49 protein-coding genes and 5 pseudogenes are annotated in these 57671 nt (G+C 33.8%); 15 read left to right on the top strand and 39 right to left on the bottom strand.

Annotated elements, in window-relative coordinates:
• Positions 1-71 precede the first annotated feature (71 nt).
• Together AC0L0O_RS08230 and AC0L0O_RS08225 are read left to right on the top strand one after the other, a co-directional pair.
• Positions 72-1187 carry a response regulator aspartate phosphatase gene (locus AC0L0O_RS08230; protein WP_000116967.1) on the top strand — a complete coding sequence of 372 codons (1116 nt, stop codon included), beginning with the start codon at positions 72-74 and terminating at the stop codon, positions 1185-1187.
• Positions 1187-1348 (top strand): hypothetical protein, encoded by a 162-nt coding sequence (locus AC0L0O_RS08225; RefSeq protein WP_000724102.1) that lies wholly within the window; start codon positions 1187-1189, stop codon positions 1346-1348. The genes AC0L0O_RS08230 and AC0L0O_RS08225 overlap by 1 nt, the downstream gene beginning before the upstream one ends.
• Positions 1349-2989: 1641 nt before the next feature.
• On the opposite strand, the gene AC0L0O_RS08220 is transcribed toward AC0L0O_RS08225, so the two are convergent.
• Both AC0L0O_RS08220 and AC0L0O_RS08215 read right to left on the bottom strand, forming a co-directional pair.
• Complete coding sequence (locus AC0L0O_RS08220) at positions 2990-3538, bottom strand: fascin domain-containing protein (RefSeq protein WP_000819417.1); 549 nt, start codon at positions 3536-3538, stop codon at positions 2990-2992.
• A gap of 323 nt (positions 3539-3861) precedes the next feature.
• A complete protein-coding gene (locus tag AC0L0O_RS08215) occupies positions 3862-4089 on the bottom strand; it encodes a hypothetical protein (protein WP_000438645.1) in 228 nt (75 codons plus the stop codon).
• A 332-nt stretch (positions 4090-4421) separates the two neighbouring features.
• Between AC0L0O_RS08215 and AC0L0O_RS08210 the strand changes: the two genes are divergently transcribed.
• From AC0L0O_RS08210 to AC0L0O_RS08200, 3 genes and pseudogenes are all read left to right on the top strand, one after another.
• A complete protein-coding gene (locus tag AC0L0O_RS08210) occupies positions 4422-5687 on the top strand; it encodes a Y-family DNA polymerase (protein ID WP_000272550.1) in 1266 nt (421 codons plus the stop codon).
• The gene (locus AC0L0O_RS08205; protein WP_001982473.1) at positions 5684-6025 is read left to right on the top strand and encodes a YolD-like family protein; all 342 of its coding nucleotides are present in this window, start codon (positions 5684-5686) and stop codon (positions 6023-6025) included. The genes AC0L0O_RS08210 and AC0L0O_RS08205 overlap by 4 nt, the downstream gene beginning before the upstream one ends.
• A 43-nt stretch (positions 6026-6068) precedes the next feature.
• Positions 6069-6444: pseudogene (locus AC0L0O_RS08200) on the top strand (hypothetical protein).
• A 95-nt stretch (positions 6445-6539) separates the two neighbouring features.
• On the opposite strand, the gene AC0L0O_RS08195 reads toward AC0L0O_RS08200, so the two are convergent.
• The gene (locus AC0L0O_RS08195) at positions 6540-8522 is read right to left on the bottom strand and encodes a methyl-accepting chemotaxis protein (protein ID WP_000472743.1); all 1983 of its coding nucleotides are present in this window, start codon (positions 8520-8522) and stop codon (positions 6540-6542) included.
• Positions 8523-9410: 888 nt separating this feature from the next.
• On the opposite strand from AC0L0O_RS08195, the pseudogene AC0L0O_RS08190 reads away from it, so the two are divergent.
• A pseudogene (locus tag AC0L0O_RS08190) lies at positions 9411-9729 on the top strand (IS4 family transposase); the annotation flags it as partial.
• A gap of 232 nt (positions 9730-9961) precedes the next feature.
• Here AC0L0O_RS08190 and AC0L0O_RS08185 read toward each other — a convergent pair.
• Positions 9962-10468: a GNAT family N-acetyltransferase gene (locus AC0L0O_RS08185; RefSeq protein WP_000469438.1), complete on the bottom strand. Its 507-nt coding sequence runs from the start codon at positions 10466-10468 to the stop codon at positions 9962-9964.
• Positions 10469-10727: 259 nt separating this feature from the next.
• Here AC0L0O_RS08185 and AC0L0O_RS08180 point away from each other — a divergent pair.
• A pseudogene (locus tag AC0L0O_RS08180) lies at positions 10728-10946 on the top strand (condensation domain-containing protein); the annotation flags it as partial.
• Positions 10947-11401: 455 nt separating this feature from the next.
• On the opposite strand, the gene AC0L0O_RS08175 reads toward AC0L0O_RS08180, so the two are convergent.
• The 9 genes from AC0L0O_RS08175 to AC0L0O_RS08135 all read right to left on the bottom strand — a co-directional run bounded on the left by AC0L0O_RS08175 (position 11402) and on the right by AC0L0O_RS08135 (position 21878).
• Positions 11402-12721 (bottom strand): aromatic amino acid transport family protein, encoded by a 1320-nt coding sequence (locus tag AC0L0O_RS08175; protein WP_131369056.1) that lies wholly within the window; start codon positions 12719-12721, stop codon positions 11402-11404.
• Positions 12722-13005: 284 nt separating this feature from the next.
• A complete protein-coding gene (gene sdaAA / locus AC0L0O_RS08170) occupies positions 13006-13896 on the bottom strand; it encodes an L-serine ammonia-lyase, iron-sulfur-dependent, subunit alpha (protein ID WP_000281785.1) in 891 nt (296 codons plus the stop codon).
• 22 nt (positions 13897-13918) lie between these two features.
• Positions 13919-14617: an L-serine ammonia-lyase, iron-sulfur-dependent subunit beta gene (gene sdaAB / locus AC0L0O_RS08165; protein WP_001024898.1), complete on the bottom strand. Its 699-nt coding sequence runs from the start codon at positions 14615-14617 to the stop codon at positions 13919-13921.
• Positions 14618-15622: 1005 nt separating this feature from the next.
• Positions 15623-15766 carry a hypothetical protein gene (locus tag AC0L0O_RS08160; RefSeq protein WP_000366274.1) on the bottom strand — a complete coding sequence of 48 codons (144 nt, stop codon included), beginning with the start codon at positions 15764-15766 and terminating at the stop codon, positions 15623-15625.
• 81 nt (positions 15767-15847) lie between these two features.
• Positions 15848-17122: a diaminobutyrate--2-oxoglutarate transaminase gene (ectB, locus tag AC0L0O_RS08155; RefSeq protein ID WP_000261660.1), complete on the bottom strand. Its 1275-nt coding sequence runs from the start codon at positions 17120-17122 to the stop codon at positions 15848-15850.
• 78 nt (positions 17123-17200) lie between these two features.
• Positions 17201-19531 carry a carbamoyltransferase HypF gene (gene hypF / locus AC0L0O_RS08150; RefSeq protein ID WP_000755924.1) on the bottom strand — a complete coding sequence of 777 codons (2331 nt, stop codon included), beginning with the start codon at positions 19529-19531 and terminating at the stop codon, positions 17201-17203.
• A 10-nt stretch (positions 19532-19541) separates the two neighbouring features.
• Entirely contained in the window at positions 19542-20570 is a 1029-nt protein-coding gene (gene hypE / locus AC0L0O_RS08145) for a hydrogenase expression/formation protein HypE (RefSeq protein WP_000778915.1), read from the bottom strand.
• A gap of 82 nt (positions 20571-20652) precedes the next feature.
• The gene (locus tag AC0L0O_RS08140) at positions 20653-21234 is read right to left on the bottom strand and encodes a cysteine hydrolase family protein (RefSeq protein WP_000872527.1); all 582 of its coding nucleotides are present in this window, start codon (positions 21232-21234) and stop codon (positions 20653-20655) included.
• A gap of 203 nt (positions 21235-21437) precedes the next feature.
• Positions 21438-21878: an Lrp/AsnC family transcriptional regulator gene (locus tag AC0L0O_RS08135; protein ID WP_000342842.1), complete on the bottom strand. Its 441-nt coding sequence runs from the start codon at positions 21876-21878 to the stop codon at positions 21438-21440.
• Positions 21879-22028: 150 nt separating this feature from the next.
• Here AC0L0O_RS08135 and AC0L0O_RS08130 point away from each other — a divergent pair, with 150 nt between their 5' ends.
• On the top strand, positions 22029-23324 hold the full coding sequence (locus AC0L0O_RS08130) for an APC family permease (protein WP_000193978.1): 1296 nt from the start codon (positions 22029-22031) through the stop codon (positions 23322-23324).
• Positions 23325-24280: 956 nt separating this feature from the next.
• Here the strand turns inward: AC0L0O_RS08130 and AC0L0O_RS08125 are convergent.
• From AC0L0O_RS08125 to AC0L0O_RS08060, 14 genes and pseudogenes are all read right to left on the bottom strand, one after another.
• Positions 24281-24400: pseudogene (locus AC0L0O_RS08125) on the bottom strand (enoyl-CoA hydratase); the annotation flags it as partial.
• A gap of 72 nt (positions 24401-24472) precedes the next feature.
• Entirely contained in the window at positions 24473-24982 is a 510-nt protein-coding gene (locus AC0L0O_RS08120) for a DUF4303 domain-containing protein (RefSeq protein ID WP_000701634.1), read from the bottom strand.
• A gap of 143 nt (positions 24983-25125) precedes the next feature.
• Positions 25126-26373: a DUF1015 domain-containing protein gene (locus AC0L0O_RS08115; RefSeq protein WP_131369058.1), complete on the bottom strand. Its 1248-nt coding sequence runs from the start codon at positions 26371-26373 to the stop codon at positions 25126-25128.
• 13 nt (positions 26374-26386) lie between these two features.
• Positions 26387-27559 carry a 3-phosphoglycerate dehydrogenase family protein gene (locus tag AC0L0O_RS08110; RefSeq protein WP_000490246.1) on the bottom strand — a complete coding sequence of 391 codons (1173 nt, stop codon included), beginning with the start codon at positions 27557-27559 and terminating at the stop codon, positions 26387-26389.
• Between the two features lie 12 nt (positions 27560-27571).
• Positions 27572-28654, bottom strand: coding sequence for a 3-phosphoserine/phosphohydroxythreonine transaminase (gene serC / locus AC0L0O_RS08105; RefSeq protein ID WP_001982232.1), 1083 nt, complete (start codon positions 28652-28654; stop codon positions 27572-27574).
• Between the two features lie 207 nt (positions 28655-28861).
• Positions 28862-29053, bottom strand: coding sequence for a DUF378 domain-containing protein (locus AC0L0O_RS08100; RefSeq protein ID WP_000670803.1), 192 nt, complete (start codon positions 29051-29053; stop codon positions 28862-28864).
• 89 nt (positions 29054-29142) lie between these two features.
• A complete protein-coding gene (locus AC0L0O_RS08095; RefSeq protein WP_001982210.1) occupies positions 29143-30210 on the bottom strand; it encodes a glycoside hydrolase family 113 in 1068 nt (355 codons plus the stop codon).
• Between the two features lie 179 nt (positions 30211-30389).
• A complete protein-coding gene (locus tag AC0L0O_RS08090) occupies positions 30390-30629 on the bottom strand; it encodes a cupin domain-containing protein (RefSeq protein ID WP_000997182.1) in 240 nt (79 codons plus the stop codon).
• Between the two features lie 293 nt (positions 30630-30922).
• The gene (locus AC0L0O_RS08085; protein WP_000762802.1) at positions 30923-31750 is read right to left on the bottom strand and encodes a helix-turn-helix transcriptional regulator; all 828 of its coding nucleotides are present in this window, start codon (positions 31748-31750) and stop codon (positions 30923-30925) included.
• 553 nt (positions 31751-32303) lie between these two features.
• On the bottom strand, positions 32304-34694 hold the full coding sequence (locus AC0L0O_RS08080; RefSeq protein ID WP_473785715.1) for a penicillin acylase family protein: 2391 nt from the start codon (positions 34692-34694) through the stop codon (positions 32304-32306).
• A 99-nt stretch (positions 34695-34793) separates the two neighbouring features.
• On the bottom strand, positions 34794-38213 hold the full coding sequence (locus AC0L0O_RS08075) for a DUF4132 domain-containing protein (RefSeq protein WP_131369062.1): 3420 nt from the start codon (positions 38211-38213) through the stop codon (positions 34794-34796).
• 110 nt (positions 38214-38323) lie between these two features.
• On the bottom strand, positions 38324-39067 hold the full coding sequence (locus tag AC0L0O_RS08070; RefSeq protein ID WP_000312112.1) for a DnaD domain-containing protein: 744 nt from the start codon (positions 39065-39067) through the stop codon (positions 38324-38326).
• A gap of 293 nt (positions 39068-39360) precedes the next feature.
• The gene (locus AC0L0O_RS08065; protein WP_473785714.1) at positions 39361-41136 is read right to left on the bottom strand and encodes an S-layer homology domain-containing protein; all 1776 of its coding nucleotides are present in this window, start codon (positions 41134-41136) and stop codon (positions 39361-39363) included.
• A 373-nt stretch (positions 41137-41509) separates the two neighbouring features.
• On the bottom strand, positions 41510-41971 hold the full coding sequence (locus tag AC0L0O_RS08060; RefSeq protein WP_000591630.1) for a hypothetical protein: 462 nt from the start codon (positions 41969-41971) through the stop codon (positions 41510-41512).
• Positions 41972-42275: 304 nt separating this feature from the next.
• Here AC0L0O_RS08060 and AC0L0O_RS08055 point away from each other — a divergent pair, with 304 nt between their 5' ends.
• Positions 42276-42983 (top strand): DNA alkylation repair protein, encoded by a 708-nt coding sequence (locus AC0L0O_RS08055; RefSeq protein ID WP_000346332.1) that lies wholly within the window; start codon positions 42276-42278, stop codon positions 42981-42983.
• A gap of 78 nt (positions 42984-43061) precedes the next feature.
• Here the strand turns inward: AC0L0O_RS08055 and AC0L0O_RS08050 are convergent, their stop codons facing one another.
• Positions 43062-43394 (bottom strand): DUF3895 domain-containing protein, encoded by a 333-nt coding sequence (locus tag AC0L0O_RS08050; RefSeq protein ID WP_001071921.1) that lies wholly within the window; start codon positions 43392-43394, stop codon positions 43062-43064.
• Between the two features lie 443 nt (positions 43395-43837).
• Between AC0L0O_RS08050 and AC0L0O_RS08045 the strand changes: the two genes are divergently transcribed.
• Positions 43838-44920, top strand: a complete 1083-nt coding sequence (locus AC0L0O_RS08045) for an S-layer homology domain-containing protein (protein WP_473785713.1) — start codon at positions 43838-43840, stop codon at positions 44918-44920.
• 131 nt (positions 44921-45051) lie between these two features.
• On the opposite strand, the gene AC0L0O_RS08040 is transcribed toward AC0L0O_RS08045, so the two are convergent.
• Positions 45052-45510 carry a VOC family protein gene (locus AC0L0O_RS08040; protein ID WP_000616183.1) on the bottom strand — a complete coding sequence of 153 codons (459 nt, stop codon included), beginning with the start codon at positions 45508-45510 and terminating at the stop codon, positions 45052-45054.
• Positions 45511-45767: 257 nt separating this feature from the next.
• On the opposite strand from AC0L0O_RS08040, the gene AC0L0O_RS08035 reads away from it, so the two are divergent.
• On the top strand, positions 45768-46178 hold the full coding sequence (locus AC0L0O_RS08035) for a DUF4279 domain-containing protein (protein WP_000323180.1): 411 nt from the start codon (positions 45768-45770) through the stop codon (positions 46176-46178).
• A gap of 99 nt (positions 46179-46277) precedes the next feature.
• Here AC0L0O_RS08035 and AC0L0O_RS08030 read toward each other — a convergent pair whose 3' ends face one another.
• The 3 genes from AC0L0O_RS08030 to phaZ form a co-directional block, all read right to left on the bottom strand.
• Complete coding sequence (locus tag AC0L0O_RS08030; RefSeq protein ID WP_000166303.1) at positions 46278-46478, bottom strand: NETI motif-containing protein; 201 nt, start codon at positions 46476-46478, stop codon at positions 46278-46280.
• Positions 46462-47658, bottom strand: coding sequence for an MFS transporter (locus AC0L0O_RS08025; RefSeq protein WP_000027640.1), 1197 nt, complete (start codon positions 47656-47658; stop codon positions 46462-46464). The genes AC0L0O_RS08030 and AC0L0O_RS08025 overlap by 17 nt, the downstream gene beginning before the upstream one ends.
• 140 nt (positions 47659-47798) lie before the next feature.
• Complete coding sequence (phaZ, locus tag AC0L0O_RS08020) at positions 47799-48716, bottom strand: intracellular short-chain-length polyhydroxyalkanoate depolymerase (protein WP_147790721.1); 918 nt, start codon at positions 48714-48716, stop codon at positions 47799-47801.
• Positions 48717-48890: 174 nt separating this feature from the next.
• On the opposite strand from phaZ, the gene AC0L0O_RS08015 reads away from it, so the two are divergent.
• The 3 genes from AC0L0O_RS08015 to AC0L0O_RS08005 all read left to right on the top strand — a co-directional run bounded on the left by AC0L0O_RS08015 (position 48891) and on the right by AC0L0O_RS08005 (position 51882).
• A complete protein-coding gene (locus AC0L0O_RS08015; RefSeq protein WP_000343680.1) occupies positions 48891-49307 on the top strand; it encodes a MarR family winged helix-turn-helix transcriptional regulator in 417 nt (138 codons plus the stop codon).
• Between the two features lie 15 nt (positions 49308-49322).
• Entirely contained in the window at positions 49323-50522 is a 1200-nt protein-coding gene (locus tag AC0L0O_RS08010) for an MFS transporter (protein WP_001190331.1), read from the top strand.
• Positions 50523-50622: 100 nt separating this feature from the next.
• On the top strand, positions 50623-51882 hold the full coding sequence (locus tag AC0L0O_RS08005) for a serine hydrolase domain-containing protein (RefSeq protein ID WP_001982469.1): 1260 nt from the start codon (positions 50623-50625) through the stop codon (positions 51880-51882).
• A 422-nt stretch (positions 51883-52304) separates the two neighbouring features.
• On the opposite strand, the gene AC0L0O_RS08000 is transcribed toward AC0L0O_RS08005, so the two are convergent.
• Genes AC0L0O_RS08000 through AC0L0O_RS07990 form a run of 3 tightly spaced genes read right to left on the bottom strand, consistent with a single transcriptional unit; the run spans position 52305 to position 54230 of the window.
• The gene (locus tag AC0L0O_RS08000) at positions 52305-53093 is read right to left on the bottom strand and encodes an ABC transporter permease subunit (RefSeq protein WP_042511032.1); all 789 of its coding nucleotides are present in this window, start codon (positions 53091-53093) and stop codon (positions 52305-52307) included.
• Complete coding sequence (locus AC0L0O_RS07995; RefSeq protein ID WP_000764112.1) at positions 53086-53994, bottom strand: ABC transporter ATP-binding protein; 909 nt, start codon at positions 53992-53994, stop codon at positions 53086-53088. Before AC0L0O_RS07995 ends, AC0L0O_RS08000 begins: the two co-directional genes overlap by 8 nt.
• Positions 53991-54230 (bottom strand): PLD nuclease N-terminal domain-containing protein, encoded by a 240-nt coding sequence (locus AC0L0O_RS07990; RefSeq protein ID WP_000690909.1) that lies wholly within the window; start codon positions 54228-54230, stop codon positions 53991-53993. Before AC0L0O_RS07990 ends, AC0L0O_RS07995 begins: the two co-directional genes overlap by 4 nt.
• Before the next feature lie 122 nt (positions 54231-54352).
• On the opposite strand from AC0L0O_RS07990, the gene AC0L0O_RS07985 reads away from it, so the two are divergent.
• Positions 54353-54898, top strand: coding sequence for a transcriptional regulator (locus tag AC0L0O_RS07985; RefSeq protein WP_000066854.1), 546 nt, complete (start codon positions 54353-54355; stop codon positions 54896-54898).
• Positions 54899-55069: 171 nt separating this feature from the next.
• On the opposite strand, the gene AC0L0O_RS07980 is transcribed toward AC0L0O_RS07985, so the two are convergent.
• From AC0L0O_RS07980 to AC0L0O_RS07965, 4 genes and pseudogenes are all read right to left on the bottom strand, one after another.
• On the bottom strand, positions 55070-55489 hold the full coding sequence (locus AC0L0O_RS07980) for a YvaD family protein (protein WP_473785712.1): 420 nt from the start codon (positions 55487-55489) through the stop codon (positions 55070-55072).
• On the bottom strand, positions 55486-55848 hold the full coding sequence (locus tag AC0L0O_RS07975; protein WP_001198607.1) for a DMT family transporter: 363 nt from the start codon (positions 55846-55848) through the stop codon (positions 55486-55488). Before AC0L0O_RS07975 ends, AC0L0O_RS07980 begins: the two co-directional genes overlap by 4 nt.
• Positions 55849-55862: 14 nt before the next feature.
• Positions 55863-56420: a TetR/AcrR family transcriptional regulator gene (locus AC0L0O_RS07970; protein WP_000813655.1), complete on the bottom strand. Its 558-nt coding sequence runs from the start codon at positions 56418-56420 to the stop codon at positions 55863-55865.
• 383 nt (positions 56421-56803) lie between these two features.
• A pseudogene (locus tag AC0L0O_RS07965) lies at positions 56804-57548 on the bottom strand (DUF7225 domain-containing protein).
• Positions 57549-57671 lie beyond the last annotated feature (123 nt).

Here is a 57671-nt window from a genome sequence, read left to right as displayed (position 1 = left end):
TCCTTCTATTTTGCTATGATAGTTACAATTAAATAGGATTAAGATATTTCTATAGGATGGGGGAGTATATAGTGAGTGTTTCAGTAAAGGGAAATGAGCAATTAACCTCTCTATTGAACGACTGGTATCGATCTATGCTATCTCAACAAGTTGTAAAAGCTACTAATCTAAAAAAGAAAATTGATGAAAAAATTACTAAGTTAAGCATTGAGTCAAATCAAGAACGTCAGGATCAAAATTTGTTACTATATTACTCACTACTTGAATTTCGTTACACAGTCTTAACAGATAGCCTCGGTATTCAACAAAATAGTTTTGATGCTATTAGTGATTACGATATGCCTACAGACCATTTTCTACGCTTCTATTATCACTTTTTTAAATCCATTCATTCCACTTTTATATCAAGTTTTACTGAGGCAGAGGAACATTATAAACTGGCAGAAAAGATACTAGTAAACATTCCAGATGAGATTGAACATGCTGAATTCTACTATAGAATTGCTACTTTTTATCATCATACCTATAACATGCTCGCTGCTATCGAATACGCAAATAAATCGAAAGCAATCTTTTCGAAGTATGAAGGTTATGAAGTAAAAACAGCCTTTTGTAATAGTTTGTTAGGGGGTTGCTGTATCTATTTAAAGCAGTACGAACAAGCAGAAGAATATCTACATTGTGCAATTGAATTACTACAGAAGAATAAGGAAGAAGATTCCTTGTTATACGTAAAAAGTACTATGGGATGGCTGTATTCTGATCAAAGTATGTCTACGTTAGCTATTCGTCACCTTTCAGAAGTAACAGAAAAAATCCCTACACACTTCAAAGCTATCTTCCTACAGGCTAAGGAACATTATAAATTAGGAGAACAATCCGCAGCTAGCAAACTCATTGATAGGGGATTACAGATCTGCAGAGGAATTCATAACGAAGAATACACACACCACTTCTCTATTTTAAAAAGAGTAAATGAAAATATTCCACTGGAAGAATTAGAAAAAATCATTCAAGAAGGAATCTTATACTTTGAGCAAGAAGAATTATGGGAATATGTTGTCGAATACGCCGAATTATTTGCCACAAAATGTAGACAATTTGAGAACCACCAAAAGGTAAGTGATTATTTCCATATTTGTTATCAAGCAAGACGAAAATCAATCGAAAAAGGAGTGTTAAAATAATGAAAAAAATCAGCCTATTATTATCGGGTATTGCTTTTATTGGGATTCTAACGGTGGGAATTTCTCCACTTTCTAAAGCGGATCAGTTTGCTACTCATGGACATTACCCTGTTCCTACATATAGTGTTGGCGATCATGGTGGCGCACCACAACAAACTTAATATAAGTGTATGTAAAGACCCGTCATTTGAAGGGTCTTTACATATCAAAATATGTATTGTTCTTTTTGGCTACGCCAAATCAAAATTCTTCTCTCGCCTATCACCCTGCACTCTCTTAAGGTAGGATCATTCTTTCGGAAAATGTAATAAACTAACTATTATATCTATCAACTCTTTATATGCAATATTACATGCGAAGTGCCTTAAATATTTTGTTATACTATGTATGAGGATTTTTCATCCAAAAATCCTCTCAAACGCATATTTATGTATATGCCACCCTAATTGATGAAAGTGAGAAGAATGTTTATCATTTTTCTCACTTTTTTTATTTAAATTATGTGCTTGTACTTATTCTTTAGTTATTTTAAATAATAAAAGCTCAAAAAGAGAATTCACTTTTCAAATCCAACCTATTGAATCAATTATTATCTAATAATACCACACCATCTTTATCAACTCATTTTAGAATATTTGAACAATAATTTTATATACAAGCTCTGCATAAATTATTCATTTTCATTTATAAAGATAATGCTAAATATATACTCTAACATTACCTTCCCCAAAGTTAATTATAGAGTATTTTCTCAAAAAAGATACAGCTCTGCCCACTTTTGGAATAGGATTTTTTCTTTTTACATATACTATTTTTGAGCCTTTTTACCAATACGTGTTCTATTGGTGTCTTGAATTCCTCCTAACAAGGGCGGCAGATACGACTGCATGCCCTTGTTATTTATATTGCTGTTCTATATCCAATACAGCAATTGAAAACTAAAGATGCACTATTACATATTTTTTTCAGTTTAGATTATGTTAAAATTTCTTAAGTTGTTTATTTCATAGTTGAATTATGGTTTCATATCTAATTCAGCAATATGTGAGCTGTATCCCAAAAGAAAAGACACTCAAAAGGTGTCTTTTCTTCTTTTAATTAAAAAAACATTTTTCTTTTCCAAAGATTTTCTGTCTTGTTCTTAATTTTGTCAAAATCCTCATATAGCTATACAAAACATATATGCTATTATGTTTTTAAGAAACTATGTGTTCCCTTAACCCTGTATCCGACCCTGTATTTTTACAGGGTCTTTTTTTATTTTATTTACTTTCATTAGTTTATAAAAGTTAATACACACCCCATTTCAATTAAAATCGTTTAAATGTTAGTTAGAATTTGAAATGATAAATCTATTAGCTTTTTTGACAATTGTAATCTAATACTAGATTTCTAAATGTATACTACACTAAACATCAGTTAACACTATACACATAGTGTTAACTATCTTAATTGAATATTAGTAATAGTAAGTATAAAGATTATCAATTTACTATATCTTACATTTATGTAAAAATAGATGTATGTTAAGCTTTTTCAAAATCTTTCCCCTAATAAAGATTTGAAGTAGCATTTCATGATTCTCCTTACTGTTAATATGCCTTGAAAAAGAACCCAATAGGGTTCTTTTTCTTCTGATTACATCCTCAGTAATTACTTATTTAACATACAAAAAGGACTGACAATTACTTGCAATCCTTTTTACACCTTAATATACACTTGTATTAAGTACTTAACTCTTTATTTAGCATGCATTTAAACTAAACCAGTCATTATTATTTATATATAAAACACTTCAAAATTTAGAAATACACAATAATAAATCTTTCCCAGCTTCCAGCTACATAACTATTAGCTGTTAATTCTCTACCGCCATTTGCTGATATGAATCTACCATTACTTAGCGCTTGTAATACATATATCCTATTGTCTCCACCATTATATAAGATAAATTTTTCCCATGCCCCAATTGATGTACGATCTGCTACTACTCTACCATTTGGCTCAAACGAAACATACTTTCCATTACTTTTCGTTTTTAAAGCAAACGTATATAATTCTCCAGTCGGAATTAATTCGAATTTCTCCCATTCATTAACTGCACTAGGATTTGCTACCACATTTCCCGATGGCTCAGCAGAAACATATTGTAAATTTGCAGCTTGTATAGCAACAGTCCAACTTCCATTAAATAGACTCACACCTTTTAGTGAACCGGTATTTGATTGGTCGGCTGCCAATGCACCATTCGATGGGGTTATCATCATTATCATTAGAACCATTGGCAAAACCATTAAAACTAACTTTTTAAAGATCTTATTACCATTTGCATGAGTTATGAACCTCTTCATTCCCATTCCTCCCTTAATATATACCACCCATATACATCATACTAAACATGTAAAATATTGTAATGAAAGAGAGTCTTTATCAACAAATACCTTATTATCCTGTTTCTTTTTTCTCAAATTTATCATTTTCTAAAAACAAAAAAAGAATCCTTTATGGATTCTTTTTTGCCTTGCACTCTTTTTCAAATAGTGCATTTTTGCACCTACTTTTAGTATAACTTATAATTCCTATAAAATAAATAAGATTAAATAAAATTCACTTCTTTATTTTCATAAAACATCATACATACTCCTTCATAATTTTACAGATAAAATAGGGTATTTTAAAACTCATCTCTTGAACATTCCTTTAGTTGCTCCATAGCAATCTTTCGCGCATGTTCCTCACTATCTATCAAAGTCAATCCTTGTGATATATAACTCCAAAATTCATATCCACAATCCTCCATCCATCTATAAGCTTCTGTTATATATAGTCCATCTTTTCTTCTAATGATTTGAACCTTATAGTTTTTACTTGGAGAAAAAAACTCTTGTATAACCTGCTCCATTTATGAAATATCCTCCTTAAATCTATTTAAAATTATATTGTCACATAAACTCGTAATCGCAACCTCTTTTACGATAAATTACTGTAACTTTTTGAAAGGATAATATACCTTACATACTCCCATCATTTTCTTCCTGAACTACCCACTATAAATAATACAGTTTGTATCCTAGAAACCTCAAAAACATTAGGCTGTTACTTCTCTCTGTCGTTCAACATATTTCTACTACATATAATTAAATATTTTTTCAAAAACCACTTCATAAAAGAACATAAGTTCGTTTATAATAATAAAAGGAACAAACGTTCTTATTTTTATTAGGAGGAGTTATAGTGTATGACTATTCAATTTTACCGAATAGAATCATTTTATGTGTTGATCTTCGTAGCTTTTATGCTTCTGTTAGTTGCATCAAAATGGGATTAGACCCACTTCATACAAAATTAGCTGTAGTTGGTGATATGAATAGGAATGGATCCATTGTTTTAGCCGCAACTCCACCTTTAAAAGCAATGGGAGTAAAGAAGTTGGCAAGGCTATACGAGATTCCTCGACAAAAAGATATTCTTATTGTGAATCCAATTATGGGAACCTATATTAAGTGCTCCAATTACATAACGAAGTTAGCTCTACAATATGTTCCTATTGAAGACTTTCATCAATATAGCATCGATGAATTTTTTATGGATATTACCGATAGCATCCATCTATTTGCTCGGAATCCAAATGAATTTGCATTACAGTTTAAACGTGAAATATATGAACACACACGAATTGAATGCACAATCGGGATTGCACCTAACCTATTGATGAGTAAGGTTGCTTTAGATATTGAAGCAAAGAAAAATAAAGACGGAGTCGCTTATTGGACATACCAAGATATACCTACAAAATTATGGAGCATACGACCGCTTAGTAAGTTTTGGGGGATTTCGCATAAAACAGAAACAAAATTAAATCAAAAAGGAATACATTCAATTGGTGATTTAGCTAATTATCCTCTTAAATATTTAAAACAAAGTTTCGGCGTGATTGGCGAAGAATTACACTTACATAGTAATGGGATTGATTTTAGTCGAATTTCAGAGAAATATGTTCCGGTTACAACTTCTATAGGAAAAAGCCAAATTTTAATGCGTGATTATACAATAGAAGAATTTCCGATTATCCTACTGGAACATACCGAAGAAGTTTGCTATCGATTAAGACAACAAAACAAACTTGCTCAAACCGTTCAATTTTCAATTGGATATAGTAAAAGTTATTCGGGTGGCTTTAGCAAAACACATACCTTAAGCCGTCCCACTAACTTAACCATGGACATTTATCAAGTTTGTCTATATTTTCTACATCAACAATATACTGGAGAACCAATTAGAAGTATTACTATTTCTCTAACAAAACTAATTGGTGAAGGAGAAGAACAAATTTCCCTTTTTGATAACATCATACAACGAGAAAAAGAAATAAAGCTAACGAAAGTAATGGATGAAATACGCACAAAGTTTGGAAAAAATAGCATATTAAGAGGAATTTCCTATACAAATAATGCAACAGCAAGATACAGAAACACACTGTTAGGGGGACACAAAGCATGAACAACGCTAATATGCCAAAAGGTAGAGGAATGATAAAATGGACGCCGTTTGCAGCAATGCCAGAACAATTCGTCGGAATACGTGAAATGATCAAAGAGAAAACTAAAGTAGCACGTCCCATTTTAACCTCTGAAGAGAAAGAATTGATAGAGAACATGTTACTATGTTCGTTACTTTCTGAAGAAGAGATATTAATTACATATTATGAAGATGGTTATTTACTCACCAACTATATGACCGTTATCGATATAGATCCATTACATAGCTCTATCATATGTACTGATGCTTTCTATAATAAGATGACAATACAATTTTCAAATATAATAGACGTAAAATAGATTTAGGTGATTATCTTTAGAGTAGTATAAAGGAGCATATAAAATGCAAGGGAATCAGATAAGAAAGAATATAGCGAGAACCATTATTCATAATGATATAAATAACTATCCCTATTTAAATATACCTATGATTATCAATGAGAAAGATGGAATAACTTACGAGGTTTTAAGCGCTGGTTTTCATAATAATGATGCAGTAGCGATGGTAACGACAGATGGTTTCGCTACAACTAGGGTAAATACACCGGTTGTAACAGTAAAAAAACAATGATGGTAGTATCCAAGCATTCCGCTTACCTTTAGAATTGGAATATTGGGTACTTTCATGTATGTGTGCTGCTTCAACAGGGAGAAATTCGTTCCCATGTAAAGTTGCTTTTGGAATCATTGATACTAAATTTCATGTCGAATTCAAGTGAAAAAGGAGCAAATTAATTTGCTCCTTTTATCATTATAAGATTTTTAACTTCTATCCTTAAACACACTATCTAGGATTCTATCCTAGATTCTGAACTTATATCTTAAATCCACCAATTAATTCTTGAAGTTCTTCGGCCATCTGTGCTAATTGTATTGCTGAAGAATTTATCTCTTCCATAGAAGCATGTTGTTCTTCAGATGAACCGGCTATCGTTTGCATACTTGAAGAATTCTCTTTCACAGCCATAGATATTTGATTAATTGATGTATCAACTTCCATTACATCACTTGTCATTTTATTTGATAATTCCACCATACCATGTACTTTTGACACGATATCATTTGCAGATTTTGAAATTTCATAAAAACTTTGTTTTGTATCATTCGCAACCTGAATCCCTGACTGCACTTCAACTCCTACTTCATTCATAGCTTTTACAGTCTCATGTACATCTGCTTGTATTTCATTAATTAAACTTCCAATTTCCATTGAAGATTCGGATGATTGCTCCGCTAACTTCCTGACTTCATCGGCGACAATTGCAAAGCCACGCCCCTGTTCTCCTGCCCTTGCCGCTTCAATCGCTGCATTCAATGCTAATAAATTTGTTTGTGCTGCAATATTTTGAATTACTTCTAATATACTTCCGATTTGCTGCGATTTCTTATCTAATAATTTAATTACATTATCAGATTGAGAAACAGAATGATGGATTGACTGCATTTGCGTTACAGTTTGTTCTACTAATTGTTCACCCTCATTGGCTTTTTGTTTTGTGTATAAGGATGAAGCCGATACTTCAGAAGCATTATCAGCTACGCATTGAATGTTTCGTGTTACCTCACCAATTAATTTCGCTCCAGACGCCACTTCATTATTTTGAACTTCTGCACTATTCGATATTTCTTCCATTTCTTTTGTAATTTGTTCTGTCGCAACACTGGCTTGCTCTACGCTAGCGGTTAGTTCCTCAGATGAAGCAGCCACATGTCCTGCAGATGTGTTAATTTGAGAAATTATATTACGTAAAGACTCTGCCATTGTATTGAAACTACCACCTAATTGACCAAGTTCATCCTTTGAACGAATATTTATTTTCTCAGTTAAATCTCCACGACTAATTCTTTGAGCTGAAATAACTAATTGTCTTAATGGATTAATAATAGATTTAAGAATGAAGAAAATTACAATTCCACCTAACAACAATGAAGCCCCTATTATAGTGAGCGTTTTATAAAAAATAGGATTGGTAGCTTCTTCAATTTCTTTAATAGGCATTACACCAGCTATTTTCCAACCTGTTTTTTTGTTTGTTTTAAAGCTTATGTTTCGATCCTCACCATTAAGGCTATAAGTAATTACTCCATCTTCTTTCTTGTATAGTTCATCTGCTAATGATTTCTCTAATTTCTCACCTGGCTTAAGTGTAGGATGAACAACTATAGTCTTATCTTGACTTACTATAGATACAAATCCTTGTTTTCCTATTTTTATCATTTTAGAAGTTTTTACGATATCATTAATATTCAAGTCCACACCAATGACACCACTTTTATCAGCATTTTGCTTTGCAATTGCTATTACCATATTGCCTGTAGCCTTTGATTTATAGGGAGACGAAACAATAATCTCTCCATTAGCTTTTACTGCATCCTTATACCAACTACTTTCTAATGGGTTAAATCCTTCAGGTATTTTTCCAACGGGCGCATGAATAAATTGATTATTACTAGATGTAGTATAAATTGTTTCTATCTCTGGATGTAACTGTATATATTGATCAAATTTACCTTGCACATTTTGCAATTGGTCAGCGTTATAATCACCTTGTGTAAGTATCTTTGCAAAATGAGTTACATCTACATGTTTATTTTCTAATTCATCATCAACTATCTTATTTAAAATACTCACATTATCTTTCGCAGTTTGTAGAATTGTTTCATTAAGATCTGTTTTTGCTTTATCATAAGACGATACTCCTACGATAAGACTTGGTATAATTAATATTGCAATAAATGCCATAGACAACTTCGTTTTAAGCTTCATTTGTTCCAATCTTTCTTTTATTTTAAACACTCTCTACTTCTCCCTTTCATTCTTACAACTGATTTAGTTTATTTAATCGTTTGCTCCTTTATTTTTTCTACATTCATTTATGGAATTATTCAAAATGAAATTACCGTTGCATCCTTTTACATACATCTTCTTATATAACAATTTAGTTTTTACAAGCGGAGTTTTATCTATCCACCTTTCGAATATGTTATTTTGCTATATTAAGCAATGTTAAGGCTACGAATTATTCTAAATTACCTGGATGAAACATAGACTTCATTTAAAAGATTATTTTTGACTTTAATTGGATCAAAAGTTTAATCTAGAACTATTCAAATTTGATGAAATCCTTACCATAATAAACCCCTAAAACTTAACTAAGTGAATTTATTTTTTTGATAATTATGCTTAACAGCCTTTTAACCACTCTAACTGCTTCACTTCATTCATTTATCTATTTACTACAGCCACTTTTGGATTATCGGAAACTAAACCATAAATTCTAAATAGAAGAATAAAATAAATTGGAGGACTTCATTGTAACACGTATACATAAGTTTTAAATATTAAAATGAAAAAATATTTTTTCATTATCTTATCTTCATGAATTACTAATAATAGATTGCGAACTTTTTTGGGCTAGCATTTAGATCATGGTATTACTAAGATTCAAATGAATAACAGCACCAATCCATATGTCTTTTGCGAAATAAACTATCTTGAACTACCTCACTGCTGAATTACACTTGGATGAACCTTTATAGATTTTGCACGTCTCTTCGCTCCATCATTTCCATCTAAACACCATCTTACTACCATTACTTTTTCCTCTCGTGAAAATTTAACCATAAAAAAGTACACCCCAATTGTTGTTCGTGTCTAACATTTTGGGTGTACATTAATTAAGGACGACTTGAATGTCATTTATATGGACGATTAATTAGCACCTTTCTTTGTTCTCTCACCATGTTTCAAATGCGCCAACTACTCTCAGCAAGAAGGAACGAGAACTAAGCGAATATAAAGCGATTTAAATCATAAAAGATTATTTTTCACTTCTTTATCAATCTTTACAGAAGACACCTAAGAATTAACAAAGATATTGTTTCGCCTGTTTAATCTCTTACAGAAAAACGGACGAGAATCCCATAGGTATAAGAAGAAAACATTCATTGATATCTTAGGCATCGTATATAATTTTTCTATCTCCCACAATCAGGTAGCGTAATCAAAAAAATTGAAGCCCGATAGGGTTTATTTAGTATGCAATTTTTTAAAGAACTTACACTGGATCTTTAGAAAAAAGAAAAAATCTTACATGAAATCAAACTTGTATAATATTAGCTTGATGGGCATAGAGCACCACCCACATTTTAATTATTTTATAGACCAAGCAATTCTCAAAAAATGATAGCAAAATTTTAATTATGATTTTGATTTTAATAATGCGTTCTGAGACACTACTCTTCTTCTAAAATAGCGTAATAATATTCATCCCACCATTCATTTCCATGGGGTATACACTTCTTGAAATAGCCTTCTCTCCTCATACCAATTTTCTCCATCACTCGATATGACGGGGTATTTTCTGGCTGACATGTAGCTATAATTCTATGTAATTTCATTTCCTTAAACCCATATTTCAATGTAGCTTGTGCTGCTTCAGAAGCATATCCTTTATTGAAATATTTAGGATTGAATACCCAACCAATCTCATAAGTATGTTCACCAAAATATTTATGAAAAACAATATGACCAATCAGGATATTTTCATCTATTAGCATCACAGGAAAGTTCTTAGCATTTTCACCCATATTTTTATTTACAAAGTTTCTTGTATCTTCTTCAGTAAAAACCCCTTCAGGTATGTATTTCATAACATTGCTATCTGATGTATACTCATGAACAGCTTCCCAATCCTTGAATTCAAATTTCCGTATTAGTAATCTTTCTGCTTCTATAAACATTTACTTTTCTCCCCTCAAAAAATCGTTACTGTATTTTAGATTCACATTTAATCTTTAAAAAAAGAACTTGCAGGAATCTCTACAAGTTTTTTTATATCAGGTGAATATATGGGACAAACAAACTATCTTACCGATTCATCATAGAAACTACAGGGGTAGTACTTTGACAACTATATTATATAACAAATATTAACATCCGTAGATTTTGTTTTTGAAAATTATGTTAATTAAGAATGAAAGTATCCTTTTCCTTAACTATTCTAACTTCGGGTCGATAGCAGATGAACCTATTATGTTTGGTGAAGTTCAAGCTCAGGACGGGTATATAACATCACCAATTATGTATGCACCATTCTTCACAATGGGGGCAAGCTCTTATAATGGGAGACTTACATTTACAATTGGTTATCATTCGCCTGATACTACACAAGAAAAAGTAGAGCAATTTTTAGAAAGTGTGGTCAATCAACTATCATAATTGTAATAGGAGTATCACCCTACGCTCAATAAGTTATGTTTATAAATCTAGTAAGAAGATTCCCTTCCTCAAGGAACGCGAAATGAGTAAGTGGGAGATACAATGACTTCGGACATGTGATGAAATAAAGCCATTTTAGTTGTCCGCCATACATGGGGTACCGGCCCATTCCCATCAACCTAAGAAAACAGATGTGGGATACTTCAAAATATTAGCTTGATGCACATGGATCAGCACCCTAATAGGCTTGGATTAAAATCATAACAACCAGCTAAAAAAAGATTGCTGTAATAGAAGTTATGCATATAATCAAAAAAGGACAAACTATCCCAGATGAATAGTTTGTCCAAAACCAGAATCTCTTTGGTTTAACACTATATAATTTAGTTCCGCTAGGAATCTTTCATTCTCATTTCATATCCTATTATTTTTGCATCAGAACTAACTACAGTAAATTAGAATAATGACTTAATACTTGCTAGAACAGTAAGTATCCCTATAACAATTACAAATACATTACTCATTTTCCCTCTGTATTTTGCTAGTACTGGTACTTTACGAATCGCATACATCGGTAATAGACATAAGATAGCAGCGACTAACGGACCGCTAAGGGCATCAATGATTCCAAGAATACTTGGATTTGTATAAGCAACATACCAGCATGTTAGCACAACAAAAGTAAGAATCATTGTCTTAACTGTTTTTTCTCCTATATCTTTCCCACGTTTTTTACCGGACTTGATAATCATGTCACGCATTACCTCATACGCTCCTATATAATGACCAAGGAAAGACTTTGTAATAGCCACAAACGCAATGATAGGAGCTGCAATCGTGATTACAGGCGAATTAAGCTCATTAGCAAGATATGATAGAATTGACAAGTTCTGTTCTTTTGCCACCTTAAGATCATCTGGAGTCAAACTTAAAGTACTGCTCCACACAAAGAACATAACAACAGCGAATGTCATAATATAACAAACTTTTTGTATTTGAGCACACTTGGCATCAGTAGCATCTATTCCATACGTAGCTCTCTGTTTCATAACAAATGACGAAATCATAGGAGAATGATTAAACGAGAATACGATGATTGGTAGAATCATCCAAATCATTCCAAAATAGCCCGTTCCAGTTGAAGCAGTAGAAACACTTGAAAAACTTAGCATTGAAGTATTCCATTGTGGAATTAAAGATATTGCAATAAAAAGTAGAGAAGCAATGAAAGGATATACTAGCATGCTCATTATCTTTACAGTAATATCCTGACCAAAATTTAGTATAGTGATAAGACCGAGTACTAATACAAGTGATAAAATAGCCCTTGGAGGCCCCGGCATGTGCAATTGGTGTACAATAAAACTACTTGCAGTATTTGTAAGTGCGACCGAGTACATCAGCACGATCGTATAAATGGAGACGAAATATACGATGTTAAAAATGATACTTGCTTTATTTCCGAAATATTCTCTTATTGTACCTGTAATCCCCTCATCGGCAGAATTCGAAGCGTAAATCATTTTAGCAAGCGCCCTATGTGAGTAGTACATAACTGGATATGCAAGTATGGTAATTAACAGCAATGATAATAAACCACCTGAACCTGCATTAATCGGTAAAAAGAGTACCCCTGCTCCAATTGCTGTTCCAAAAAGGCTCAATGCCCAGGTAGTATCCTGTTTATGCCATTTTTTATGGTCTAGGTATTTTTCATTTTTTACTGCCGTATTATCAGCTTGAAATTCTATGTTTTTTGCAGTATTCCCATTCATATAATAATTCCTCCTTGTTTCCTATTCTTACGTCTTTATTTAAGGTATAGGAATATAGACCGTTCTTTTTGTTTATAAAGTGCGCCACATCGTATATCCTTCTTCTAAGTTGATCAGACTCAAAAAATTAACGAAGCATCAACCTGACGAGTTTGTTACCACTTACAAAATGTTTCAATTATATAGTAGGATATTTTATTGATAATTCCCCCAATATCCAGAAATCCTGAAGCGAACAATAGAGAATATATTGTTAACTTTTTCACAATATAGACGTTAACTGTTCATTGATTTGATTGTTTCTCCCCAAATATTTTATTTTTAATGGCAATCCCTGTAGGTGTAGCCGCAATTCCACCTAAACCTGTCTCTCTTAATTCGCGAGGAATCTGTCTTCCAACTCTATACATCGCTTCAATAACTTCGTCAGCATTGATGATATTGTTTACACCGGCTAATGCGATGTCCGCTGCTGCTAAAGCATTTGTCGCTCCAATGGCGTTTCTCTTTACACAAGGAATTTCTACCAAACCAGCGACCGGATCACAAACTAAACCGAGTAAATTTTGTAATGCAATCGAAAAAGCTTCAGAAGATTGCTGTGGCGTTCCACCTGCAGCTTCTACCGCAGCTGCAGCCGCCATTGCTGAGGCACTGCCTACTTCAGCTTGACATCCTCCATACGCTCCTGAAATACAAGCGTTGTTTGCTACTATCGTTCCAAATAACGCTGATGTGAATAGAAAATGTATCATATCTTCATGACTTAACTGCAACGTATCCTTAATACTAAATAGGACTCCCGGAATCGTCCCACTCGCACCCGCTGTTGGAGTTGCACAAATAGCTCCTAATGCAGCATTTACTTCATTAACGCCGATAGCACTTTGAATCCCTAACACCATCAAATCTCCAGAAAGAGTTTTCCTATTTTCTCGATAGTTTTTAATTTTAACTGCATCACCTCCGGTTAAACCGGTTGGAGAAAATACACCGTCGCCCTCGATACTTTTATTTATAGCATTTTGCATAGTCGCTAAATTTTGTTCCATTTTACTCCAAACTTCTTCATAAGAAGTTTTAGTTTGTTCAATTTCCTGTTCAATTGCTAATTCATAAATTGTCTTTTGACTTTTATTAGCTGCATCCACAATTTCTTTTATGGCCATATACATATTTTTTCTCTCCTTAATGTAACTAAAGAATAATAAGATTAGCTATATTGCTTAAATTCCCTAATTCCTTCTGAGCATTACCAGGCAATAGCGAATCCAAAGCGAATGCATATAAATATTTTGTTTTATCTTTCAAACTATGAAAGTTGTTAATTTCAACATCATATTGTTTAAAGATCCTGCGTAAGACAAATTCAAAGTCAGCTCTTTCTGAAATTGCAATAACAACTGGCAATGGCCCCTGCAGTTCTAAGCTAAATCCGTCAATTTCAACATGTTTGACTTCGATCAATCCACCACCGACTGAAATACCCATCGTTCTAATACTTCGACTGTCATCCTCTACATATACATCTGCCGTATTTGGATGACCGGCAGGACTATCACCTGATTTTTCAATAAAAGTAATGTCAATCCCTTTAGATTCTGCTATTTTAATAGCATCTGGCACTTTGCTGTCATCGGCAGCAAAGCCTAATATACCAGCAATTATTGCAAAATCAGTTCCGTGACCTTTATGGGTTTCAGCAAATGATTCATAATACGTTACCACAACTTTTTTTGGAAGACCTTGAAATAATTTATTAGCAACTGTTCCAATAGACAAAGCACCTGCAGTATGTGAACTTGAAGGACCTATCATTATGGGCCCAATCACATCAAAACAACTTTTGTATTTAACAACCTTTTTTTCTTTCATAGATGCTACATTTATGTTCATATAAGCACCCCCATGGTTTATTATTTTTAATTGCTGTTGAATCTAAGTTATTAGCATAATCAATTCAAAATAAGACCCTTTTTCGATAGCGCTTTCTTTCTTGAGTTGAATAAACTTTCCTTTTGTTCCACAACCCTCCATATAGTAATCATATCAATATGTAAAATTTTAGAAACTCACTGGCAAGTTCTTTAGAATTTTCGAACCAAAACGAGGTTTGATATTTTCGCTAGAGGTCATATATTATCTCTCGACGCCCTCATTATAACTTGTATATTTATGAGTTCAATCTTTTTTTATTTTTAGAAAGATTGAATAGGCAGAATTTTGAATGGGTAATAAATTTCACTTAGTATGTAGCAATTATGTCCTTTGTTTGAAGCTGTATTAGTTAATAGAAAAGTAAAAATAACACAGAATTACTTTCATTAACACATTGATTATATTGAAAAATCATTATAAAGATACTTATATTGTCCTATGTTGGAACATCTTATTTTGGACGTTAAAGCTGTTGTAATAAATGATTATTGAAGATGGAAAGTAATAAGTTAATAAAATATAAAATCATTTTGTTTAATAATAAAATATCACGAATTTATATACATTATTCAGAAAAAAAGAACTTTTCTTGATGAATCCTAAAGTACTAATTTATAACTATCCACTACTATAAAACAGGATGTTAACTCTTCTATATAGGTTATATATTATTTATCCCAAAACCCTAATGAAATTGGATATTTAGAAGTGTTATCTTCATAAATAGAAATTTCACTTGCTGTTTTAATAGTTGAATAGATCATTACAATTCAACTACCTTATATATTATTCCCTCATTTATTAATTCTCTCCCCACCTATCGATTTGAGGTAAAATAAGGGGATTATATATAAATAATATCATCATCAACGTGCAATTTATAAAAGCAATCAAAAAAACAAATTCAAAACACCTTTCTTTAATGGTGAATGAAAGGTGTTTTGAATTTTAAAATATCATATATTATTTAGAATGATATACTAGCGAAAGAGATGCACTTACTTCTTCTGTGCCGGCAGATATCTCTTCTGTTAATGCAGAAACTTCTTGAATTTGACTTATTATTTTATCTAAATCTCTCATAATAGATAAGAATGTTAGATCCACTTTGTGGGCCGCTTCTTTTCCTTCTTCTACCGCAACTACTGCAAACGGTCCGCAAGGTTATTAAGTGCAAGTCGTTCAAACTTAGTGAGTTACCTCTTTTAAAATAGTAGAAATACTATCCTCTAACATTTCCAATCCTTTACTTAATCCTTCTAAGTCTATTGTTAAAGAAGGTAACAACTTAATAACTTCATCATTAGGTCCAGATGTTTCAATAATTAGACCATTTTCAAATGCAACTGAGCAAATCTTTTTAGCTATTCCAAAAGTATTACACGCTATGCCCTGCATAAAGCCTCTCCCTCGTACTTCTCCTTGAAGTTGGGGGTATTTCAAACAAATCTCATTAAGAAAACTAGTGATTTTTTCACTTTTCCATTTTAAAGCATTAATAAACTCTATATCTTTCCAATAACTCAATGCTTCTGTAGCTGCTAAAAATGCTAGATTATTCCCTCGAAACGTTCCATTATGTTCTCCTGGTTCCCACTTATCATATTCCGGTTTAATTAGTGTAATAGCCATCGGAAGGCCAATGCCACTTATAGATTTTGACAAACAAATTATGTCTGGTTTAATGCTCGCAGGTTCAAAGCTAAAAAATGTCCCCGTACGTCCGCACCCTGCTTGAATATCATCGACAATCAATAATATATTATATTTTTTACACAGTCTGTCAATTCCCTTTAACCATTGGGAGCTAGCGGTATTTAAACCACCCTCACCTTGAACTGTTTCTAGAATAATTGCAGCAGGTAAAGCCACTCCACTTCCACTATCGCCCAATACTTTTTCTAAATATGATAAAGAATTAAGAGAATCTAAATAATTTTCATACGGCATGATAATACTATTATTTAGTGGTACTCCAGCACCCTTTCGCTTAAAATGATTACTCGTTATCGAAAGTGATCCTAAACTCATTCCATGAAAAGCATTAGAAAAACTTATGATATTTGTGCGCCCGGTCACTTTTCGAGCAATTTTCAGTGCACTTTCAACAGAATTTGTACCTGTTGGACCAGGAAACATAATTTTATAATTTAAATCACGTGGTTCCAAAATAATTTTGTTAAAGTGCTTTAAAAAATTCACTTTAGCGCTTGTTCCCATATCAAGACTATGAATAATACCATCTTCTAAAAGATAATCTATTAATACCTGCTTCATTTTATCATCATTATGTCCATAATTAAGAGCACCAGCACCTGAGAAAAAGTCAATATACTCTTTTCCATCTACATCCCATAATTTATATCCTTTAGACTTAGTGAAGATCGTTGGAAAGCTTCTGCTATAACTTCGAACTTGGGATTCTAGTTCATTAAATATATCCATTTTTGAACTAACTACCATAAAAGAGCACCTCCTAATTTTTCGTTTTTACTATACTCACAAAGAATAATGAAAAGTTATATAATTGCTATTGTAAATTTATACCGAATGCATATCTTTATAGCGATGAGCTGCTATTGCTGCTTGACCAAGAGAGATTCCCCCATCATTGGTAGGTACTTGTTTGTGCATGTAAACCTCGAATTTACAAGCCTTAAGTGACTTATAGGTTTCTACAAGTAAAAACTTATTTAAAAATACTCCCCCACTAAGAACTAGTTTATTAATCCCTGTTTCTTGACGAATTTGTTTACAGGTTTCTGTAATCATTTGAACCATTGTATAATGAAAACGATAGCTCAATTCACCCTTGGTATACTTATCTTTAAGTATCAAAGATACCAACTCTTTAAACATAGGTTTTATATCGATTTTTCTAATTCCATTCGAAGCAACTATTTCATATGATAATAAAGGATTGGAAGAATTATTGATATCAATCGCTTGCTCCAACTCAATAGCAGCCTGTCCTTCATATTGGACTGTTTCACGGACACCCAATAGTGCTGAAACAGCATCAAAAAGCCTTCCCATACTTGAAGTAAGAGGAGAATTAATTCCTTTTTGAATCATTTTTATAAGTACATCTAGTTCAAAACTATTTCGCTCTGAAATTATCTTTATTGGTAATTCTTTGACTTGTTCACCATATATTTGCGTCAATATTCCTAAAGCAATTCTATACGGTTCTTTAACAGCTTTATCACCGCCTGGCAGCTGAAAGTAATCGATATATGCCGCTCTTTCATAATTAAGAAAATCACCGATTAAAAACTCTCCACCCCAAATATTCCCATCATCACCATAACCCGTACCATCTAAAATAACTCCTAAAACAGGACCATCTAATTGATTATCAACCATACAAGAAGCCATGTGGGCATGATGATGCTGAACCTGTACAACTGGTAAAACATTTTGATCAAATGCATATTTTGTACTATAAAAATCAGGATGAAGATCACTTGCAATTACAGAAGGACTAATTTCAAAGATTTTTTGTAAGTGAGCTATAGTATTTTTAAAAGATTCATAAATTTTATAGTTTTTTAAATCACCAATATGATGACTAATAAAAGCTTTTTCACCTTTAGTTAAGCAAATCGTATTCTTTAATTCTGCTCCTAAAGCAAGTACATTAGGTGATCCTTCTTTAAAATCAATTGGGTTTGGTACATAACCTCTAGCGCGACGAATTATTTGTAGTTTTATTACTTCATCATCTAAATCAATCCCCCTAACAATAGAGTCATCTACTCTAGTGAATATCTCCCTATTGTGTACTAAATAATAATCTGCAATTCCCTTTAGCTGCTCAATTGCATCTCCATCTTTATATACAATAGGTTCATCAGAAACATTGGCGCTCGTAGCTATTAATGAAATAAAATTCCCTCTTAAAATAAGATGATGAAGTGGTGTATAGGCTAACATTACCCCATAGGTATTATTACTAGGTGCAACATCTGAAGAAATATACTCATTATCCTTTTTGTTCAATAACACAATTGGTCGTTCTTTAGAAACTAATAAAGTTTCTTCATTTTTTGTTATTTCAGCAAAATTTTTCACATCATCTAATTGAGATGACATTAAAGCAAAAGGTTTTTCATCCCGTTTTTTTCTTTTTCTTAATTCTTTTACAGCTTCATGATTCATTGGATCTACAACTAAGTGATATCCACCTAACCCTTTAATAGCTAGGATTTTCCCCTTTTTCAACAAATCAATTGTTTTTTCTATTGGATTATCAGTGGAGACATTTGTACCATCTGTTGTTTTCAATTGAACTTGTGGTCCACATTTCCAGCAAGCATTTGGTTGTGCATGAAATCTCCGATCAAGTATGTCTTTGTATTCTATATCACACTCTTTGCACATAGGAAATTTGGACATTGTAGTATACGGTCTATCATAAGGAATATCTTTTATTATTGAATATCTAGGTCCACAATTTGTACAATTAATAAATGGATAACGAAACCTTCTATTCGTTGGATCAAATAATTCTTCTAAACATTCATTACATACATAAGTATCAGGAGATATTAAGGTTTGCCTACTACTATGTTTTTGGCTACTCAAAATATCAAAAGAGCTATAACGATTGTTGGATTCTTGTTCCTCTATCAATTTAACCTCTTGCACATAAGCCAATTCTGGGGAATTAAATTCAATATCATGAATAAAATGCGAAATATTATTTTGTTCCCCCTCTACTTCTATAAGCACTCCATTTGAATCATTTAACACCCATCCGTTTAGATGATACTTTTTTGCTATCCTATATACGAAAGGTCTAAAACCAACACCTTGCACAATGCCTTTAACTTGATACTTTTTTATAAACATATTTATTACTTTTTTCATAAATTGTCTCCTAACATAATCGAGGTAATTCTGCCCCATATAATAACTCAATGAGTTTCAATTCACCTGATTTTGCTTCCATGAGTACTTGTCTTTCTTTTGTTTGAGTAACTTTACCAATTACCGCAGCTTCTTTACCATATTTAGTATTTTTTAATACCCTCACGACTTCCTCACTTACCTCTGGAGACACAAACATACAAACATTGCCCTCATTAGCTAGATACATTGGATTAACACCTAACATGTCGGCAGCCATAATAGTTTCTGCTAACATAGGAATATCTTTTTCTTGTATTTTTATTCCAGTATTAATTGTTTCTGAGACTTCATTTAAAACTGTACCTAACCCGCCTCTTGTAATATCTCGCATACAATGTATAGAATCACCAAAATGATTTTTTAACTCTGTAATCATATGATTTAATGGTGCACAATCACTATTTATTCTCTGTTCAAACCCTAATCCTTCTCTGATAGAAAGGATATGTATACTATGGTTTCCTAGTTGTCCTGTTATAATGATATCGTCACCTTCTTGAATAGAGTTTACCGAAAACGGTGATACATCTCCTTCAAAAACTCCTATTCCAGTTGTATTAATAAAGATTTTGTCTACTTCACCTTTTTTAACAACTTTTGTATCACCAGCAACAATATACACTCCAGCTTCTTTCGCGGTCTCTCTTATAGAATCTAATATTTCTTCCAAATCTTTAATTGGAAAACCCTCTTCTAGTACTAATGCCAATGATAGATAAAGTGGTTTTGCACCACTAACCGCTAAATCATTAACCGTTCCACAAACTGCTACTTTACCTATATTCCCCTCACCAAAAAAGATAGGATCAATAACAAAAGAATCTGTTGTCATCGCCAATCTTCTACTACTTACCTCAAGAATGGCACTATCCTCCATTTTTCCAAGGTGAACATCTTCTAGTTTTGCAGTAATAATTGAACTAATTAAATCCTGACTCAATAGTCCTCCTGTTCCATGATCTAAAATTATATTTTCTAAATCTTTAGTTAATTTCATTTGTTAAAACTCCTTTTCATTTTTATTTTTGAAAAATAATATCACTTGCTACATAGAACAAGTGATATTACAACGTATTTACTTAAGGAATTGCAACCCCATCAAAAGAAATATCTTCATTTTTAGAAATTGAATTACAGATTTCCTCGATACTCATAATCTTTGCACAATATGAACCTAACCATTTTAAAGCTCGTTCCTTATCTTCATCCTTCGCTGAAACAACTGCATCTTCTGGTACGATTACATTATAACCACGGAAAAATCCATCCGCTGCAGTTGTTTGGACACAAATTTGAGTTTGCATACCCGTAATAATAATTGTGTCTACTCCTAATTTTTTTAAGGTTTCATCAAGATTTGTCTCAAAAAAACCACTATCCTTATTTTTCTCCATAATAATATCTTTTTCATGAAGAAACTCAGGTAAGATTTCTGCACCTTTAGATCCCTTTGTGACTGGTAAAAAATCACCATATCGTTCAGCTTTCGGATCATCTTCTAAGTTAATTAACTGCAGGTGAATAATAGAAACATCATTTTCTCTCATAGTATCTAAGAAAGACACCATTTTAGGCGTAAACGCCTCCACAGCTGCAATTCTATCCTCATTTTTATTAACCAAATCGTACTGTAAATCATTTGTGAGCACTGCATATTTCATAATAATCCTACCTCCAATTAACTAAGAATTTAATTTTTCTAAAATACAATGTTCATTATTCCACCAGTAGTAAGAATATGTCAAATATTATTTTTTATCTAAATTTTCTAAATAATTTTCTGAAAATTAATACCTAATAGGACTCTATTTCCTATTAGGTATTAATTTAACGCTTTTTATTTTGAATAATCACTCATATGTAATTAAAGTTTTTCACTCTCTGTAAAAAATGATTTATGTTCTACTGGAGAAGAAAGCACTATTAAGGTTGTAGGCTTTCCATACTCTAAGCACAAATTAATATAGTCTTCGAGTGTATGTACAGATTCCGTGACTACCTTTGTTAGATAACTATACATACCGGCAATCCGGTGACATTCAACCACATCTGAATGTTCCATTGCAAACTTTTTATATTTATTGCAATCCCTTGGTTCCATCAAAACAAACGCAGTAATATGTTTTTTTAATTCTTTCGGATTAACAATCGTGCGATAACTTATAATTACCTCTTGTTCTTCTAGTCTTCTAACTCGCTCTGTAACAGAAGGAGAACTCAAACCTACCAGTTTTCCTATTTCAACCATACTTAAACGTGCATTTTCCTGAAGATGAGAAAGAATCTTTAAATCTGTATCATCCATTGCTTGGCCTCCCCTTGATTAATTAAGAAAACATTTAATAATTCTTAAATTCTTTAAGAAAATTATAATTAATACATAAATTATAGCATGTTATCTTTTTTTTAAACTTTATATAATTAATATCAATTAACGAAAGAGAGGCTGAGAATCTTGACACAACAATCATTGAAACGTTCAATTACTTGGGTACAGGGGACCGCATTAACCATCGGAGCTGTGTTAGGTTGTGGAATCCTTATTTTACCTTCAATTACTGCAAATAGCGCTGGACCAGCTTCAATTTTATCTTGGGTTATCATGTCTATATTAGCTTTTCCTATTGTAGCGACTCTAGCACGTCTTGCTAAAATGATTCCTAGTGCTGGAGGAATTACAGCTTATGTTCAAATGGCATTTAATGCAAATACAAGTGCCATCCTAGGCTGGATTATGTTAGGTTCTATTCCTATTGGAGTACCTATTATTGCTTTAACAGGTGCCCATTATATTGGATATGTTTTTCCAATAAGCAATCTTAGTGTTATAGGAATTGCAGCATTAATTTTAATTACCTCTTTACTCTTACATATAAAAGGGATCGAGTTATCATCAAAAGTTAGTGTGTTTGTAATTTGTATTATTTCACTTTTAATAGTTGTCGCTGTTATCGTTTCTATACCATATGTAAAATTAAGTTCTTTTACACCATTTGTACCAAACGGGTGGTCTTCCGTTGGCGCTTCTTCTGTAATTATCTTTTTCTCATTTGTAGGGTGGGAAATGATAACCCCATTAGCTGAAGAATTTAAAAGGCCCGCTAAGGATATTTCGATTAGTTTATTTTTAGGAGCAATTTGTATCTCCATTATGTACATTGCAATATCTTTTGTAACAATAGGGACCCACTCATATGGTGATAAAGATCAGATAGCTTCCCTTAGTATTCTAATATCAAAAGGATTAGGACCGATAGGTACATATATAACAACTATTTTAGCAATTTTCATTTCGTTTAGTGCTGTACATGCTAACATTGCAGGTTTTTCAAGAATGATTTACGCTCAAGCTAGAGAAGGACATTTCCCTTCCTTCTTTGCTAAGTTACACTCTCAATTTCAAACTCCAACTAGGGTATTACTAGTTCTAGGAGGCATTTTTAGTTGTATTTTAATTTTTTATGGTATGGCACGACCAAATTTAGAAATGCTTCTTAAAGGTCCTAGTGTAATATTTATTACTTCATATATTTTTACAATGCTAGCTGCTCTTAAATTATTAAAAGTGCGTGATATAGGTTGGTGGATGGCCTTCCTATCTCTAATTATATGTATTATTGTATACTCATTTAGTGGTTGGGCTATTTTCTATCCAGTTATCTTATCAGTTATTGGTTGGATTTATATAGTTATGAATAAGAAGTATAGTACTATAACCAATCATTCAATAAATACATCAAATGAAAATTAGGTTCTACTCCTATAAACTCATACCACAGATTATATACTGTTATTAACACTATCCAAGTTGGAATAAGTACAGTTTCAGCTGACTTATAATTAGGTCAAAGTAATTTAATAAAATATGAATGATTAATAGAATTTATTTTTCAACTTTCAAATAACAACCCTTTTTTATAACGTATCTCTGCAAAGAAATGTTATAAAAAAGGGTGATTGATTATGTGCAGACCCTCTTTCACCTTACTTCACATATACATAAGCTTCATTTGCAATTACAAAGTAGGTTTTATCCTTATTGTTGTGTATTTTAACAGTATAAATATAGGTTCTCGTGCAGCTTTTTTAAACTATAATAAACTCCGAAAAACCAACTAAGGAGCATAATAGAATAGATAAGATATGTTAAAGAAAAGTAGTTTGAAAAAGATAATATGTCTGAAATTCTAAAGGAACGTGGTATTCCAATTTATCCAACAATCATTATGCACTAAGTTCGTAAATATGAAAATTTTATCCGTTATTTTTGAAAAACAACAAAGCAAAAATACCTTTATAAATGGATGAACCTTATATAAATGTCAACTAATCTATGTAGAAAAACGTTCACTTAATTGTGCATAAAATTACTCAATTTCTCTTCAGGGATGATAAGAACACCTGTAGATTCTTCAAGGTAACTACATAATGGTGTGAGTTATATACTTACAACTTTTTGGTTAAACCATACATATAAAACAACTAACTCCTTTGCTCAATATTTTCTTTAGCTAGGTATTCTAGAGCATAAGAAAATATATATCGTTGCAATTTTCCACTTAGCTTGATGTCTAGTTTAGTCTACCATCTCCAATTACTACGTTACTTTTCGGGTTCAATTCATTATATTTTCTACTTTATATTTATACACAACATATTCTTTCCTTTCCACTCCACATATAGTGATATATTTTATGCTACCTAGCCTTATCTCCCCTTCATAACTTCTTTTTCAAGTTGATTCCTACATGTAAACATCGCAATAATCTTTGTGCGATTTTTTTCATCAGGCTCAAATTGTTCGATGGTTACGTCACAACGAATGGTTACTATTAATTGGTGACTTTCTATTAAATGAAAATCGCCTCTTATAGAGCGCAGTTTTACTTATATTCATTCTTATGCAAATTCTGAAGCATATTCTTCGTATGTCTTTAATGTATTAAGCAATCGAGCTGATTCAATCATGATTTCGTTCGATGAATCAGTTACACAAATGACAATAAATCGATTATCATTTCTGTCTCCAAACAATCCTTCTAATTCAAGTTCCATTAACACAGTTAACGTTTCTTTCAACAGTGTATGTACTCGTATGTTAAAGTCATCTTCGACGATATTATGATATTTCTTAATAATTTTGTTCACTTCATCAAACATTCCAAAATCGTCCCATTCGCTCCACTCAATAGCTCCGTATCTATAATAATTGTATAAAGGGTCCGATTTATTAACTTTGATTAGTCTTTCTTCATTAGCCACTGGTCCAATGCTATTGACACAATCGTCTGTTAATATGGAGTACCCATATATTGTGTCAACACCGCATCTTGTTAAAAGTTCGTTATAATGACAACGAATTGCATTTTTCAATTCAAAATAAAAACTTTTTTGCAGCTGTATTTTCATCGTATTTCCTCCGTTTTTTTGTAGCGACCTGTTGTTACATATTTCAATCTTAACATTAAAATCAACATTAAACGTTTACTGAGCCAAAATAAGAAAAACCGAAACTAAAAATCATTTCGGTTTTCCAAACTAAAGAAGTCTATTTACTTTAACGAATGTACAAACAACCCACTGCGCAGTTTCGGTTCAAACCACGTTGATTTTGGTGGCATAACTTCTCCAGCGTCTGCGATTGTTAATAAAGATTCCATTGATGTCGGATATAGTGAGAACGCCGCTTTATATGCACCGCTATTTACAAGACGTTCTAATTCTTCTAACCCGCGAATTCCTCCAACAAAATCAATGCGTGAATCAGATCGCGGATCATGTATTTCAAGTACTTGGCTTAATAAATGGTCTTGCAAAATAGATACATCTAAACCTTTCACAAGATCATTCGCATCAAACGTTTCCTCTTTCACTGTGAGCTTATACCACTTCTCATTTACATACATACCAAATGTTTTTGGCTCATTTGGTTTATACGGAGAAACAGATGCTTCTTCTACATAGAAGTATTGCGTGATTTGTTTTAAAAACTGTTCTTCTGATAAGCCGTTTAAATCTTTCACAACTCGGTTATAGTCCCAAATGGATAATTCATCGTGAGGGAATAAAACTGATAGGAAGAAATTAAACTCTTCTTCTCCTGTGTAATTCGGATATTGTTCTCTTCGCATGAGCCCAACTTTTGCAGCTGATGCGGAGCGGTGATGTCCATCTGCAATATAAAGATTAGGAATATCTTCAAATACGTTTACTAAACTTGCAATTACTTCTTCATCAGCTATTTTCCAAGCAACATGCTCTACGCCATCTTCTGCTGTAAATGTATAGATTGGCGCATGTTCTTCTTTCCAGCTTGCGATGAAATGTTTCACTTCTTCTTTTGTACGATACGTTAAAAAGATAGGACCTGTATTTGCATCACACACATCTACGTGGCGAATACGATCTAGTTCTTTTTCATGACGCGTTCTTTCATGTTTTTTAATTGTATCGTCTTCATACTCATCAATAGATGTACAAACGACAAGACCGGACTGCTTTCTACCTTGCATCGTCAGTTCATAAATATATAGTGCTGGCTCTTCATCTTGAATGAAAACTTCTTCTCGTATCAATCGATTTAAATTTTCACCCGCTTTTTCATATACGCGATCATCGTACGGTGAAAGCGCTGGGTCTAAATCAATTTCTGCTTTATCAACGTGTAAGAAAGAAAATGGATTTCCTTTTACAACTTCTCTTGCCTCTTCACTATTTAAAACATCATACGGTAAAGCTGCAACTTGTGCTGCTTTTTCTTCTACTGGACGAATGGCCCGAAACGGTCGGATTTTTGCCAATTCCCTCTCTCCTTTACACAATCATTCGAACGGCTACAACACCTGTAATTTTGCTTATATTTTCCACAATGTTCTCTTTTATTATATCATCAATTCCGTTATCGATATCAATCATTGTGTACGCCCAAGAATGTTTACTACGATTAATCATATCTGCAATATTAATATGATGCTCTGCTAAACACCCTGTAATTTGTCCTACCATGTTCGGTACGTTTTGATGCATGATTGTAATACGTTTCTTTCCGATATACGGCAGCTCAACATTTGGATAGTTGACTGAATTACGAATATTTCCTGTCTCTAAATATTCACGTAATTGGCGCGCTGCCATGACTGCACAATTTTCTTCTGATTCAGACGTAGATGCACCAAGGTGAGGCGTCGCTGTTACATTTTTCATCTTTATCACATTTTCATTCGGGAAGTCCGTTACGTAATGTGCAATAATCTCTTCTTCTAACGCTTTTTGAAGCACCTTTTCATCTACAAGTTCTCCTCTAGAGAAATTGAATAGACGCATACCTTTTTTCATCTTCTCTACAGCGTGTTCACCAATCATTCCCTTCGTTTGATTCGTAAGAGGAATATGAAGGGTAATATAATCACACGTTGCAAAAATTTCATCTAAACTAAATGCTCTTTGCACATGTGTAGAAAGGCGCCAAGCTGTTTCAACTGAAATGTAAGGATCATATCCGACAACGTCCATCCCTAACGCTAACGCATCGTTCGCAACTAAAGCTCCGATTGCACCAAGCCCGATAACTCCTAGACGTTTTCCCGCAATTTCAGATCCAACAAATTGTTTTTTCCCTGATTCAACAAGCTGTGGTACTTCCTCACCTTCTAAATTTTTCGTCCAGCTTACGCCGTTAATAATGTTACGTGAAGACATAATAAGACTGGCGATGATAAGTTCCTTTACTGCATTGGCATTTGCCCCTGGCGTATTAAAGACTACAATCCCTTTTTCTGTACATCGCTCGACAGGAATATTATTTACCCCTGCACCAGCTCTCGCAATCGCCTTTAAATCTTTTGAAAATTCATCTTGATGTAAAGAATAACTGCGAAGTAAAATACCATCTGGATGATTGATTCTCTCCCCTACTTCATAACGCTCTCCGCCAAGTACTTGCAAACCTTTTTCTGCAATTTGATTTAACGTTTGAACACGAAACATATCCCCATCTCCCTATCTATTCTCAAGCTCAAATTCCTTCATATAATTTACTAATTGCTGTACGCCTTGTACTGGCATCGCATTGTAAATACTAGCGCGCATACCACCGACTGATCGATGTCCTTTTAACGTAACAAGGCCGCGTTCTTTCGCTTTTTGTAAAAACTCATTGTTCAGCTCTTCTGACGGCGTTGTAAACGGAATGTTCATAAGTGACCGATACGTAGGATCAACTGGTGAAGTAAACAATTTTGATTCATCTAAGAAATTGTAAAGAAGTGAAGATTTCATTTTATTTTGTTCTTCAATCGCAGATACTCCGCCTTGCTCTTTTAACCACTCTAATACAAGTTTTGTTACGTAAATACTAAAGGACGGCGGTGTATTATATAAGGAGTTATTTTTACTGTAAGTTTCATAGTTTAACATTGTAGGACAATAACGATCTGCTCCTCCAATTAAATCTCTTTTTATAATTGCAATCGTTAAGCCCGCTGGCCCTAGATTCTTTTGCGCTCCCGCATATATAAGACCAAACTTTGAAACATCATATCGTTCTGATAAAATATTTGAGGACATATCCGCAACGAGTGGTACTTTATCTACATGTGGAATGTCCACATATTTCGTACCCTCTATTGTATTATTCGTTGTTATATGTACATAATCTAGTTTTTCATCGCCTAATAAACCATCCAGTTTAGGAATTGTAGTAAACTTCTCATTTTCAGAAGAAGCAATCACTTGTACTTCTCCAACTTTTTCAGCTTCTTGCAGTGCCTTTTTAGACCATGAACCAGTCAATACGTACCCTGCTTTTTTATACGTATTCATTAAATTTAACGGTATCATAGAGAATTGTAATGAAGCACCACCTTGTAAAAACAATACTTCATACTCATCAGGAATGTTCATTAATTCACGAAGTAAGCTACCCGCTTCATCTATAATACTTTGAAAATAAGAAGATCGGTGACTCATTTCCATAATAGACATGCCTGTCCCGTTATAATTTACAAGCTCCTTTTGCACTTTTTCTAAAACTGGCAAAGGGAGTATTGATGGTCCAGCTGAAAAATTATACACTCTCTCCATCACCCTAATAACCTCCCTATTTCTCATCTTTTATTTTTTAAACTTTCTGAATTATACCCTACAATACAAGACACGGTCAATTTGTTTTCTATTATTACGGCGTAAGACGCAATGGAATCGCTTGCAAGTGCCAATGTTTTTATAAACACACAAAAAAGTGTTAAGTACATAATCGTACTTAACACTCTAGTAATAAAAGAATAATAGCTAATTATCCGTAAAGAACCGATCAAAAATTTGATAAATTGCAGAAAGACCAATGAGCCAATAAATAGTGTCCACAAGCGCCGGCATAGAACCAAACCATTTCTCAACTACATTGTAATCTAACGCTACAAATAACCAATTCAAACCGCCAAGAATCACCAAAATTACTGTAAGGTAAGACAAAAATTTCATTATGATTGCCCCCTAGGTGATAAGATGGTGAAAGGCCTTTCACTAGAAATATATGTAGTTAACCTCAAAACTTGCCTATTTTATAAAAATTATTTTCGGTACCAGCCGTTAATAACTGCCTCTGCTTCTTTACTATGTATTTGATACGCATGCGTACTATTATTAGATCCAATAAACCAAATTGAAAAGCCTTTAAAATATGGCTTTGGTTCTAATACGTCACGGTAAGCGCGCCATCCGTTTAATTGTACGTCTTTTGAAAACACATTAGAAACATCTGGATTCCACGGATTTTGCAAGCCTAGTTCACGCGCCGGAACGTTAAATCCGCCAAAGTAAACCGGTTTTCCTGTTGCTTTATGTAATTGTTCTAGTTGCTGAACAACATTTTGTCCACGGTTATATACTGTCGTCGCAAATAAACTTTGCTTCACTTCTTCATATGATGGATTTCTTTTCCCAGAAACTTCAAACCAACTATCGATACTAACAATGTCTACCTTCTTTAAATACGGACGGTTTATTTTCTCAACAAACTTCGCTTCATATGAAGGATCAAAGCTTGCTGTTAACCACCAATTCATTTGATACAAAACATTTCCTTTATACTGCTGGCGAACAAAATCAATCGTATCGCTCCAATATCCTTCTGCATATTCCATATTCACGAAATTAGAAGCAATCTTGAGCCCGTACACATTGTATTTACTTGTAATTGAGTTAAAAATGTCTTGCAAAATAACCGTTTTCCAATTCCAGAAGAAATCATTAATATTACTTGGATTCCATTCCGTTTCTCCAACATTTCCTTGCTGAATATATGGGAACGGTTCCACTATAACTTGAATATTACGCTTTAATAATTCTTGAATTAAAATAATAGCCTGTTGCTTTTGCGCTTGATTAATTACCATATTCGTAGAAGTCACATTCGGAATATCTACCTGAATTGGTACATTTACTGTATTTAAATTTAAGCGCTCTACATCAGCTAACACTTTTGCTATATTTCCAACTTCCCATACCGTTACATTTCCTGATTTGATTTTCCCAGATTGAACAGTATTTACATCTGCCTGTACATTTCCTTGAAAACAAAAAGAAAACAGCATAATAAACACTCCTAAAAAACTTATTAAACTCTTATTTTTCTTCACAGCTTTCCTCCTATAATTTTTGGCTTTCTTGATTATTTTATACAACGTTTCATATATATTCCACAAAAAATCCAATAAATTTTTATTGATAAAAATGCTATTCATACTAACCTCCTAAAAATAGTAAGATAAATAAAAAAGGAACGGGTTTCCGCTCCTTTTTTATCTTTTTACGATTATCAATCCATTTCCCTTTTAGGCTCTACCAACATGATGTGGGATTCCTTTTCAGTGAAAGGTTTATGCTCAACGCCTCTCGGGACAATAAACATCTCGCCCTTAGAAATTTTCACCTGTCCATCACGGAAATCGATGAACATCTCCCCTTCAAGCACAATAAATAGCTTATCCGTATTAGGATGCTCATGCCATATAAAATCTCCATTAGCTTTAAAAAGCTGAATTTGATCGTCATTCATTTCACTAATCACTTGTGGATACCAATAATCGTTAATTTTAGATAACTCGTCATTTAGTTTAATAGGTTGGTAATGGATAATGATCCCTCCTCATTTTCAACTTCCACTATATTACAGTAATCTAAGTAAAAAAGTCGTTATTACGCTTAAAAAGAAAATGCTCAGGCCAGAACTTTTCATTCAGATAGTACAAAGGAGTGATTTCAATGAAAGTACTTTCAATCCAATGTTTCCTTTAACTCTCCATAAGTATAGAACAGTGATTTTCAAATAAGAATGGACCCCTGTTGACATTAGTATGGATTATTGATGAACTTCTCGCGATATTTAGTAGGCGAAATGCCAACTCGCTTCTTGAAAACCCTACTAAAATAAAAAGGGTCTGCGATTCCAACAGCCTGCGCAATTTGTTGTACAGGCACACCACTTGTACATAACATTTTTTGAGCCATCTTTATACGATAGTTCAATAAATATTCTGCTGGCCCCATACCTGCATGCTTTCTAAACACGTAAGAAAGACGATTTCGATTAACATTATTTTGTTCTGTAAGCGTATGTATTGTAATATCTTTATAATAGTATTTATGAACGTAACTAGATATTCGTTCGAATAAAGTATGCGATTCATAGTTGTTTTCTCTATTGACAACACTTAATAAAGCTTCATTCAACGCTTCGCGAAATAGCATTTCAGTCTGAAACATCGAAATGCCTCCTCGCTGATTATACACATCCCAAAGACGCATAAGTAATTCGACAAGACGAGGAGATTGTCCTGTTAATAATTCAAAATGCTGATGAGTAAAGCCAGAGTCTTCTCGTTCTGAATTGCTTATCCGATATAAAACAAGAATATATTCCCAGTTTATTTCACCAAGCATTTTATGGGCTAATGTCATTTTTGCACCCCCATGTATAACTTTTCCTGGGGAAAGGGTATACGGCGTACCATTAAATTGAAATTCCGTCTTCCCTGTAAGTGGAAATACAAATCCTGGGAAAGAATCTGTAGACTCAGCACAAGGCACACCTGGATTTTTAGCATAACGATATACTCCTTCTACTCGGAAAGGAGTATTGGCAAGATACTCTGCTAACTCATTCACGTCCAACTTCACAATGCAAGCCTCATTTCAATAATAGTTTTCTTGTAATTCACGAGATTAATTGGTGTACATTCTGGGCAACGCTAAACTAAAAATAGTACATACGACTTAACAACACCTAGTTATTAACCTATAAATATGTTGTTTTTCATTTATTGACAAAAGTATCCTCCCTATATTATTGATAATGATTTTCATTGTAGTTTGATAAAAAAACATTTGTCAAGTTGGATGGCCTAGAAAAATGATGAAACAAGGGGTACAGAGGAACAGTTCTGTTGCAAATAATATCTGGTCTTTGTTAACTAATTCCCCTCAAAACTGGAATGATCATGTTAATAGTTGTAGTGGCTTTATTAGTTACAGCACTTGCAGCATGTAGAAATAATCGTAATCCTGAAGAGGTTGCTACAGCGTATTTCGAATATGGAAACAGCCCACTATCAAATTAAATGATAGTAGGCTGGCTGTTAAAATTATTTAAGAACTGGGTTATGTTCTAAATGATAAGCTTTCATTATCAAAAAGATTATTACTAGTCCCCTCCACAAACAAAAACACCCTATTACTTCGGCTCTAAATTTAACACCTTCCCCTCTATCCCCTCCGTATTCAATGTAGTCGTATGATACGTGCCATTTACCCAATCATCTATTTGATCATGATACCAATCACTTCTAAAATGTCCTGATTGTCCTGGCCCTACAATATGATAACCGTTTGACATATCTTTCGTATCAATGACGAATCTCCAAGACGCTCCGTGATTGACAATACCGTTATCGCCGTAACTGGCTGCTTGAACGGTAACTTGACTTCCGCCAATTGGAACTGGTTTCTCACGATTAAACGCAAGTAGCGCTAACATACTAGATGATTTTGAAATTGGGTGTGTAAAAGCAAGTTGGTGATAATCGCCCCACTTCCACTCCGTAACATCTGGTCCATATTCCTTCTGTAATTTCTTCATTACATTTTCGTACGATGTATGCACAACTTTTGTGAATCCTCCGTACTTCGTAAACCAAGTGCTCTTTTCTCCTGCTACTTCTTTTCGAATCAATTCATCCACAACTTGTGACTTCCCTTCAAATAACTCCATCACATCTTTCGGAATTTCTTTTGAAAATAACGTATTTGAAATCTCCTTCATTAATAAATGGAATATTAACGGTGCCGCGTCATCTTTACTATCGTAAAAATTCCACTTCGTTAATTGTTTTACGCCTTCTTTCTCTACTTCATGTAAAGGCGCTTTATTTAACTCTTTTAAAAATATAGGAGTAAACTCTTTCCCGTATAAATTTTTTTGATCCATCTGTAACTCTTCTAAATCTTTCACTGTATATTTTTCCTTCTCTTGTAAAAACTCTTGAATACGCATTTGCCTATATGGCTGCGCCCACGTATTACTAATATGATACGGATAATTATCATCTACAATTTTATTATTCGCAGTTGAAATAAACCCTTGTTTTGGATTGATTACTTTTGGTAGCTGATCATACGGGATATACCCTTCCCATTCATATTCATCTGTCCATCCTGGAACAGGTAAACTACCATCACCTTTTTTACGCACTGGTATATTTCCATTTGCTTTATAAGCAATTGTGCCGTCATTTGATGCAAATACAAAGTTTTGAGTTGGTGTATGAAAATCTTGCAGTGCCGTTTCAAACTCATTCCAGTCTTTCACCTTATTCATATTTAATACAGCCTTTAATTCAGCGGAAGGCTCCAAAGCAGTCCATTTCAAAGCAAATACTGTTTTCGTTTTCTCTTTCCCTTTATCCGCAAACTCTGAAATGACTGGGCCATGCCTCGTAACTGTAACGTTATACGGAATTGTTTTCCCGCCTTTTACTTTAATAGATTCATCCACAACGGTAGCTTTTTCCCACTTATCGTTATACAGAAATTCATTTTCATTATTAGGATTTCTCTTCTCAATATATAAATCTTGCACATCAGGACCTGTATTCGTAACGCCCCATGCTATTTTGTCATTGTGTCCTAATATAACCCCTGGTACGCCAGCGAAAATAACGCCACTCACATTCAAATCTTTCATCTCAAGTTTCGATTGATACCAAATAGAAGGCGTCGCAAGAGATAAATGAGGATCATCCGCTAAAATCGGCTTACCAGACGCACTCTTCTCACCGCTTATAACCCAGTTATTACTACCATTAAACTCTGGTGGAATGATCGTTTTTGCAAAACTTTGTGCGACATTCACATTTGTATTCTCAAGTTCAGCTAGCAATCTAGGGGCATCTTTCGGATATGTAGGAAATAGCTCATTTGCTTGCTCTTTCGGTAGATTTTTCAGCGCCCAATATCGAAATGCCTGTCCATGCCAATGTCCGCCTAAATCAAACGCCATATACTTTCCAATTGTTAACGTATCAACAATTGACCACTCAGCAGGCTCATAACCTAATATAGTAAACTCGACCGGCAATTTCTTTTCCTCTTTTGCCTCGCGTATAAAAGCGTTCACCCCATCAGCAAATGACTGCAGAGCATCTTTCGCCTCCCCGTCATATTGACTAACAGACGCTTCGGCTGCTCGCCGTAAACCGAGCGTTCGAAACAACTTATCTCGATCAACAGCTGCTTCTCCTACAACCTCACTCAGCATACCAGAAGCTTGCCTTCTACTTAAATCCATTTGAAACAAACGATCTTGCGCTTGTACATATCCTTGCGAAAAATATAAATCATGCGCATTTTCCGCTTTAATATGTGGTACTCCTTTACTATCTCGCTTTACCGTAACAGCACGTTGTAAATCCTCTAGTTTTATCGTTCCATCTATCTTTGGCACAGATTTCAGTGTATATATGTTCAAAAAAATCGCTGTACAAATAACTAATAAAAGAACGATACTACTAGACCAAATGAAAATTTTCTTACCCCTAGTTCGTTTCTTCTCTATAACAACTTCCATATAACCCCTCCTTTCTCAAGCTATTCGCTTCTATTTTGAAAGAACCTTTTAAAAAAGTTGAAAAACCCCTTCATTTTCCTACAAATGAAGGGGGAATTTTTATCGTTTGTTACGCCAGCTTTCATTATGACCAAGATTTGAATTGGTCACTAATTGTACAGCATATAATATCTCACTAAAGAAGTACTTATCTACTTCTTTTGGCACAATACGTCTTTCATCATCAATTTCATCGTCTTCATATGAACCACGGTTCACTGTACCTGCTTTATAAAATTCAATATCATACACGCATATATCTTCTTCCTCTTCATAGCCAATCGGTGCTCCGCTAAATGACAGCTGTGCCCCTAGTCCAGTGCGAGTATCTTCTTTGTAAAATGTATAATACACACCGCCATCTTGGACTGATCCGCGAATCCATCCAAATTTCGTCATCTTACCGAATAACGAGCGACCATTTAATAAAATACCACCAAATCTCTCAACAGTAACCTTATCGTTTTCCTCTACTACAAACACGGGACGTTCCATTTGTAAGAACGGCTGGACAATTTTCAAACTTTCCAGTTGCTCTTTCCACACTTCCTTTTCCATTTCGGATAATTCTAACGGATGAATTAAACCGATTACGGTTCCAGATGAAAGTTCATAATTTGCCCCATCAATTGCAGAGAACACGCCACTTTCCGTATAGCGAAATGCCTGCAGCAACTTTCCTTCCTTATACTCACCCCAAATGAGTGAAGTAGAAAATTGCCTCATAATTGGATTTTCCATAAATACTGATTTCCACGTATCGTATAACCAATAGCGCTTTCGTGATAGTGCCGCTTCCAAACGTTGTTTCTGCATAGAAAGAGCACTTCGGAGCTCCTTCTTTACAGAGGATAGCTCTTTCTTAGCCTCTTCAGCTCTTACTACATCATCTTTTGCGTTCGGCTTTGGAAGTGACTTCATGCGTTTTCCTTCTTCTGTCTCTAATTCAATTTTTGACTCTGCAGTTAATATGGCCGTAAAACATCTATTCCCAAAATCAATCTCCTTCTCACCACGTATATTGAAGCCAAGATTTGGTACTAGTTGATCTTCCAGCTCCTCTTCCGTTATACCACGTGTTTTTGCAGCAAGACTTAGCGCTTCTTTTGCTGCATTACGCACTTGTTTATGTTTATATTTAAATGCCATTTCATGAATAGTCATAAGTGCAAGCTTAGATGAGGACAAGCCTAGTGCGCGAACAGCATCCGCTGCAATCTTTCCTCTCATATGAAGCACCCATTCATCAATTTGCTTTTTAAGTATACCGACCATTTCGTCATCACTATATATTCCATATAACGAGAGAATACCGCGTTTCTTCACATCTGCGTCTTGAGAGATCCATATTTGATACATTGTTTGCACATATTCTTTCAAGTCTTGTGCATGTAACATACTGCCAATAACCTCTGCCGCTTCTTTCTTCTCAATGACAGCATCTAAAATATACTGTTGAACATAAGCTAATGGAATTGTAGCATCAGCAATTTCATTTGAGTCACGAAGACGGATTTGTGGTTCATTCATAAACAATTGCAGAAGTGAATGTCTTGTTTGTTCTGTTACTATGCGACTGCAAAGCTCTTCTATATTTTCTGAGTTTCTCTCGGTTTCAAGTAACGGTGCAAACTTCTCAACAAGAGAGGCATTCTTCTTATCTTGCAGAGCTTCCTGTACAAGTTTCGTATATTTTTCAATCTTATACCCTATAAGCAGTTTCATCACATTTTCACGAACGATTTTCTTTTTATTATTCAGTTCAACTGCTACATATTCTGCTGCTTCTACGTCTTGTGTAAGTAGTTCAACTATAGACTCACGTAATTTTTTAGATGAATCACCTAAGTTTTTAATTAAAACCGGACGCATTTCAACCATGCTATTTCTTGCTAATTCATTCAAAATATATGCTTTTGCCTGAGCAGAATACGTATCAAATCGTTCAATTATGTACGCTTGTTCTTTTACAATGACTTGAACAAGCACTTCCTTCGCCTCATTTCTCTCTTCACTGTAGCAAGCAGCTTGTTCAACTGCATAGGCAATCAACTTTTCCTTACTTAACCCATACGAAAGAAGTTCTTCTAATACTTGTTTCGGTTCTATCCCTCTGACAGAGCATTCGTAAAGAAGCTGGTATAAATTAACACTATATTCATCTCCGAATTGTAGTGTAAGTACCGCTTCCCTTTTTGCTACATCATCCATATCCCAAAGGAGTACAACTTCTAATACTGGCATACCCCAATACATACTTCTATATTTCGGATTTTTAAGTATGTGCTTCATATCCTCAAGTGATACTTTCTCTAGTAAATAATCACGATATGTATCACGTATTGTAGACAATTTAATTTGCAAAGCAGCGACAAAAAATTCTTCTCGCATTTTCCCTGTATTTAACTCATGTCCTTTTTCAGCTAACATTCTTGCGACAATGAGATAATTCATTTTACTTACATATTGCAAAGTGCGTTGAACAAATTCCGGATTTTCTTCCAACATGAAGCAAAGTAATTCATATTCATACGTCTTACAAAAATCTTCACTATTCAAATTATGTTGCCTTAGACGATGTGCAAAAAATCTCTCCTCAGAAATCCAAAACTGTTTACAAAAACTTTGAATCTCTTCATATGTTTTTCTATTTACACTACCTGTTCTTTTGTAGTTTTGAGGCTGGTCAAGAGCATGACACATATAACGCGTAGCATGATTCATAAAACCCCAAACGTTTTTCTTTGCTAATATTTCCACATATTTCCTCGCAACTTTTGAATACTTATGAACATGAAATAACAGTCGCCAAATATAATCCGGTAAATTTCCACCTAAAAATAATTCCCCATCACTTTCACCTTTTATATATCTTTCAGTTGCTTCAATCTTTTCTTTTTCCCCATTCAAATTCAATATAAATTCAGCATGTTCTTCTAATCTCTCATCTAACAAAGAACTATATATACGAAATCCCTCATAATCTACGTCAAACATTACGAGAAGTAACGATAATTGTTGCCTATTCGGTAGAGTATGTAACTGTTCCTCTATATAGTTCGGCTTCTCTTTTGTTAACTCTTTCAGAAAATCATACGCCTCATTCACATAACTTGAAATATTAGTTAAATATTTACACGATATTACTACAAGTTTATCCAATGGAAGAGCACTTTTTTCTAAATAAATCTTCATATTAGCAAAATCCACATATTTAAACCTTATTATAAGAACATTTAACAATTGCTCCCCCAACAAATAATAGAATAATCGTAAGAAAGCTGGATCTTGCTTATGCACTTTTCTAAAATCATTTATAAATCGCTTAGCAAAATCGTCTCTTCTTTGATCTCGAATTGTCGTTAATTGAATATCTTTCAAAATCTCTTCTTCTTTTGTTTGTAAATATAGCAGTGATAATTGTTCCTGTTCTGCTGTCATATGAATATATTGAAACAACTGAGTTGCATTTGTAGTCAAACTTTGTTCCCCCGCATCTTATTATCCATTATAAAAACACCCTTATTTAATGGTAGTATAGCATAAAATTCGCCAAAACGAACATACATTCTACATTAAATTAATGTAAATTAAAACACACTACTCAAAACACTTCTCCTTCTCTCTAAACTACCCATTACACACTTCTCTCCACCATATTCACTACACCAATTCCTCAAAATCCCCTTCACATAAGCAAACGTTCGCTTATTCTGTTCAAACGCAATTTTAAGTGCCTCTAATACTTTCTCTCCTGAAAGTCTTTGTATCCAATTCTTCAATTCCTTCACGATATATGGAGATAAACTACTTATATTTTGTTCGTAAAATTTGTAAACTTCACCATGCGAAGTATCCTCTTCTATCTCTTCCTCTTCAACAACTTCTTGTAAACTACTATTACCCTCTTCTTCTGGCATACCAAAATGCTGCAACAACAATGGAATCTTCCATTCTTCTTCCAGACATTTATGTAAAAACATATGTATGAATTCTTTATTTTTCACAGTCTTTAATTCACGCAACACACATTTTTCTACATTCGTATTTAAAATAGGGTTGTAGTTTAGCCAATTCATTATGTATAACTCTTTCGTTTCCACATCGTATAAAATCTTTCCGTATTCAACAAACCTATTTAATAACTTCTCAACAGTCTCCATATTGTAGCCTGTTTCAAGTTCTGCCACACGCTTTGGTAATACGTAAATTCCACATTGCTTCGTTTTCGTACCAGTTAACAAATATATGTAAAAATAACGCTCCTCTGGCGTTAAATCTAATATAAATTCATCTTGCCAAAAATTCACTTGCACATTACGGTACACAGCCATATGTTTACCTCCTCCTCGTACTTATAAAAAGGCAGATTTTAATCCTTCAATATACATATAGGAGTGAGGGCTTGGTTTTTGCAGTTGCATTCCAAATTTTTTTAACTACTACAACGACGGTTTTATTTTTTCGCGCTTTTTTGTTCTTGTAGTTGTTTTTATTTTGTTTTTTCTTAATGATTTATTACTTGGTAGGTGCTTATAAGGGGCTTGTAAGGGGCTTAATAAGGGCTTATTATATAAAAAGGAGCTGTTCCAAATTCTCATTTTGGATAGCTCCTTTATCATTCTTTCTATTTTTGACTTGCATCTAACATCTTTACTAAAAAGGCAGCTGCCTCACCACGAGTTGTCGTGCCTTTCGGATTAAACTCATTATTTCCAACACCTGTAACTACCTTTAAACTGTATAATCGTTGAACATGTTGTTTGTATGTGATTAGATGTTGATCTGTAAATGGTAATGCGGCTAATTCACCTGTAATACCTTTATACTGTAATGCGTTGTCAATCATGATCGATGCTTCTTCACGAGTGATAGATGCGTTAGGATCAAAAATCCCGCCGCCACGACCGTTAATAATTCCTGCACTTGCACTACGCTTTATACCATTATGAAGTGACGGATGCGCTTTGTTAATGTCTACAAATGTCTTATTTCCTTCTGGTAGTTTAAGAGCATTTGAAATTAATGTCGCAAACTCAGCTCTCGTTACATTACGATAAGGCGCAAATACACCATTTCCTTCCCCGTACATAATTCCTAGGCTGTTCAGCTTGCGAATATGCCCTTCAAACCATCCACCTGTAATATCATCTTTTGGTTTTTGTACTTCTTTATTTGGCACATTATAGTTTATTTTAATCCAACTTGGGTTATAGAAAATCCACTCATCATTACCTACTTTATACCAACCGTTTTTAACTGCTAACACTTTGTAACGGTCTCCATTTGAAGCTTTACGCACAGTTTGATGTTCCAGTCCTGCACCACTACGTACGTTTATACCATCTCCTTTTACTACAAGCTCCATATTAGGTTCAGCTGGATTATATTCATTTGAATCAAATAGCTCATTTCTTTCTTGTAAAGGCGAATCAATTTGTGCGTTAACATTTGCATACCATTGAATACCTTGTACGAAGCCAGTCCAATTCCCACGAGAAATTAAAATATCAGGACAGTTTTTCCCGCTCCATTGTTGATGTCTATAAATATGGTCCGCGCTAATTCCTTCTTTGTTCATTAAATATCCCGCAAGTCTCTTTGCATTCTCTAACGCTTTATTGTAATCCCCATCTTGATTCACTGAAATTTCAATACCGATAGATTCTCTATTTCCTGAACCATCACCATCTCCTGCATGCCAACCATTTTCATTTGTTGGTAAGTGCTGATAAATTTGTTTATCGTCTACAGTAAAATGCCATGAAGCTGTTCGGAACGTACCTTCCGTTGCTTGTTTATATAAATACTTCGCATGGTTTTCAGCATTTGCACCGCGGGCAGTGTTTGCAGTTTCATGAATTGTAATATAACGTGCTTTCATCGGATTAGCGGGGCGAATATCAGGGTTTCCTGCTGGAACAATCCACTCTACAAATGGAGTACCTGCAAGCGTTCCATATTTCTTCGTAGTCATCGATGCGCTATACTGAATAGCTCTCCGTTTTTCAACCGGCTCCATTTCGCGAGTAGAACCATCATTTCGACCGTCTACATGTTCAAAAGCTTTTTCAATGTTTGAAATAGCTTCTTCTTCCGCTACTTGGCCTTTTTTCGCTTCTTTCATTTTATGTAATTCTTCTGATTCAGAATGTTTATGCTTATATTCTTCTAAAAGAATTTTCTCATTTCCTGATACTTCCGCTTCGTTAATTTGCATGTGATCAGGAGTTTCTAGATTGAAATCAGAATAACGTAATCCGCTCGTTCCACGTTCCCCTTGTGCAATACTAAGCTGGTCAGTATGAGATTTGTTTATCTCTTCTGCTGATATTGATAAAGGTGCACTCCCTAAAATCACTAAACTTGTTGATAGTGCGATTACTCGTTTTTTAATATTCATTGCTGTAATCGATACCTACACTATCCGTGTAAATATCTCAACCTCCCTTTATTTTCTCATTCGTGAAAGACTATGAATCTACTATGTATGAAAATATGTTTATTCCACCTTTTCATTTTATCCCCAGAAGGCGAATTATATTTTCTAGAAAATCCCTTAACAGACATTATTTTATAACCAATTGCAAATGCCGTCAAAAGCACTTATCTCCTTATAACCTACTACTTTTCAAAAAATAGATTAGGATACCTTTTACTCATTTTCTTCAATAGAACAACATGTACTTTTTAAAATGAACCAACGGCATTTTCATATAAAAAATGCCGTTGATTCATAATTTCATGATAAGAAATCCTATACTAGCGAAATACATCTATTGCAAATTTCCTTTAACATTTTCGACAATCTCGTTTATCGTATTTCGATCAAACTTATCACTAATTTCGTATGGCTCACGATCTCCTACTAATTGTACGCCTACAATATCATTGCGGTCCTTACCATATTGCACTTCAATAATCGATCCACGCTCTATTTGCTTCCAAACAAGACCTGCTTCATCTTTATTATCTAACACAATACAGTCCTCAATATTTTCGTCAATCCCAATTAACTTGTTATCATCCATATATCCAACCTCGTATTGTTGACGTTCTTTCGCTTTGCCGCTTACTACTATACCTTTACTTCCATATGAGTAATCCGTATAGTCTTTTTTCTCCGATTGTACCGCTTTCTGCTCTTTTGCTTCACTTTTTTCAGCTGTTGCACAACCCGCAATCATACCAATTGGCATAACTGCAGTTAATACTATTCTCGTAAATTTCTTTATCATTTATAACCAACCTCACATGTTTAACTTTACATTTCATTTATCCCTTTACCAAATAATAACATAATAATACCGAGAAAGAGTCAAAGTTAAAGTGAAATTTTAATCATTAGTCTTCTTATGCTAAAACTCTATGTAAAAAGCTAAATTTTCAAAATCACTAACTCAATTATCAACAAATAATAGAAAGTAGACATCCTACTCACATAAGATTTAAAATTAGAAAGTATGGAAAACATGATAAAAAATATAAACTAGATACTCGCAATTAAAATGAGTTTTATATTAAGGAAGGAAGTGCACAGCTTTGGATTTTAAAACAGTTATGCAAGAGCTTGAGGCCCTAGGCAAAGAAAGAACGAAAAAAATATACATATCTAACGGTGCGCACGAGCCAGTTTTCGGCGTAGCTACAGGCGCTATGAAACCAATCGCTAAAAAAATAAAAGTAAACCAAGAGTTAGCTGAAGAACTGTATGCCACAGGCAACTACGATGCTATGTATTTTGCAGGGATTATTGCAGATCCGAAAGCTATGAGTGAGTCTGATTTTGATCGCTGGATAGACGGAGCGTATTTTTATATGTTGTCCGATTATGTGGTGGCAGTAACGTTATCCGAATCAAATATCGCTCAAGAAGTTGCTGATAAATGGATTGCAAGCGGTGAAGAGCTTAAAATGTCTGCAGGCTGGAGTTGCTACTGCTGGCTTTTAGGGAATCGCAAAGACAACGAGTTTTCTGAAAGCAAAATTTCCGATATGCTTGAAATGTTGAAAAACACAATTCATGATTCACCAGAACGAACAAAATCCGCTATGAATAATTTTCTAAACACTGTAGCAATTTCATATGTGCCACTACACGAAAAGGCAGTTGAGATTGCAAAAGAAGTTGGTATAGTTGAAGTAAAACGTGATAATAAAAAAAGCAGTTTGTTAAATGCTACAGAGAGTATTCAGAAAGAACTTGATAGAGGAAGACTTGGTTTCAAACGTAAATATGTAAGATGTTAAAAACAGCAAAAAAGGGTATCAATCTTTCTTGATTGACACCCTTTTTTGCTGTGATTACTGTATTACGCCATGTAAAACTTATATGTTAGAAACTTCTTCTTTTAATTTATAAACCCTATCTCTTTTCTCATCACTTTTGACAAAAATAAGCTTTCCTTCTTTAACAAAGCCTTCTAGTACTAAGCATACTTGTCCATATGCTTTCGGCTTATTCGTTGTGAATCTTTCATCTGATATTTTGCCAGATCGTATTAATTGTTCGCATAGCTCAAGTGCACTTATTTCTTCAGAATCCACTAATTCCAATATATCTTTTTGTAATGGCGATAAAGGTGCTGGTATATGAGCTACCTCCACCTTTTCTGGTTTATTTTCTTCTTCAAATAAATCTTCAAATGAAATTTGATTCATTACTTCTTTTCCTTTCTAACGATTGATTTGTATCACATGAACTGAATCCTATAGCGTAGTTATTATTATGTAGTACTTACCTTATTACATAAATATCAAACTCATGTACATCGTTTCATATAGTATGTTTTGATTATACCAAATACATGTTCTATCTTCTATCGTAGATTGAAAAAAGGAGCGTTTTACTGTTCACAAATAGAGGAAAGGAATTTAGATGATTTTTTTGAATGGATTTAAAAATACCATTTTTTACATAGAGATGAATATTTACAGATAGTGAGATTAAGTTGCATACAGATTAGTAAAATAGTTATTTATTCTATAGAAATTTATGGTAAATTTTCATTACTTATATGTTATAATCACGATGTAAACATTTAAGTATATTAAATGTTTACTAAGGTTATTCAATACGTTTCATATAACAAGGGGGTTCACAAATGAACAGAAAAACAAGTAAAGTTAAAAAGTTTTTGGGATTCATACTAACCGCAGCATTAGCAACTACAACGATGGTAGGTACAGCAAATGCACAAACAACTACAAATAGCTATAAGGTAGCTAGCAATGAGAACACTGTATTTACAGATGTACCAAAAGACCACTGGTCAAAAGATGCTATTGATTACTTAGCGGCAGCAGGGATTTATAAGGGATATGGAAATGGGAAGTTTGGTTTTGGGGACAACATTACTAGAGGACAGGTAGCTTCTTTAGTCAATCGACATTTAGGTTTAATTGCAGACGATAAACAAGGAAATATGTTTAGTGATATTACAAATCATATGTTCGAAAAGGATATTAAAGCCATTGCGCAAGCTGGAATTATGACAGGTGATGGAACAGGTACATTTCGTCCTGATGATGTATTAACTCGTTATGAGATGGCAGTAATATTACAAAAAGCATTTCATTTAGAATCAAAAGAACAAGGGAAATTTAAAGACGTACCAAAAGGTCATTGGGCTTATGAAGCTGTAAATACACTGCGTAGTAACCGTATAGCACAAGGTGACGAGGCAGGTAATTTTAACGGAAACACATTTGTGAAGCGTGAGCAATATGCACAATTTTTCTATAATGCAATAGCAAAAAACAGAGATTATAATTTCAACATCAATTCAAAAGAAGAAATGAAACAAATGTTAACAACAGCTTTAGAGAATGGGACGTTTGGTCCATTTCAATTAGATGTATTAGGTAAAGATCTGTCTGACGTAAAAAAAGAATATGGAGTGCCTGATGTTTGGAAGAAAGCACCTTGTACAGAATGTGATGCACCTAATATAGCGGTATACGGCGATTATAATATTGACATGTACCCTTCGGACGCTAGATATATATCGGTGAAAATGGATATCACTATTAATGAATTAAAAGGATGGTTTGGTGAGCCAGATGGAATCGGAGAGGATATGACTAGTGAAGGCTTCATATATAATCGAGGAAGCTATTCTCTTTATTTCAGCTTCTCTGATGGTTATATTCAACGCGCTGAAATATCTAAAAATAAATTTAATTAATGTGTTACAAGCAATATAAAATATATAAAGCATAAAAAAATCCTTCAAGAACATGCCTTTTCTTGAAGGATTTTATTTTTTCCTATCTATTTTATATAGTACAAATCTATAAAACTCCTACTGATTAAACTTTATTTCTCTTGATGCTCCGCACCCCATTCACTTAAATACGTTGCATATTCTAATTCATCTGGATCATCATGTAACATAGAAATAAACTCTAATTTATTTCCATCACAATCTAGAAAATATACGCTTGCAGCTGGCATCCATCTTTGAACAATTGGCTCTTCATTGCCTTTCCCCTGACTCCCTACTACCTCTATTCCACGCTCTTCTAACCATAATCTAGCAGTCTTTAAAAAATCTAAATCTACACGAAAAGCGAAGTGTTTCATCTCAAAATCTTCATTACTATGTACTTCCCATAACCCAAGCATTTGTTTTTTATTTTCTCCTACCCAAAAGAAAGCAACCCGCCTTTTCGATAGTTTTTTTGCTAATGTTAAACCTAACTTATTTTGATAGAAATCTATTGCCTTTTCTAAATTTCTTACATGTAAATGCGTTTCATATATGCTTTGTATCATGATGTATTCCCCCTCCCATACATTACAATATATTTTGTTTTTATCATACAAATAAATACATTTGAAATCGTCCTACTTTTGTATCATTGTTCTTTCCTTCAAAGGTATATATCTAACATTATCATTCATATCCCAACGCCAAAATCCAATAAAAAACCACATTTACATTCTAGTAAATACATTCGTAAATTTTTATAATGTAATAAAATTAACATTTTAATAATAGAGGAGGAACTGTTCTGGATAAAACCAAAGTTATGGCTTATTTTAATGTAACAGGTGATATATTCCCTGTCGAAGCAATTACCGAGGCTCTAAGTATCGAGCCTACAAAAACTTATAAAAAAGGAGATGTTATTGAAAGACGTGATAATCCAAATCTTGTATCCACAAAAAACCTATATAGAAAAGAGACGGATTGGACTTTAAGCACTGGATACCAACAATCATACGATATAAATAATCAGTTGTATGTTATTCTAAAATCCCTTGAAGGGAAAACAGAACAATTAAAACATCTCAAGAAGAAATATGGTTTAGAGTTTCTTTTTATGATAGTAATTCAAGTGGAGAATAACGAATCGCCCGCAATGTATTTACAAAAAGATATTATTGATTTCGCTAGTTCCATTCAAGCAGAAATTCATTTTGATCTATATATTTGTTAAAAATAAAAACGCTATTGATATTGAAATCAGTAGCGTTCTTATGTGACCATATGTTTTATCTTACTTGTACCCAAAAGCACATTCTTTTTATATAACGTATTACTTCAATTTCCCCTCAAAAACAATCTTCCTACCGCACGGTTCCACTACTGTTTTGCCATCTTTCTTCACTTCATGAAAGATTGGCTCTTCCATACGGCGAGACGGTGCATAGCCTTCTTGTTCCATACGTGCTAAGCAGTCTGTAATTGTTTCGTTTTCGAGTACTTCAAATTTCTTTTTATTAGGTTGTTTTGTCATGCCCTAACCTACTTTCTATTTTTCTTGATGCAAATTGATTCTTCATGTAGATCATATATAATATTGCGAGAGTTCCTATTATAATCATAACCGCAACAAAAAAGCTTGTATACTGTATTTTTTCTATAAATACGCCTCCTAATACAGGTCCGAGTATACTTCCTAAACTAAAGGCGATTCCAGATAATATATTTCCTGCTGGCAATAAGTGTCTCGGTAATAAATCTGTCATAAATCCAAGTCCTAACGAGAAGCACGATCCAATGACCATACCCGCTAACAACATGCAGGCAAAGACGATCCAGTAATAGTGATCAAATACGGCTGCCAGTAAGAAAATGCCCGTACTTATGCAGAACGTCCACGTTAAAATACGGTCCCTTCCGTATTTGTCACTTAATATACCGAGCGGAATTTGTGTAATAATGCCCCCAACTGCAAACGCTGGCAATAAGAAGGATACTTCTGAGACGGACCATCCTTTTCGAAGCGCGTATACTGGTAAGTTACTATTTAACATCGCTTCCAGTACGCCATATGCAAGTGGTCCCAGCAGTGCAATCCATCCTAATCCAACAACTTGTTTATAACGAGAAAATGATGATTCACTCTTCACTTCTCTTTCATCTTGCGCTGGGAATGCATTTTTTGTTGGTAATAGTAACAGCCAACCTATTAAACAAAGTATAGTAGATATAATAAATGGCGTTGCAAGACCGTACTGAACAGTGCTTGCTAAATACGGACCGACGGCAAAACCAATTCCGAAGAATACACCGTATATCGACACTTGTCTCCCTATTTTACTTGGATCTGCTGTTGTCGTAATCCATGTTTGTGTTCCGACATGCAGCATATGATCTCCGACTCCAACTAGAAATCTTAGGATAAACCATACCCAGAATGAAAAAGTTTGTGTAAAAAAGAATAATGAAATGATAACGAGAAACCCACCAATCACAATAATTGGCTTCATTCCAAACTTTTGCATCGGTTTTTCAAGAAACGGGGAAATAACTAATATCCCAATATATAGTGCCGTCGCATGAATACCATTAATACTTGAACTAACCCCTTCTTGTTCAAAAATCATTGCAATGGCCGGTAAAAGCATCCCTTGTGACAAACCAGAGATTGCTACAATTCCAACCATAATCCAAAACGTAAAACGTATCGACATCCCTAATCTCTCCCTTTTGTAATCCACCACACTCATTATATATTGTTTACTATAGAATAAGAAAGGACTAGTGGATGAAATAATTTTCATTTTTCCACAAAAAAGAAGCTAGACACATGTCATCTAACTTCTTCCTCACCCTACTTACCTTCTAACCAATCCTCTACATGCTTTATAAATACATCTAAACAATCAATAAACGGAGAATGACCGCAATCTTCTAACAATTGTAATTCAGCATTCGGCAAATGTTTTGCTAACTCCTCACCCACTACTTGCGGTACGACATAATCTCTGTCGCCTTGTATGACGAGTGTCGGAGCTTTAATACGATGAATTTGCTTATTTCCCTCTACAACCCCGTTATGTTCATCCGAAATATTAAATGTAATGAGCGCATAATTCACATCTACGAAATTACGCTGCGTTAACATATCGTCTAAATACTTTTCATAGCGATCTGGTTCAGGTTGATTATGTGTATATATTAACAAGTTCCATACTGTACGGTAATATAGTTTATTCATATTTTTTATCGCATCTAACACTGGTGCAATTTGTACAGGATCTTGCGCAATTTCTTCTTTCGTCTTAACTAAACTAGATACAATCGGCTGCCCGTTTATATCTTTTTTAAAGATTGGGTAGCCCTTCATTCCTACTGATTCTACTAAAATTAACTTTTCGACAAACGTTGGATGATTCGCTGTAAATTGCATCGCAACACCACCGCCCATTGACCAGCCCATTAATGAAAATTTCTCTAGTTTTAACCCGTCGATAAATAGTTTTACATCTTCTGCAAAGTCTTGTATTGAATCTATCGCTTTATTATATGTTGATTGACCAAATCCTCTTAAATCCAGAGCGTAAATATGGTATTGATCTTGCAACTTTTCAATAACTAAATCAAAGTGTTGTGACGATGTCATGTTTCCGTGAATGAGTACAAGAATTTCTGCATTTTGCCTTCCAACTTCCTGATACGCAATCGTTTCTCCGTTCGATAGTGAAACAAACTCCATTGTTGCAGGCTTAATCATCACAAGTTCCCCCATTCTTTTTAATAGAAAGAAAATTCTTTACTTAATTAAAGAATAACATGCAGAATGTATGTTCTCAACATAAAAGCTATACGAAATTTTTACATAAATCAACATGTCTATTACTAGACAATTATAATAAAAAAGTATATAGTTAGCTAGGTAACTAATTTGAAAGGATCAACATACATGGACGAAAAACAACATTTTTTTCACATTGTCAGCCAGACTTCTCGGAAGTTTACGAAGAAATTTAATGAACGTGTATCTCCCACTGGGTTATTTAGTGCGCAATGGGCTGTAATTTTCCGCATCAATCAAACTGGTTCTTGTACGCAAACTGAATTGTGCCAGTATTTAAATGTTGAATCACCAACGATGACTCGTACGTTAACACGTATGGAAACGATGGGCTGGATTATTCGTACAGAAGGAAAAGATCGCCGTGAGAAGCTCATTTCTTTATCAGAAACAGCGATAAAAATGATTCCGGTATGGCAAGAAGAAGTTGATACTTTCGAAGAAAAGACGCTAGAAGGTATTAACGAAGATGATTTACATCAAGCATTTCAAGTGTTACAACAAATTATTAAAAACTTAGATTAAATTGGAGGGATGACAATGCAAAGTGAAAAACTTTGGACGAAGGATTTCCTCGGAACTTGTTTTAGTAGTCTCTTTCTCTTTTTAACATTTTACATGCTAATGACTACTCTGCCTGTCTATGTAATAGACGGGCTAAAAGGAAAACCAGAGGAAATTGGTTTAGTTGCAACTGTTTTTCTTATTTCATCTGTTTTATGTAGACCATTCACAGGAAAATGGCTAGATGATTTAGGAAGAAAGAAAATATTATTTATTTCACTTTCATTATTTTTAGCCGCTACTGTTATGTATTTCGGTGCGCAAAGTTTATTTTTATTACTTGCTCTTCGCTTCTTACATGGTATTGGGTTTGGGATGGCAACAACTGCAACTGGTACGATTGTAACTGATGTTGCACCAGCTCATAGACGAGGCGAAGCACTTGCCTATTTCGGCGTATTTATGAGTCTGCCGATGGTAATTGGTCCTTTTTTAGGTTTAACAATTATTTCTCATTTTTCGTTTACTGTATTATTTATCGTTTGTTCCGTATTTTCATTACTGGCATTTTTATTAGGACTACTTGTAAATATTCCACATGAAGCACCTGTAAGCAAACAAAAACAAGAAAAAATGAAATGGAAAGACTTACTTGAACCATCTTCTATTCCAATCGCTCTTACAGGATTTGTTTTAGCCTTTTCTTATAGTGGTATTTTATCCTTTATTCCTATTTATGCAAAAGAGCTCGGTTTAGCTGATATTGCAAGTTACTTCTTTATTTTATATGCACTTGTTGTTGTCATTTCTCGTCCATTTACAGGTAAAATTTTCGATCGCTTCGGTGAAAACGTACTTGTTTATCCTGCTATTATTATTTTCACAATTGGGATGTTTATTTTAAGTCAGGCGCAAACGTCATTTTGGTTCCTTGGCGCAGGTATGCTAATTGGTTTAGGTTATGGAACATTAATTCCTAGCTTCCAAACGATTGCGATTTCTGCCGCTCCAAACCATAGACGTGGTTCTGCGACAGCTACGTACTTCTCATTCTTTGATAGTGGTATTGGATTTGGTTCTTTCATTTTAGGTATAGTCGCGGCGAAATCAAGTTACCATAATATGTATTTTATCGCAGCTATTATCGTTGCTTTCACTTTACTTCTATATTATGGATTACACGGCCGCAAACAAAAATTCAAGAAACAACGTACAGATGGACAAATATCCGCTTAACTTTTATAAGGAAAGTAAACTTCCCCGTTTACTTTCCTTATTTTGTATTTCTTTCAAGAGAAGCGTATACTTATAATAGAAATAAAAAGGAGGGACCGCTATGAAACTAAAAAAATCTCCCCTACTCTTACTCATAATCACATTCATATTTGTAATTACAGGGCTCGGTTTTACATACTTCAAACATAATAAAACGACTCCATCAAAAAATAACGTGACGAAGAAAAATTGGTTAGATGACCCTTACTTACGTTGGTCATACACACATATGAAAGAATTTACTTTAATTAATGATGTAAAAAACAATCCTGATCAAATTGCTCGCTTCCCATCCACATTGCAAAACTTAGATGATTTTGCCGTGCAGCGTAGATTTGGAAGTGCAACTCCTCTAAAAGAACTTTTAGACGATAACAAAACAGATGCGTTTGTCGTTGTACATAATGGACAACTTGTTTATGAACGATATTTCAATGGCTATAACGAGAGCGAACCGCATGGTATGGCGTCATTAGCAAAGGTATTTACCGGAGCAATAATACAATCTCTCGCTGAAGAAAACCGTATTGACTTAGAAAAAACGGCTGACACATATATAAAAGAATTAAAAAATACACCATTTGGAAAAGCAACACTACAGCAATTAATGGACATGCAAGTTTCAGTAGAATACCCTACTCACGGATACGAACATCCAGCGTTAGAAAATCAAGATGCACAACTATACTTGGCAAGCAATATTTTACCTCGAGGTAAAAATTACGATGGTCCAATGAAAATTTATGATATGTTACAAGAAGCAGAAGAAACTGCACCGCCTGGTTCTGTCTTTTCTTACAATAACGGATCAACAGAAACACTCGCTTGGATTATTCGAACGATCACTGGTAAATCATTAGCTGAAAATGTTAGCGAGCGCATATGGTCTCAAATTGGTATGGAAGAAAACGCGTATTACGTTACCGATGAAACAAAAATAGAACAAGCGAGCGCTGGTTTAAATGCAACTGCTAGAGATATGGCTAGATTTGGACAATTACTATTAAACAACGGGGAATATAACGGAAAACAAATTCTACCTTCTTCTATTACTGAAGATATAAAACATGTGCAAGAAGGTGAACTTGCAATTGGCCCTGGTGCTTCCATTTCTTATCATAATCAATGGTGGATTCCGCACAATGAACAAGGTGCTTTTGAAGTGTTAGGTAGTTACGGACAAACACTTTACATCGATCCGAAAGCAAATATGGTCATTGTCCACTTCTCTTCTAACGCTACGCCAAGTAATGAAATACATTCCGTTTACTCCAATATGTATATTGATATTGCACATCATTTGGAGAAGCTTCCACAGTAGTGGAAGCAGGAGTTTAAACCTTACATGTATGATTATTTGATTGAACACACAATCTGTTGTGCTGAAACATCAATATATCTAAAAAGGAGCTCTCTTCATAAAGAGAGCTCCTTTTCTTATTTCTTCTTCTTTTCTGTCGGTTGACTTTGTTTAGCGAAATTAGATGAATCATCGAAATTTGGTTGCTTTTTACCAGCATTATTACTTCTACCTTTTCCCATATGTAATGCACCTCCCCTCATCCTTACTATTCCCAATAAAAAAATCCTCTTGCATCCAGGAGGATTTTTTTATTGTCTCTTATTCATAATGCACCACTGTTCTCGTAGTACTTCCAACACTTTCAGTTAGAGAAGCTTCCACAGTAGTGGAAGCTTTTTATTGTTGGGGTGTTTTATTTAAACCCATTACCCTCATCACGTTTATTCATAATGAAACTTTTTATTAGCAATCCAATAATACGTTACGAAGAGTGTCAATAAAATCCACACTATAGTTAGTAATCCAGTAATTATTGCGTTTGAATTTACGCCCCCCGTGACTAACGTTTCCATTGCATACTTACTCATACCGGCTGGATTAAGCCGATCCATTATTGGATTCAAACCGACGATTACTCTGCAGGCTAGAAGGAAAACAATTGAAATTAATGCAATAATACCTTGACTGTGAAAAATAGCACTTATCATCGTTGTGAAAGATACGATAAAAAGAACCCAAATTAGATAAAATAGTAATCCAGTAATTAGGTGTGCAAATGGAACGGCAGTAAAAAGAAAATTTACATATAGATAAGACGTTACGTATCCAATTGTTACACTACACGCTACCATTACATAGTTTGACACTATTTTCCCACCTACATATGAAGTAACAGTAACGGGCCTTGTTAAAATAAAGGCCAGCATACCATTAGCTTTATCTGTTTGAATTGCACCCATCATAGAAATCACTAGAATCATAAGTCCAAGCTGGTCAAACTGGGATCCCAAAGTAGTCGCTAATACTTCGCCCCCTTTTTGCGCTGCCATACTCAGATCAATTGTAATTCCCTGACCTCCACCTAACGCTTCTAGAATGGATGGTAAATAATGAGTTACTATCGGCTGTGTTGCACCTAAACATATAAAAACAATTGGTAGCCAAATGATCTTAAAATCACGTAACATTTGAACACATTCTTTTTTTATCAATACCATTGAGTTATTCATTTTGCACCACCAATTTCAAGAAAATCTCTTCTAAAGTATCGTTGCTCATTTCAAATTTAACGATGTCCACTTTATGTTCGAGTGCATTTTGTAATAACATATTTTTGCTTATTTCGATACTTTCAACCTTCACTTTGATTTTAAGCCCAACCACTTCTACGTTCTTCACATACGGTAATTTTTTCACAATTTCAATCCACTTTTGATCTTTAGCTGTTATTTCAATAACTAATTTATTTTCACGATTACGGTGTAAAAGCTCCGTAATCGTTGTGTCTTCTATTTTTGTTCCATCTTTTATAATGACAAATCGCTCACAGATTTCTTCTGCATCGCTTAAGATGTGGGTTGATAATAAAATGGTTGTATCTTTTTTTATTTCTTCAATTAGATTCAATACTTCCCGCCGGCCGATCGGATCTAATGCGGATACTGGTTCATCCATGACAATAAGCGAAGGTTTATGCAATAATGCTTGTGCAATACCAAGTCGTTGCTTCATTCCACCAGAAAATGTACTAACCTTTGTATTTTCTTCTCCCTTCAGTCCAACTTTCTCCAACATTTTCGGAATCGACTTTAACAATTCTTCTTTTTTCACCCCCGAAAGTTGGCCCATAAACGTAAGCGTTTCTCTCGCTGTCATCCAATGAAAAAAATTAGGATATTGAGGTAGATAACCAATTTCACTTTTCATTTTTGATATTTTTATCCCATTCAATAAAACTTCACCATCAGTTGGATTAGTAATATCCGAAATTACTTTTATTAATGTGGATTTCCCTGCTCCGTTTGGTCCAATTAATCCGACGCATTCCCCCGCTTGCAATTCCATCGAGAAATTATTGACAGCAATTTTTCCTTTAAATGATTTTGTTACATTTTTAATCTCTAATTTCATAATTTCCCACCGTCCTTTCTCCCTATAACAAAGTACAAGATAGGTCCCAATATATTAACGAAAAGAATAATGAACGTCCATACAAGTACATTTTTTCTTGTTTTCCTATGTCGATATAAATCAATGAATGCAATTAAAACTAAAAGTGCCCCCACTGCAATAACTGGCAATATAATGGGTAGAAAAGCCATAATATCAATGTCTTTAAGATCATTCAATCCATAATGTATTTTCATTGTCATCACTCCTTTTAAATCTCATTATCATTATTGATAATGATAAAATAAAAACAGATGGATTGCAATCATTATTCTCATTATTTATAATGAGAATAAAAAACGATATATAAGGTGATATAATGAGTAATAAAGTTGAAATTTTAATGCATCCGGTAAGAATGAAAATTTGCCAAGTGTTAATGAGAAATAAAGAAGATGGGCTAACACCATTAGAAATGGTAAAAATCATTAAAAATGTACCACAAGCAACACTATATAGGCAGCTACAAACTATGGTTGATTCAGGTATCGTCCATGTAATTAAAGAAAAAAAGGTGAAATCTGTTTCTGAAAAATATTACGCAATCAATGAAGAAGATGCAAAAATTGAAGGAAGTGAATGGAAAGGATTATCTGATGATGAAAAGTTAAACTACATTTCCTATTACCAGTTATCACTTATGACACAATATCAAAGTTACCTTAAGAAATTAGAGGAACAAAACAGTCAAGAAGATAAGGCTACTTTTTCTGTAGTAGAATTAAAGCTAGACGAGGAACACTTTGGAAAATTTCAAAACGAACTTAACGAATTAATGATTAAATACTATAATAGCCAAAGTAAAGATGACGAAATAGAGGCTCCAGTTCGGACCGTCGCTATTACAATTATTCCAGAAACGTGAACTAACTCAATATACATAATACAAGCCGATGCTTCCTTACCATAGGAATCATCGGCTATCTTCATTTCGAAAATTGTTTTAACTTCTGCTGTATGGCTGGCGAAAAAACTGATCTAGAAGCTAAAATGTTGTAGAATCTAAAATTCGAATGTGCTTAAAATTTTATCTATATTACATGAATTCTTTTCTCGCGTTAATCTCATACGATCCACACACTCTCCAAACACTTTTTAAAAAGAAGCATGGGTAAACTAATAAATATAAATTAGGGATCCACCAAGACATATCAAAATCTAAACGGATTGTCCAAAATGCTAGAGCTTGTAACCCTGAGCAAAAAGTTAAAATTAATGATAGGAATGCAAAGTGGCTCCAAATATGTTTTTGTTTAGAATGTAAATATAAACTTAGAAATCCCGTTAACGAGATTAACAAATCTAGAGGAAAAAAAGACCAATTCCATGCTACTAAAATAGGATCTTCGTAATCTTTAAACAAATATTCTTGCGGAATTATATGAAAAATTGTTATGAGCCAATATATAACAAACCCAACATCAGTAATAAGGAAAAAATACTTTAATCGATTCAATGTATACGTTCCTCCACCATTTCTTTTTTCTTCGCTTCATGTGCCGTACTATTAAAATTTAAAATTACGACCCCAATTAAAATAAAAAGAATTGCTACTATCTTAATTATATTGATACTTTCTCCAAAATAGATAAAACCAATTGTTGTAATCGTTACAATTCCCATACCTGACCAAACCGCATATGCAACGGACATTTCCATCCCTTTTAATGCAAATGACAGAAATGCAAAACTTACTACATAAAATACAAAAATAAGAATGCTTGGTACAAGTTTCGTTAATCCATCAGATAGTTTCATCGCAGTTGTACCTGCTACCTCAAATAAAATTGCTAAACATAAATAAATCCACTGCACTACTCTCCCACCCTCTATTTCGAATTAGAAATGCCATACAGTAACATATCCATAATAGATTCCAGCATACTTCCTAATGTATGATCACTTTTTTCAATAAACATAGGATCATATATGCGATTCAGTGCCCCCAAATAGACTTCAATAAAAAACGGAATTTGAATTTTTCTTATGCTTCCTTCTCTCATTCCCTCTTCTATTAAACCAATTACAGTAGACCACCCTTCACGTAAAAACTGATCTAATTTTAACCATTGGTAATAATGATGTTTTTTTAGTTCTACTAATAAACGTGCATCCATGAATGTAAATTGTTGTGGAATGCAAATTAAGATGAGTCTTATTTTTTCAACTGTTTGTAACGTATCATCTTCAGCGATATTTTTTTCCTTTTCTTGAATACTTTCTATTACATTACGAATAACTTCATCTACTATTTCATCTTTTGAAGAGAAGTGCTCATAGATTGTCCTCTTACTGACAGCTAATTGTTTTGCTAAATCACTAATTGTAAATGTAAACCCCTTCGTTTGAATTTGATGAATGGTTTCTGTTACTATTCTTTGTTTCATAATCCGCCCCCTAAACCTTTGGTACCATTTTAGTTTTTTCGGTACCATTTCATTTTACGATATTTAACACAATCTACACAATAAATATTTTAAAATTTCTAATTTTTTACCCAGAACAGGTAAACATGAGAGCGATGAGGATTATACCTGCATATTCAACTATCAAGTGAATGATTGGATAACACTCATACATGAAGCTTTAAATAAAGTTAAATGCAGCTCTATAAGGCTATGTTGGTATATGTTCTTTTTTAGCTTGATGGGGCCGGATAGAAACTATTAGTCACTGAGCACTAATAGTTTTTGTTTTATATGATTCCTATAAAAATTACAAAGCTGAAGAATCATTGTTAGAGCTGCTTACGTCTACTAAAAAGACATCCTTATAGGAGTGTCTTTTCTACTCTCTTTAAAGAATTTATATCAACCTCATAAGTATTCCCATATGGTCTAAGTGATGGAATCTCTTCCTTTGGCCCATAAAATATTACTTTCAAATCATCATCTTTATACTGAACTACGAAGAAGTCATCGAATTGGTCAAATGTATTTTGATTGATTGTGATAAACCCTTTTTCTTGGGCAGTTGTTTTAACACTTATTCTTCTTCCATCTTTAATGACATCATATCCATGCTGATTCGTCACTTTGGATAGCTCACCATTCGTGTAAAGGACACAAAAAAATTCACCTAGACGACCTATAAGATGTCTTAATTCAGTCGCCTTACAACCAAGAATATTCATTTCAAATCTTAACATTTCAAAGTATTCTTCATATAACTTTTTAATTTGTGAGATTCCTATTTGATCCTTATCCTTATAGAAAAGAAGTTTCCCATTATCCCACTCACCTACAACAGATTCAAACTCTGCCCCTTTAGGCTTGTGAAAAACTAATCCAGTATAAGGATAATTTTCACCTACATATCTATAAGTTTTTTTGTTTATATATATAAACAGATTTTTATTAACATCTCTTCCTTTGGTTATAACAATAATCAGCAGGATTCATACTCCCCGGTTTCGTATTAAATTTTGTTATTAATCTGTCCTTTATCTCTGCAGATGTTAAAATATCGCCTATTTTTTCTTGAAGCGCCTCTATAAATTGCTCATAAATAGTCAATGTAATCCTCTCCTCGTGTTTCTAAATCGTTTTAGACATTGCAAAACTTTCACTCTATCATTTGGTCAAATTGTAGAATAATATATCTAGGGTTCCTCAGAAATTCATATAATCTTCTATATA

It is taken from the genome of Bacillus sp. GS3m_15504 (assembly GCF_055825275.1).
The sequence above is the reverse complement of the archived record's forward strand: the minus strand, read 5'-3'. Positions and strand labels throughout refer to the sequence as shown.

Coding starts and splice junctions, on each gene's coding strand:
- AC0L0O_RS08005 (WP_001982469.1), top strand. CDS start 50,623: ATGAAACTAAAAAAATCTCCCCTACTCTTACTCATAATCACATTCATA.
- AC0L0O_RS07970 (WP_000813655.1), bottom strand. CDS start 56,420: ATGAAACAAAGAATAGTAACAGAAACCATTCATCAAATTCAAACGAAG.
- AC0L0O_RS08185 (WP_000469438.1), bottom strand. CDS start 10,468: ATGTTTATAGAAGCAGAAAGATTACTAATACGGAAATTTGAATTCAAG.
- serC (WP_001982232.1), bottom strand. CDS start 28,654: ATGGAGAGAGTGTATAATTTTTCAGCTGGACCATCAATACTCCCTTTG.
- AC0L0O_RS08010 (WP_001190331.1), top strand. CDS start 49,323: ATGCAAAGTGAAAAACTTTGGACGAAGGATTTCCTCGGAACTTGTTTT.
- sdaAA (WP_000281785.1), bottom strand. CDS start 13,896: ATGTATATGGCCATAAAAGAAATTGTGGATGCAGCTAATAAAAGTCAA.
- AC0L0O_RS08065 (WP_473785714.1), bottom strand. CDS start 41,136: ATGAATATTAAAAAACGAGTAATCGCACTATCAACAAGTTTAGTGATT.
- AC0L0O_RS08140 (WP_000872527.1), bottom strand. CDS start 21,234: ATGAAATATGCAGTGCTCACAAATGATTTACAGTACGATTTGGTTAAT.
- AC0L0O_RS08135 (WP_000342842.1), bottom strand. CDS start 21,878: ATGGATGATACAGATTTAAAGATTCTTTCTCATCTTCAGGAAAATGCA.
- AC0L0O_RS08175 (WP_131369056.1), bottom strand. CDS start 12,721: ATGAATGGGAATACTGCAAAAAACATAGAATTTCAAGCTGATAATACG.
- phaZ (WP_147790721.1), bottom strand. CDS start 48,716: ATGGGGGAACTTGTGATGATTAAGCCTGCAACAATGGAGTTTGTTTCA.
- AC0L0O_RS08015 (WP_000343680.1), top strand. CDS start 48,891: ATGGACGAAAAACAACATTTTTTTCACATTGTCAGCCAGACTTCTCGG.
- AC0L0O_RS07985 (WP_000066854.1), top strand. CDS start 54,353: ATGAGTAATAAAGTTGAAATTTTAATGCATCCGGTAAGAATGAAAATT.
- AC0L0O_RS08225 (WP_000724102.1), top strand. CDS start 1,187: ATGAAAAAAATCAGCCTATTATTATCGGGTATTGCTTTTATTGGGATT.
- AC0L0O_RS08215 (WP_000438645.1), bottom strand. CDS start 4,089: ATGGAGCAGGTTATACAAGAGTTTTTTTCTCCAAGTAAAAACTATAAG.
- AC0L0O_RS07995 (WP_000764112.1), bottom strand. CDS start 53,994: ATGAAATTAGAGATTAAAAATGTAACAAAATCATTTAAAGGAAAAATT.
- AC0L0O_RS08120 (WP_000701634.1), bottom strand. CDS start 24,982: ATGAAAATACAGCTGCAAAAAAGTTTTTATTTTGAATTGAAAAATGCA.
- AC0L0O_RS08110 (WP_000490246.1), bottom strand. CDS start 27,559: ATGTTTCGTGTTCAAACGTTAAATCAAATTGCAGAAAAAGGTTTGCAA.
- AC0L0O_RS08070 (WP_000312112.1), bottom strand. CDS start 39,067: ATGGCTGTGTACCGTAATGTGCAAGTGAATTTTTGGCAAGATGAATTT.
- AC0L0O_RS08025 (WP_000027640.1), bottom strand. CDS start 47,658: ATGTCGATACGTTTTACGTTTTGGATTATGGTTGGAATTGTAGCAATC.
- AC0L0O_RS08030 (WP_000166303.1), bottom strand. CDS start 46,478: ATGACAAAACAACCTAATAAAAAGAAATTTGAAGTACTCGAAAACGAA.
- AC0L0O_RS08220 (WP_000819417.1), bottom strand. CDS start 3,538: ATGAAGAGGTTCATAACTCATGCAAATGGTAATAAGATCTTTAAAAAG.
- AC0L0O_RS08060 (WP_000591630.1), bottom strand. CDS start 41,971: ATGATAAAGAAATTTACGAGAATAGTATTAACTGCAGTTATGCCAATT.
- AC0L0O_RS08080 (WP_473785715.1), bottom strand. CDS start 34,694: ATGGAAGTTGTTATAGAGAAGAAACGAACTAGGGGTAAGAAAATTTTC.
- AC0L0O_RS07990 (WP_000690909.1), bottom strand. CDS start 54,230: ATGAAAATACATTATGGATTGAATGATCTTAAAGACATTGATATTATG.
- AC0L0O_RS08050 (WP_001071921.1), bottom strand. CDS start 43,394: ATGAATCAAATTTCATTTGAAGATTTATTTGAAGAAGAAAATAAACCA.
- AC0L0O_RS08035 (WP_000323180.1), top strand. CDS start 45,768: ATGGCTTATTTTAATGTAACAGGTGATATATTCCCTGTCGAAGCAATT.
- hypE (WP_000778915.1), bottom strand. CDS start 20,570: ATGAAATTAACTAAAGATTTAGAAAATATAATTTTAGATCATGGAACA.
- AC0L0O_RS08000 (WP_042511032.1), bottom strand. CDS start 53,093: ATGAATAACTCAATGGTATTGATAAAAAAAGAATGTGTTCAAATGTTA.
- sdaAB (WP_001024898.1), bottom strand. CDS start 14,617: ATGAACATAAATGTAGCATCTATGAAAGAAAAAAAGGTTGTTAAATAC.
- AC0L0O_RS08040 (WP_000616183.1), bottom strand. CDS start 45,510: ATGATACAAAGCATATATGAAACGCATTTACATGTAAGAAATTTAGAA.
- AC0L0O_RS08045 (WP_473785713.1), top strand. CDS start 43,838: ATGAACAGAAAAACAAGTAAAGTTAAAAAGTTTTTGGGATTCATACTA.
- ectB (WP_000261660.1), bottom strand. CDS start 17,122: ATGGTAGTTAGTTCAAAAATGGATATATTTAATGAACTAGAATCCCAA.
- hypF (WP_000755924.1), bottom strand. CDS start 19,531: ATGAAAAAAGTAATAAATATGTTTATAAAAAAGTATCAAGTTAAAGGC.
- AC0L0O_RS08100 (WP_000670803.1), bottom strand. CDS start 29,053: ATGAAATTTTTGTCTTACCTTACAGTAATTTTGGTGATTCTTGGCGGT.
- AC0L0O_RS08205 (WP_001982473.1), top strand. CDS start 5,684: ATGAACAACGCTAATATGCCAAAAGGTAGAGGAATGATAAAATGGACG.
- AC0L0O_RS08090 (WP_000997182.1), bottom strand. CDS start 30,629: ATGAATGACGATCAAATTCAGCTTTTTAAAGCTAATGGAGATTTTATA.